Source organism: Acaryochloris sp. IP29b_bin.137, from assembly GCF_028285745.1.
Classification (GTDB): domain Bacteria; phylum Cyanobacteriota; class Cyanobacteriia; order Thermosynechococcales; family Thermosynechococcaceae; genus Acaryochloris.
Window position 1 is genome coordinate 1 of record NZ_JANQOP010000322.1, and the last position, 42,473, is coordinate 42,473.

At 48.9% G+C, this 42,473-nt stretch carries 29 protein-coding genes and 1 pseudogene; 14 read left to right on the forward strand and 16 right to left on the reverse strand.

Going from position 1 to position 42,473, the window contains the following annotated elements:
- Positions 1-277 precede the first annotated feature (277 nt).
- The 3 genes from Q0991_RS21995 to nusB form a co-directional block, all read right to left on the reverse strand.
- Positions 278-1,702 (reverse strand): PP2C family protein-serine/threonine phosphatase, encoded by a 1,425-nt coding sequence (locus tag Q0991_RS21995; RefSeq protein WP_299492607.1) that lies wholly within the window; start codon positions 1,700-1,702, stop codon positions 278-280.
- A gap of 447 nt (positions 1,703-2,149) precedes the next feature.
- On the reverse strand, positions 2,150-3,583 hold the full coding sequence (gene ftsY / locus Q0991_RS22000; RefSeq protein WP_299492610.1) for a signal recognition particle-docking protein FtsY: 1,434 nt from the start codon (positions 3,581-3,583) through the stop codon (positions 2,150-2,152).
- A 56-nt stretch (positions 3,584-3,639) separates the two neighbouring features.
- On the reverse strand, positions 3,640-4,257 hold the full coding sequence (gene nusB / locus Q0991_RS22005) for a transcription antitermination factor NusB (protein ID WP_299492612.1): 618 nt from the start codon (positions 4,255-4,257) through the stop codon (positions 3,640-3,642).
- Positions 4,258-4,352: 95 nt separating this feature from the next.
- Between nusB and Q0991_RS22010 the strand changes: the two genes are divergently transcribed.
- Positions 4,353-5,342, forward strand: a complete 990-nt coding sequence (locus Q0991_RS22010) for a glycosyltransferase (protein WP_299492614.1) — start codon at positions 4,353-4,355, stop codon at positions 5,340-5,342.
- A gap of 272 nt (positions 5,343-5,614) precedes the next feature.
- Positions 5,615-7,573: a tetratricopeptide repeat protein gene (locus Q0991_RS22015; RefSeq protein ID WP_299492616.1), complete on the forward strand. Its 1,959-nt coding sequence runs from the start codon at positions 5,615-5,617 to the stop codon at positions 7,571-7,573.
- A 144-nt stretch (positions 7,574-7,717) separates the two neighbouring features.
- Here the strand turns inward: Q0991_RS22015 and Q0991_RS22020 are convergent, their stop codons facing one another.
- Positions 7,718-8,506 (reverse strand): class I SAM-dependent methyltransferase, encoded by a 789-nt coding sequence (locus tag Q0991_RS22020; RefSeq protein ID WP_299492618.1) that lies wholly within the window; start codon positions 8,504-8,506, stop codon positions 7,718-7,720.
- A 273-nt stretch (positions 8,507-8,779) separates the two neighbouring features.
- Positions 8,780-9,184: an NIL domain-containing protein gene (locus Q0991_RS22025; protein WP_299492621.1), complete on the reverse strand. Its 405-nt coding sequence runs from the start codon at positions 9,182-9,184 to the stop codon at positions 8,780-8,782.
- Positions 9,185-9,314: 130 nt separating this feature from the next.
- Here Q0991_RS22025 and Q0991_RS22030 point away from each other — a divergent pair, with 130 nt between their 5' ends.
- Complete coding sequence (locus Q0991_RS22030; RefSeq protein ID WP_299492623.1) at positions 9,315-10,805, forward strand: pitrilysin family protein; 1,491 nt, start codon at positions 9,315-9,317, stop codon at positions 10,803-10,805.
- 340 nt (positions 10,806-11,145) lie between these two features.
- On the opposite strand, the gene Q0991_RS22035 is transcribed toward Q0991_RS22030, so the two are convergent.
- Positions 11,146-11,949 (reverse strand): class II glutamine amidotransferase, encoded by an 804-nt coding sequence (locus Q0991_RS22035; protein WP_299492625.1) that lies wholly within the window; start codon positions 11,947-11,949, stop codon positions 11,146-11,148.
- Positions 11,950-12,076: 127 nt separating this feature from the next.
- Between Q0991_RS22035 and Q0991_RS22040 the strand changes: the two genes are divergently transcribed.
- From Q0991_RS22040 to Q0991_RS22075, 8 genes are all read left to right on the forward strand, one after another.
- Complete coding sequence (locus tag Q0991_RS22040) at positions 12,077-12,901, forward strand: class I SAM-dependent methyltransferase (protein WP_299492627.1); 825 nt, start codon at positions 12,077-12,079, stop codon at positions 12,899-12,901.
- 802 nt (positions 12,902-13,703) lie between these two features.
- The gene (locus tag Q0991_RS22045; RefSeq protein ID WP_299492629.1) at positions 13,704-14,696 is read left to right on the forward strand and encodes an alpha/beta hydrolase; all 993 of its coding nucleotides are present in this window, start codon (positions 13,704-13,706) and stop codon (positions 14,694-14,696) included.
- Positions 14,697-14,782: 86 nt separating this feature from the next.
- Entirely contained in the window at positions 14,783-16,534 is a 1,752-nt protein-coding gene (locus Q0991_RS22050; RefSeq protein ID WP_299492631.1) for a peroxidase family protein, read from the forward strand.
- Between the two features lie 10 nt (positions 16,535-16,544).
- Complete coding sequence (locus Q0991_RS22055; protein ID WP_299492633.1) at positions 16,545-17,465, forward strand: hypothetical protein; 921 nt, start codon at positions 16,545-16,547, stop codon at positions 17,463-17,465.
- Between the two features lie 27 nt (positions 17,466-17,492).
- Entirely contained in the window at positions 17,493-19,001 is a 1,509-nt protein-coding gene (locus Q0991_RS22060; RefSeq protein WP_299492635.1) for an NADH:flavin oxidoreductase, read from the forward strand.
- A gap of 32 nt (positions 19,002-19,033) precedes the next feature.
- Positions 19,034-20,530 carry a cytochrome c gene (locus tag Q0991_RS22065; RefSeq protein WP_299492637.1) on the forward strand — a complete coding sequence of 499 codons (1,497 nt, stop codon included), beginning with the start codon at positions 19,034-19,036 and terminating at the stop codon, positions 20,528-20,530.
- A 56-nt stretch (positions 20,531-20,586) separates the two neighbouring features.
- Positions 20,587-21,021, forward strand: coding sequence for a hypothetical protein (locus Q0991_RS22070; protein WP_299492639.1), 435 nt, complete (start codon positions 20,587-20,589; stop codon positions 21,019-21,021).
- Positions 21,022-21,128: 107 nt separating this feature from the next.
- Positions 21,129-22,562, forward strand: coding sequence for a c-type cytochrome (locus tag Q0991_RS22075; RefSeq protein ID WP_299492641.1), 1,434 nt, complete (start codon positions 21,129-21,131; stop codon positions 22,560-22,562).
- Between the two features lie 337 nt (positions 22,563-22,899).
- On the opposite strand, the gene Q0991_RS22080 is transcribed toward Q0991_RS22075, so the two are convergent.
- Positions 22,900-23,334 (reverse strand): hypothetical protein, encoded by a 435-nt coding sequence (locus Q0991_RS22080; RefSeq protein ID WP_299492643.1) that lies wholly within the window; start codon positions 23,332-23,334, stop codon positions 22,900-22,902.
- A gap of 146 nt (positions 23,335-23,480) precedes the next feature.
- On the opposite strand from Q0991_RS22080, the gene Q0991_RS22085 reads away from it, so the two are divergent.
- Entirely contained in the window at positions 23,481-23,924 is a 444-nt protein-coding gene (locus Q0991_RS22085; protein ID WP_299492645.1) for a DCC1-like thiol-disulfide oxidoreductase family protein, read from the forward strand.
- Positions 23,925-24,115: 191 nt separating this feature from the next.
- Here the strand turns inward: Q0991_RS22085 and katG are convergent, their stop codons facing one another.
- The 9 genes from katG to Q0991_RS22130 form a co-directional block, all read right to left on the reverse strand.
- The gene (gene katG, locus Q0991_RS22090) at positions 24,116-26,314 is read right to left on the reverse strand and encodes a catalase/peroxidase HPI (RefSeq protein WP_299492647.1); all 2,199 of its coding nucleotides are present in this window, start codon (positions 26,312-26,314) and stop codon (positions 24,116-24,118) included.
- A gap of 33 nt (positions 26,315-26,347) precedes the next feature.
- Positions 26,348-26,491: a hypothetical protein gene (locus Q0991_RS22095; RefSeq protein WP_299492649.1), complete on the reverse strand. Its 144-nt coding sequence runs from the start codon at positions 26,489-26,491 to the stop codon at positions 26,348-26,350.
- A gap of 431 nt (positions 26,492-26,922) precedes the next feature.
- Entirely contained in the window at positions 26,923-28,755 is a 1,833-nt protein-coding gene (locus tag Q0991_RS22100; RefSeq protein ID WP_299492651.1) for a penicillin-binding protein 2, read from the reverse strand.
- A gap of 21 nt (positions 28,756-28,776) precedes the next feature.
- The gene (locus Q0991_RS22105) at positions 28,777-29,271 is read right to left on the reverse strand and encodes a hypothetical protein (RefSeq protein WP_299492653.1); all 495 of its coding nucleotides are present in this window, start codon (positions 29,269-29,271) and stop codon (positions 28,777-28,779) included.
- Between the two features lie 244 nt (positions 29,272-29,515).
- Positions 29,516-30,403, reverse strand: a complete 888-nt coding sequence (gene rsmH / locus Q0991_RS22110) for a 16S rRNA (cytosine(1402)-N(4))-methyltransferase RsmH (protein WP_299492655.1) — start codon at positions 30,401-30,403, stop codon at positions 29,516-29,518.
- A 31-nt stretch (positions 30,404-30,434) separates the two neighbouring features.
- Positions 30,435-33,398 carry a DNA polymerase I gene (gene polA, locus Q0991_RS22115; protein ID WP_299492657.1) on the reverse strand — a complete coding sequence of 988 codons (2,964 nt, stop codon included), beginning with the start codon at positions 33,396-33,398 and terminating at the stop codon, positions 30,435-30,437.
- 130 nt (positions 33,399-33,528) lie between these two features.
- Positions 33,529-36,771 carry an efflux RND transporter permease subunit gene (locus Q0991_RS22120; protein WP_299492660.1) on the reverse strand — a complete coding sequence of 1,081 codons (3,243 nt, stop codon included), beginning with the start codon at positions 36,769-36,771 and terminating at the stop codon, positions 33,529-33,531.
- Between the two features lie 54 nt (positions 36,772-36,825).
- Positions 36,826-38,310, reverse strand: coding sequence for an HlyD family efflux transporter periplasmic adaptor subunit (locus tag Q0991_RS22125; protein WP_299492662.1), 1,485 nt, complete (start codon positions 38,308-38,310; stop codon positions 36,826-36,828).
- 153 nt (positions 38,311-38,463) lie between these two features.
- Positions 38,464-38,940: an ion channel gene (locus tag Q0991_RS22130; protein ID WP_299492664.1), complete on the reverse strand. Its 477-nt coding sequence runs from the start codon at positions 38,938-38,940 to the stop codon at positions 38,464-38,466.
- A gap of 524 nt (positions 38,941-39,464) precedes the next feature.
- Between Q0991_RS22130 and Q0991_RS22135 the strand changes: the two are divergent.
- Positions 39,465-40,207 (forward strand): annotated as a pseudogene (locus Q0991_RS22135) (IS6 family transposase).
- Between the two features lie 681 nt (positions 40,208-40,888).
- Complete coding sequence (locus Q0991_RS22140) at positions 40,889-42,412, forward strand: hypothetical protein (RefSeq protein ID WP_299492666.1); 1,524 nt, start codon at positions 40,889-40,891, stop codon at positions 42,410-42,412.
- The last annotated feature ends 61 nt before the right edge of the window (positions 42,413-42,473 follow it).

Consider the following 42,473-nt stretch of genomic DNA (forward strand, 5'->3'; position numbering starts at 1 on the left):
TGTTCGGCAGTAAAGGTGCGACGGGGTCTTTGGGGCATGTAAACATTCTCCTGGGGTATCGACTCTTCGAGAATGTCCACTTTTTCGAGTAAAGGTCACTTCACTATGACTGTTAGAGGCACTCAATTGGGCCTTTAATTCTTGTAGCAAACCGAAAATACCTGGTGATCAATAAGAGTTTGTTTACAATTACAAAACGGGGAATAAGTGAAGCCGACAGTACGGCTCAAACAATACCGTAAGGTCAGTGGTAACGAATTGCCTTCTATGGTAGTCTTTAGAACTTTAATAACATGGGTGTTATTTGCATCACAATCAAGGTGACATCGTCAGTATTTTGGTTCCGCTCTCCCATAAATGCTTGTAACCGCTCAAACAGATAGTCAAGGATATCTTGCGGACCATGACGGGTATGACAGGCTTCTTCAAACGCTGCTAGTAAGTTCTCTTCATCAAAGCGATCGCCATTCGGCCCTGCCGCATCCGTAAAGCCATCAGTGTAGTAGATGATAGTATCGCCTGGAGCCAGCGTAACTTGATCTTCTTGATACTCCGTATTGGCATCCAATCCAATCAACATTCCATCCGTATCGAGGCGTTCGATTGCATCTTCCCGGGCTCGCCACAATAGCGGTGGGTTATGGGCTGCATTGCTAAAGCTGAGGGTACGCGTTTTGGGATCATATTCTGAATAGAACAGCGTTACAAACCGATTGGAATTTTCTAAATCGGCATACATCACCTGATTTAGATTTTTCAGAATCTCAGCAGGAGAATGGTGATGGAGGGCATCGGCTCGCAGAATCCCCCGGGTCATGGTCATAATCAGCCCAGCAGGGACCCCTTTTCCCATCACATCGCCAATCACTAAGCCCCATCGATCCGCTTGATTGAGGCGATATTGACGAGGGGTGGGAAGCTGCCGATAGATGGGAATAAAGTCGTAGTAATCTCCACCGACTTGATTGGCGGTTTTACAGGTTGCGGCTAGGGCAACGCCATCAATCGTAGGGGAGTAATTCGGCAATAAACGGGCTTGAATTTCGGCTCCAATTTCTAATTCACGTGTGATCCGCTCTTGCTTGCGAAGTTGCGAGGTCAGGGCATCGTTTTCAATGGCAACAGCAGTTTGATCGGCCACTAACTGGGCCAGCTTTTGGTGGGTCTCCGTCCATTCGTAGGTTGGATCACTACTAAATAGGTATAAACGTCCCCGCTCGCATAGCTCGAAATTACGGACTAGAATGGCAGTGCTAAACCACCGATACTCTTCCCCAAGCTGCTGTTCTAGATTTTGATCTAACAGGAGATTTTTTTTTCCAGTGGTATCGTCTTGGAGGGCAAACTGCCGAGTCGCATTTTCCAGGGCAAATCGGATATTACGACATTGCTGACCTTCGTGGCAGTATAGCTGCTCCAAAGAGACTTGACCATCGGGACGGAACAGAATGAGAGCCGCCGCATCCGCATCGGTGACTCGGCTGGCAATCAGTGGAATTAAAGCGAGAAACTGGTTAAGGTTATTAAAACTTCTTAATGAAAAACTTAAAGCACTCAGTAAATCCTGGGCTTTCGCCTGTTCCCGCCGGAGATGGACCACCAGCTCTTGCAGCGCCGTTACTGTCGCTACATTAGTTGCCATCCCTGGATAATCAAAGTCCACGGGCTGGGAGGGCTGGTTGGGGAGTGGAACTCGAGACATAAAGGCGGAGGGTAGCCTGTATTGCGGATAGTGCGCGTGCTGTCTAGCGTGTTGGTCGTTATGCTCAGTAAGCTTAGCACCCTTGTCAACACTTGGGTAGGTTAAGCAGTAACTCAAGAAAAGTAGAGTCGGTTGAGGAATGTAACGGTATTATCCGATACATTTTGCACTGAGAGAGAAAATTTTTATTCTCTTGCCAAAGCGTTATAAAACGATGGAAAAGCTAGCAAAAAGCGAACTGTTCGAACAATAATTCAGAAACTGAGGAAACCTCCCTCAAACAGAAAACTTCGAGGATAAAATCTTAGGTTTCCTTCAATCTGGTATAACGCACTTCCAATGAGATTGCCACACTCTCACAAGATGGTATTGATAAAAGGGGCTTCAACCTGCTACACCCTATTTGGATTCTGCAGTCCTTTACTTACACTTAATGCGTATTTATACTTATGCACTGAGGAGAGCCTCTACGAATTCGTAGCTGGAAAACGGACGTAAATCGGTAATCCCTTCTCCAGCCCCGATAAAGCGAATCGGTAAGCCTAACTCTTGGACAACGGCCAGAGCGACTCCACCTTTGGCAGAGCCATCCAGTTTTGTCAGTACGACCCCCGTTAACTCTGCTGCTTCTGAAAAGACCTGGGCTTGTCGGAGGCCATTTTGTCCCAAGGTTGCATCTAGAACCAGCAGCGATTCAATATGAGCATCCGGTGCTTTTTTGCTGACGATGCGTCGAACCTTGTTGAGTTCGTCCATCAGATTTTTTTTATTTTGCAAGCGTCCGGCGGTATCCACGAGCAACAGATCGATCTCCCGCTTTTGGGCTGCCGTAATAGCATCGAAGACCACTGCGGCAGGATCTGTGTTTTGCCCAGGATTGGCAATTACGTCGACATTGCTGCGCTGACCCCATACTTTAACTTGCTCAACGGCGGCGGCTCTAAAGGTGTCGGCTGCTGCAATAAGACAAGAATAGCCAGATTCCTTAGAGATATGAGCAAGTTTACCGATGGTGGTGGTTTTACCAGCCCCATTGACTCCGGTCATCAACCAAATATTTAACCCTTGGCGTTTGGGCGCAAAGTTAGGGCTGTAGTTGCGTGCGGTGGGGCCATCCAGGATGTCTTGCATAATCTGTTTCAGATATGCGATCGCAGCATCTGGGGGCAGGGTTTCTTCTCGCACTTTCTCTTGCAACGCTTCGATCAGCTTATCGGTGGCAGTAATGCCCACATCAGCCTGTAAGAGTAGCGATTCAATTTCCATCACCGCATCGGCATTTAATGGGCCTTGGCCGACCACCGATTTAAGCTGGTTGGCTAGGCCACGCCGGGTTTTGCCGAGGCCTTGTCTCAGCTTCTGGAGCCAAGAAATTTCTTCAACGGAGACCTCTTCCGGGCGACGTCCCTGGGCTGCTAGTACTTCCGCTGACCACAAGAACCCTTCATCAAAGGCCAGATCGGGTTGGGTAGGTGTGGATGGAGAGGGGGCAGGGCTTGTCGTAACCGTTTCCGCAACGGGGGTGGGCTCTGGTTCTTGGACGACCTCAGGTGCTCTGGTGTCAGACGTCTGGGTGTCAGAGGTGTCAGTTGCTTCGATAGCAGGAGAATGATCTGACGTGTTTGTCTCGACAGGAGGAGAACTGTTGGTTTCCTCGACCTCCACTTCTGCAGAAGCAGTGGTTTCAGCCGCCGTTTCTTGCTGGCGCGCTTGGATTTTTTGGAAAGCGGCTTCGGCCCAACTGCGGTAATCTTCAGCCTCACCCGTTTCGTCGTCGCCCTCTTCCGTTGCGAAGTCTTGCTCCGCCTCTACTGCAGGCGTTGTCTCTTGCTCTTCGGCTTCTTCTTTATTAAATTGGCGACGAAACCAATTGAATACCATGACCTTGTCCTAACGCATCAGAGTGGGGGCGGATTGGATTTCAACCTACCGCATATTTAAGGTACCGCGATCTGGTGGGTTACCCGGCGCAAAACACCATTAATAAAGCGATGACCCTCTTCAGCACTATATTTTTTAGCCAACTCGACGGCTTCGTTAATTGCGACTTGGTTGGGAATCTCTAGATACATCATTTCCGCAACCGCCAGGCGGAGCAGGTTGGCATCGATATGGGCCAACCGATGGAGTTGCCAATCCACTAAAGATTTTTCAAGCACTTGATCAATGTCAGGGCGATGGTGGTGGACGGCAGCAATCAAATCGAGGGTGTAATCGCGGACCGACTGTTGATTGGCTAGCTGAATAAACTCGGGGAAATCAATGGCTAGCCCCAAACGATTGACTGCTGTTTTAGTCAAATCAATCGCCTCGCTAACCATGGCCCGCGAGCTTTGCACATCAATGGCTTTGATCTCGCTATCGAGAATGCGATCGCTCCCCCGTTTCAATTCGGCACTCGCCGTTTCCAAGGCTTCTTGAACTTCTGCCACCAAGGTCCGTACCGCCGTAATCATCACGGCCTGCAAATCTTGGTTGGCGAGGCGATCGGAATTGCTAGGCAATTGACCAATACTTAAAAGTGCCAATTCACGAGCAATTCGGCGAGGTTGCATGGAGGAAACTTGGTGCAGAACTCTCTAATCTTAATATCCAGCGTCCAAGTTCAGCATTGGCGGCTTACACTATCTCTAGTCAACAGGCTTGAGGTATGCGCAAGTTATATTTTCTAGTTCCAGGGTTAGGCGGAAAGTACGCCTGCGGTGGCCTCTGGGCAGAGCTAAAAACCCTGAAACTGGCCCAGCAGATCTGTTCTGCAGAAGTGGTGACCTACAAACAGCGGGAGCCCGACACTCTTTTCTTAGACGATTTGCTGACTCAGCCCCTCGATCAAGCTATTTTGGTGATCAACTGGGGCTTTGATGTCGGCAAGCTAGCGCAACAATTGCAAGACTATAACCTGGTTTACCATGCCCATAGCTCGGGGTATGGATTTGATCTACCAGCGCGGATTCCGATCATTACCGTCAGTCGAAATACCCTGGGCTATTGGGGACAGCGATCGCCTCATTCCCTGCTGTACTACCTACCCAACCAAATTTCGGACCATTTTCAGAACTTGCATCTTGACCGCGATATTGATGTGTTAGTGCAGGCCCGCAAGTCTTCCACCTATCTGTTACAAGTGCTGATTCCAGCATTACAACGGGTCTGCAATGTCATGGTGGTTGATCGCCATGTCGAAGATTTATCCCAACTGTTTAACCGGGCAAAAGTGTACCTCTATGATTCAGCCGAATATTGGGCACAGCAGAAGGTAAGCGAGGGCTTTGGGTTGCAGCCTATGGAAGCGATGGCCTGTGGCTGTCAGGTTTTTTCGAGCATCAATGGTGGGCTATCGGATTATCTCGATCCGGGATTTAACTGTTACAAAATTGCGGGTTATTCCCTTGCCTTTGATCTGCAGCGGATTCAGCAAGCGTTGCAGTCCGCTCAAATGGTGGGTTTGTCAGAAACGGTTTTGGCCGAATATCGCACAGCAAATATTTTGCAGCGGCTGCAGGTGATTTTGACTGAGATTAACGCATTTTTTGACTCTCAACCCCACCAACAAGCAGGCATTCCACCATTGACGCCAATGCGGATTGCCCAGCTACGGGGACAAACTATCTGGCGCAAGCTCAAGCAAAAACTAGCTTGAATCCAATCTATCCACTGGATCGTTATGCACTATGCATAAGGCGCGAAATTACTCGTGACCACTATCACCCCTTAATCGGTACTCCATCACTGAGCTGGAGTCGGGCAATCTGGATAATACCAACATATCCCAGTGCAAATGAGATAACCCAGTGCAAGTGAGGTTTTGCACCCCTAAGGTCTGTTGGCGATTTCTAAAGCTGGCAGGCCTCTCCTTCATGCTGAGCTTTCACAAACGCTTGTTTATCGCTTTTATCTCACCTCTGATTTGCAATGAAAAATAAGACAGCCCTGTCCCTTCTCTGCCTGTGTGTATTGTCAGTGGGCCTGTTTCATCGTCAAAATCCGATTCAGGCGAATTTATCTCCAGCCCAGCAGGTTGGGGCTACTTCTAATCAATCCAAAGAAGGTAGTCCGGTGGAGCAATTGTTGACTAAAACCCAACAGGCCAATGTGTGGGAACAGGCGATCCAACTCAATCCTCAAGATGCAGAAGCTCACCATCAGTTGGGGTTGGTTTTAGGTGATCAAAATCAGGTAGAGGAAGCGATCAGTCACTATCAACAAGCGATTGCCTTAAAGCCTGCCAATGTGTCGCGTATCTATCAAAGCTGGGGAAAAGCCCTAGTTAAGCAAAACCAGATTGATGATGCGATCGCAACCTTTCGCCAAGGCATCACGCAAGGCTATCCCGATGCCCCGACAGCGATGCAGGAAGCAGAGGTGCATTTTCGGTTAGGACTGGCGTTGGAGGCTGAAGGACGACTGCCTGCAGCGATCAAAGCTTACCGCCAAGCGATAGTAGAAAAGCCAGATCGGATAATTTATGAATATTTAGGGACTGCACTGGTCAAACATAATCGGCTCAACGAGGCTCTAGTCGCCTTTAAAGAGCGTTGGTCCACTTCATATGAACAAGGCCTGGATTACCAAAAGTTGGGCGATGCCTTAGTCCATGAAAATCGACCAGAGGATGCCTTAGCGGCTTATCGCCAGTGGATTGGGAGTTCTCGCAGGGGCATTGATACAGATGCTGATGCTTATCTAGTGCTGGGAAACAGGCTCAGTTTATTCAGTCGCGTAGATCAAGCAAAGTCAGCGTACCAAAATGCCCTTGACCTCACGGATGGCAACCAGTCCTATATTGCCAAAAGCTTCATCCAAACACTCATACATCACAACCAACTGGGAGAAGCCAAGCTGATCTCCCAGAAATATTTTCTGTCAGATCTACCTTTCCAGAAAGGATACGCTAAACATCTGATTAAACAGTCCCAGAAATTAATCAAAGCCAATCAATTGGATCAGGCTGCCAACAATTGCCGTGAAGCGGCTCAAATCTTGAATTCTTCCAAGCTTCCTACTGGTGAGGATAAGAGAAGTATTGCAGATATATGGTCTTGTCTAGGCCAAGTCCACACTAGACAGGGTCGCCTTGAGCAAGCTTTAGCTAGTTTTCGGCAAGAATATAAGCTCAATAAATATGCCTACACTGACATTGCAGAAACCTTAGTAAAACTGCAACGCTCTGAAGAAGCCTTGGATGTTTTACGTCAAGATTCCAGCCAAGAGCAACATGCCTATACCCAGATGGGACGTTTGCTAATTGCCCATCAACAAGCCCCGGCTGGCGCTCAATACTGCCAAAAAGCCTTGGGACTAGATGCCCAGGATTTGGGAGCTTATCGTTGCTTAGCAAAAGCGGTAGGGAGCTCCAAACAGGTCGAGGTCAATGTTAAACAGTTTCAAAAAAGAGTCCAAGACCTCTCTCCCAAGCTGATCCAGCAGGCCTATCGGGCTAATCGTTTGGGCAATGACACCATCGGCTATACGCTTCATGAAGATGCCATTGGTATTAAAAGTGACGAGGTTTACCGTGCGCAGCACACGATGCCATCCCTGGCTAAATTAAACGTTTTTCACGACTGGGGGGATATTCTGGTGCAGCAAGGAAAACCACAGGAGGCGATCGCGGCGTATCACCAAACGTTGCGGCTCTTGCCAGAATATGCGCCATACTATGACAACTTGGGTGCAGTACTGATGCAACAGCAACAATACGGGGGTGCGATCGCAGCCTACCGTCGTGCCGTCCAGCTCGATCCCTATGAAGCCCAGTCTTATGTAAACCTCAGCAAAGCTTTGCAAGCAGTAGGCCAGACAGAGACTGCGGCTCTGGCGCTACAACAGGCCGTTCAATTGGGCTGGCAAGAGACTTCCCAAGGTAGCTGAGACATCCATTCCTTTCAAAGTGGATCAACCTCATAATCTTGCTTGGTACAGTACGTGAGTTTTGGGACCAACTCTTACGCAGAACTTTTGAGCTTGGATGATTAGCGGCAGAAGGTTTCAGTGAGCCTCCAAACAGCAGGAATGTTAGCGAACGGCATAGGCCCAGATTTCAAACTGAGCTTCTGACGATACCTTAGCCTCCAGCGATCCGTAATGCTCAAGGCAAAAAACTTCAAATTCTTCTACTTTTCGATAGAACATTTCACTGGACGTTTGCCAACATAAACCATAGGCCCGAGCTTTCAGAAACCCAAGCAGCTCTTCAATGGTATTGCTCACCAACCATCGTTTAGCAATCCCATAATTTGACCGATATCCTTTTTTACGGAAATAGTCGTCTACATTAATCCCCTCGTTGCCTGTATGGGCAGCTTTCGTGTTTTTATCCTTCGCTAACATCGCTCTAAAGTAGCGCTCAAACTCCATTCGAGCAGGGGGTGTAATCCATTGAGCATTCAAATAGAACCCTCCTGGTTTGAGGACTCGTTCAATCTCATCCAGGAATTGTTGCCAATGAGAGACGGTGTGAACCATGTGAACTGTCAGGACAACGTTAAAGCTATCATCAGGGAAAGATAGCTGGGAAGCATCTGCTTGAATCAGCGTCAAATTTTGAGGGATGCCATTCAGCTTTTGGCTAAACTGGTCGAGCATTTCCCTCGAAATGTCTATCCCTGTGACGGAATAACCACGTTTAACCAGCGGGAAAACGTTTAGGCCAGTACCCACACCAGGCTCTAGAAAAGAGGTGTGAGGGTTGGCATCAACCAACTCCAAAATATAATCTGCAACCTCCTCCGCGATAGATTCCGTCATCCAGCGTGTTTGGTCATAGATGGAGGCGATGTGGTCGTAATAGTTGAATTGACTCATATTTACTGAACATTCCGATTCAGAGTCCACTGTCACGATCAGTGTTTCAGCGAAAGATTGCTGCACACATTGCTAATCCCATTCATGTCCACATTGGTTGCACCGCAACTGTGGGTCGTCCGCCATAAGATCACAACCGCCCAGGCAAATCAAGCCATTTTTCACATCTTGCTTTAATTGATCGTCAAAACTTGGCAATCCATACAAGATAAGAGATGTATTGTTAGCTTCACAACGAAGGTATTGCAATTAAGTGAGAATTGAGTGAAGCATCTAAAAGTGGGTAGAAATCGCTTGAACAGGACATGTGGGAACACATTGCTCACAGACAATACAGCGCGATCGCGTAAAATTCAGCAAAAAAGATTTGGGGTCAAGGGTGAGGGCCTGGGTAGGACAGATCCCCGTGCATAGGCCACAGTGCACACAGCTCTCTTCATCGATCAGGATTTCGCGATTAGACGAAGACACATCAATATTTTGCGAATGCATCCAATCAATGGCGGCATCCAGTTGATCAATATCGCCCGCTAATTCCACCACCAACTTACCAATTTGGTTCGGGGCAACCTGGGCCCGAATAATATTAGCTGCCACGTTAAAATCTTTTGCCAATCGATAGGTCACTGGGACCGGAACAGCTCGCCGAGGGAACGTAAGAGTAACACGCTTTTTCACTGGCGATGGATAACGATAGGGGCACTTTTAATTGTAAAGCAGGTCAACAGGAAATAAATCTGCACATCGCCTCGCAAAGTTTAGGCTAATCTGTTAGAAATGAGCTGTCCATAGGAAAAGCACGTTAACCATGCCCAACGCCCACCGTAACCGATTTCTACAGAAAACTCTACGGCGGCTGATCGCCTTTGCGATTATTCCCCTCTTGCTGGTGATCGGGTCTATCCGTCCGGGCACGGCAGCAACGGCTAAACACTATACCGACCTAGAATTTCCACCCCTCCCCGAAGTCGCTATCCCAGAATATAGCCGTTTCCAGTTAGATAACGGTTTGACCGTTTACTTGATGGAAAATCATGAGTTGCCTTTGGTCAACGGCATTGCTCGCATGCGAACGGGGTCGCGGCTGGAACCTGAGGATAAGGTGGGCTTAGCCGATATCGTTGGTACCGTCATGCGGTCTGGCGGGACAAAAGAGCATCCCTCTGATCAGCTCAATCAGATGCTAGAGCAACGGGCTGCATCCGTCGAAACGGGGATTAGTACGGCCTCAGGCAGTGCATCCTTTGCGGCGCTAAGTGAAGATTTAGACACCGTCTTTAGCCTATTCGCAGAAGTGATTCGAGAGCCTGCTTTTGAAGAAGATAAGCTTGTGCTGGCTAAAACCCAACGTCGTGGAAATATTGCCCGACGTAACGATGATCCTGATGATATTACAGGCCGAGAATTCAAGAAACTGATTTACGGTGCGGATAGCCCCTATGCGCGAACCCAGGAATATCAAACCCTCGACAATATTACTCAAGCCGACGTCGAATCCTTTTACCAGCAAAACTTTCACCCCAACTGCATGATCTTGGGAATCGTGGGAGACTTTGATTCTGCGGCCATGACTCAACGAATCAAAGAACAGTTTGGTGACTGGCCAGCGGCTCCTGAGCGCGATAAAGCCCTGCCAGTCCCTGGTGCAGAACAAATCAAGGCCGGAGAAACGTTTGTGGTTGATCAGCCTCAGCTATCCCAAAGTAATATCCAGATTGGTCATTTAGGGGGGCAGTTCGATAACCCTGATATTTTCTCCCTCTTGGTGATGAATGAAGCACTCAATAGCTTTGGCGGACGGCTGTTTAACGAAGTGAGATCGCGCCAGGGATTGGCTTACTCTGTCTATGCCGTTTGGAGTGCCCGCTACGATCATCCAGGTCTGTTTATTTCTGGCGGGCAAACGCGATCCGAAGCTACCGTTCCGTTTATCAAAGCCGTATTGGGTGAGCTGCAAAAAGTGCGTGAAGCTCCTTTATCCGCTGATGAACTGCAGCAGGCCAAGGATTCTATCCTCAACTCTTTTGTCTTTAATTTCCAAGATCCAGCCCAAACCTTATCTCGTCTGATGCGCTACGAGTACTTTGGCTATCCCGATGACTTTATCTTCCGATATCAGCGAGCTGTCAAAACCATGACAGCCGGGAAGGTTCAGGCCGCAGCGAAGAAATATCTGCAGCCTGACCAGATTGTCACGTTAGTCGTGGGGAATCGATCAGCGATCAAACCGCCACTAGAAGAGTTGGGCACCACAGTAACACCGATTGATATCACCATTCCTCAACCCGTGTCTTCTTAAAGATCCCTCGTTCTTGTGGATTTTGTGAAGAGGCCTGAAAGTCAATGCCTGTAACCTTTCATTGATCGAGCAATCAGTAGATTCTGTAGCTAGTTGTTATGGTGTTGAAGCCCGTTGAGATCTTTGAATGGAGAACATCGCTCTGACGCTTTTGATGTTGTTCTCTTTCCATACACGACTTGGCAATCTTCTTTTAGTTTTTGATAGAGGAATAACAGGGGCGAGGCAATGGCGGAGGCAACTGCCGTTTCAACCAGCCGTTTTATGTGTGGAGCACCGCCAGCCCATCACTCTCTGATTTTAATCCGTTGATCTCAGCAATACGCATGGAGTTTGCCTCTCAGTAACGACTGACTTTACAAGCCCAGTCATCCTGAAAAATCAGCGGTAATCCATCCTGGAAGACAAGCAGTTCACCGGGTTGAATGGTAGTCCAGGTTTCGTTATCCGTTAGACAAGTGGTGGCGATAATGGCGACGCGATCGCAAGGAGTTGTTAACTCTTGAAAATCAACCGTCAGATCTTCATCGATCAGGTGAGCTGCTGCAAAAGGGGATTGGCGAACGATGTAGCAAAGCTTGGTGGAACAGTGCACGAATAGATGCTTGCCATCCGATAGTAAATAGTTGAAGATGCCATGACTGGCGATGGCCTGGGTCATCTCTTGCAACACAGGGAACAACTCCTCCATGGGCGGCTGTTCCTGGGGGAATTTTTGTCTAAGCTGATTCATGATCAAGCAGAATGCTCGTTCACTATCCGTTTGACCCACGGAGCGATAGGTGCCTAAACTTCCAGATTTCAGCGTGGGTAGGTCCCCATTATGGGCAAACACCCAATGCCGCCCCCACAGTTCCCGAGTGAAAGGGTGGCAATTTTCTAAGCCAACTGGACCGATCGTGGCCTTGCGAATATGAGCCACAACATTCGTCGATTTAATCGGGTATTCACGAATGAGTTTAGCAATGGCAGAGGTTGCAGAAGGCTTGTCATCTAGAAAGATTCGACAGGCTGGTCCTTCAAAAAAGGCAATTCCCCACCCATCTTTATGATCGTCCGTTTTGCCACCTCGGGAGCAGAACCCTTCAAAGGAGAAACAAATATCCGTTGGCTCATTACAGTTCATCCCTAATAACTGACACATGAGCGATCGCAAGCAGTTCTACGCCGTCGATTGTAGGTGGAAAGGGAAAGAGGTCGCAACAAAACACAATGCCAATTCCCACAATCTTACGTGCAAGAAATCGAACATTTACTAATGCACCTCTCTGATGGAGGCGTCCTGTACTGTGTTGAGTATTCGGCAGGTAGAGAGCATCATGCTTTACGACACGATTGGGAAAACCTACTCCCAAACCAGACAGAGTGATCCACGCATCGCAGCAAAACTGTTAGAAATTCTGGAGCCGTTTCAGGCTTCTACGATTGTAGATATTGGTGCGGGTACAGGGTCTTATGCGCTGTATCTGGCCGAGCATGGATATCAGGTTCTAGCAGTTGAGCCATCAATGGTGATGCGACGTCAGGCAATCGCCCATCCGGCAGTCCACTGGATAGATGCCAAGGCTGAAGAACTATTATTGCCCTCTCATTCAGCAGATGTAGCCATTATCATCCTGGCATTGCACCATTTCCACGACTATTCGCAAGCATTGCAAGAGATTCACAGAGTGACTGGGGGTGGTCAGGTGGTTATCTTTACCTACGATCCAGACCTCATTTCTAGTTTTTGGCTAACCAGGTATTTCCCTTCATTTATTACCGATGTTCAGTCTACTTTTTTACCCATTGCAACATTAACGGCTGAAATTGAGACCATTATGGATACGGCTGTGAATGTCGTTCCTTTCCCTTTACCCAATGATTTATCAGACTCATTCGCCGCGGTCGGCTGGTCACGCCCGGAACTGTATCTAGATCACAATATTCGCAATGGAATTTCATCATTTGCCAAACTCAATGATGATGAAGTAGCGCCAGGGTTATCCAACCTGCGCAAAGATTTGGAGATAGGACTATGGGATCAGAAGTATGGATATCTCCGCCAGCAAACCCACCATGATGTAGGCTATCGATTTGTGTTTACCACCGCATAGCAAAATCTTCTAAAGCTAGAACAGCATCTGATAAATGGGTTACAGCAACTAACTGAAAGAAACAAAATAGTCTTTCCGCCAAAGAAAGGGACATATGGGTACGACTAGTCTGGTGGAAAACGTTCTGTCATTCAATAGCATCTGAACATAAAGGGATCCAACTATTTACTGGCGAATGATCTCTTTCTATAACAGTAAGGTTATCAGTCATCACCCAAAGAATGTTCCCGGGATTAACCCAATCTTAGAAGACCAATATTAGCATTAAAAAAGTAGTCTGAACCAATGCAAACATTAAGTCGCGATAGTATCTGTGGTTGCTAAACTTCAGTAATTACAGGCTAGAAATACTGAGCTTAAGAGATATTTATTAAATTTCCAAGAATTTAATAAATATCTCTTATTTGCATTATGAAAATCTCAGCATATTGAGTAAACTTTTGTAATCAATAGCGTAATGTTGTTGCTCTCAATAGAGATCTTAGTAAGACCCTTTGACATAGAGCTATTTAGATATACGCAATCTATGCCTTGGAAAATAGTAATCTTTATCAAAGGTTTTTAGATTGAGCCCGATCACATACTTGATCGTTCTCCGTTAGTTTTCTAGTTTTTTATTTAATAGAAATAAATACTGAGTTTTCTTGTCTATATTGCTCTGGCACCCTTGCTAGACTTCAACGTAATAAATAGATGCTTTATATATCCATCCTTCATAGGGTCATGGATATATAACCGTCTTTTAAGAATGTAATCCTCCAAAGACCTAAATATATTTCATTTGTTTTTGGAGTATAGCTAAATGAGTTATAAAACTATGATAATCGTTGTCTCAAATCGAAATATCAATGAGGGCAGAACGGATCATCAGTTATTTGGAGAAGAGCCAAATACTAAAGGGATTGATGAGATTCGTTTAGCGACGGCCACGTATGATGAAATATCACAAGAGTGGCATCTCGCACTCCGTCAAGAACAGCAGCTTGATGAGGATAGAGCGCGATCGTCTATAGTGGACAGTTCTCGTCCAAGTCAGCAGCTGTTTACAGAAGTTATGGAGGACATTAAGGTCGGCAAGAGAAAGAAAAATTGGGTGTTCTACATCCATGGATTTAATCAATCTATGTTAGATACTCTCAATGCTTGTCGAGAAATTCAGACGCTCTATGAGGTAGATGTACTCACCTTTACATGGCCCTCTAATCCAGGGGGATTTGTTACTCGTGAATATCAGCAAGCACGACAGGCAGCAAGGGCATCTAGCAATGCACTGGATCGCACCTTAGAGCTTTTAGGACGCTATCTATCTAATCGCTCCCTTGAGGATATGAGGAACTGCCGAATTAGCTTTAATCTTCTCGTCCACAGCTTAGGTAATTACGTATTTGAAAACTTTGTCCGAGATCCTATTTTCAGTGATGAAACTCGCATCTTTGACAACGTCATTTTCCATCAAGCTGATGTGGATAATCGCAGCCATACTCAATGGGTTGACCGAGTGGAGCATAGCCGCAGAGTCTACATTACCCTTAATGAGGGCGATTCTGTTCTTAAAGCGTCTGATATTATCAACCCTGGTCGTTTAGGCAATACCCTTGAGGGTTTGAATGCCAAAAGAGCGATTTACCTTGATTTTACAAATGGTGAGAATGTCGATCGGTCCCATAACTTTTTTAACAGCCAAATCGAAAACTCCACCATCCAAACGATTTTTACCCGCCTACTCAACGGTCAGCGGGGAGAAACGGTTCCAGGCTTGACCTTCGATCTGAGCCTGAATGCATTTCGGCTATAGCTGGACAGCTTCGTTTTTTGTCTCGGCTCGCTATACAGCTGCTTAATTGAGCACTGCATCGTTTTTGTCATCTAGAGGAGGAATATATGTCTCGTAAACCATGGCACCAGCTTAAAACCCCTTTGGCCCTAGTAAAGTTACTTCAGTTTCGGAATCGACTTCGAGAAAATAATCTGCATGATACGGCTGCGATCGCACCTACGGATCACCTCCCCAAGCCCAAGCCCAGTCCCGATGGTCGCCATTTTCGCGCCCGAACCGATGATGGCAGCTTTAACGACCTAGACCATCCTGAGATGGGAATGGCTGGCACTCGGTTTGGTCGGAACGTGCCCTTGCAAGATGCCTATCCCGATGAGAAGGCTCTCTTGACGCCCAATCCACGGGAGATTAGCCGTAAGGTGATGACTCGGGATGAGTTTATTCCCGCCACGATTTTGAATGTCCTAGCTGCCGCCTGGATCCAGTTTGAAAACCACGACTGGTTTTCCCATGGCGAGAACCAAACCAAACAGAAATTTCAACTGCCCTTGGCGGACGATGATGACTGGCCTGCAGAGCATCGTCCCTTAGAGGTGGGTAAAACCGCCATTGATGACACCCGCAAGGGAGATGACAGCGGTGGTCCCCCCACCTTTATTAACCATGTCACCCACTGGTGGGATGGGTCTCAAATCTACGGCAGTGACAGCGAAACCGTTGCCAAACTCCGCTCCCATCAAGATGGCAAACTCACCATTGGCGATGATGGTTTATTGCCGTTAGATGATGGCGGCGTGGATTCCACCGGCTTTAACGATAATTGGTGGGTGGGGCTGTCCTTACTGCATACGCTATTTGCCAAAGAGCATAATTTTATTTGCGATCGCCTCAAAGCGGAGTATCCATCCTGGTCTGATGACCAACTGTTTGACCAAGCCCGCCTGATCAATGCCGCCTTAACCGCCAAAATCCACACGGCAGAATGGACCCCCGCCATTTTGCCTCTACCTGCCACCGATATCGCCCTCAACGTCAACTGGGCAGGCTTCCTCGGGGAAGATTTTAGATATCTCTTTGGACATATCGGCGAAGGAGAACTGCTAAGCGGCATCCCAGGCTCCTCGACAGACCACCATACGGCCCCCTACTACTTAACGGAAGAATTTGTGTCCGTATATCGGATGCATCCCTTAATTCCAGATGACTATCAATACTATGACCTCCAGGGAAAACTGCTGCAGGAAAGTGACTTTATGGCCTCCTCCGGCAAGCGGACTCGAGCCTTGGTGGAGGAGGTGGGGATGGACAATCTGTTCTACTCTTTGGGCATTACCCATCCAGGAGCAGTGACTCTCCATAACTTCCCGCGGTTTCTGCAGCTCCACAAGCGAGATAACGGTGAAGTCTTCGATTTAGCCGCCGTCGATATCCTCCGGGATCGCGAACGGGGAGTGCCTCGATACAACCGCTTCCGAGAATTAATCGGACGGGGTCGCGTTAAAAGCTTTGAAGAAATCACCAGCAATCCCGTCTGGGCGAAGGAACTGCGAGAGGTCTATAACAATGACATCAACGCGGTTGATCTGATGGTAGGCATGTTTGCCGAAGATCTACCTGAAGGCTTTGGCTTTAGTGACAGCGCCTTTCGCGTCTTTATCCTGATGGCCTCTCGCCGTCTGAAGAGCGATCGCTTCTTGAGTAAAGACTACCGAGCTGAAATTTATACCCCCTTCGGCTTGGAATGGATCTATCGCAACAATTTTATTACCCTCCTCAAACGCCACTATCCCAAACTGGCTCCTGCCCTAGTCGGCGTCAGCAATGGCTTTGCTCCTTGGCGCAATCTCAGTCATTAGGGCCTGTCCGATGAAACACCAAACCGAAATTCAGCAATACTGGCCAGATGCCCAGGACTTTGATCCATTGCCCACAGACTATCCCACGTGGTCAGCGCAAAAAAAGCAAGCCTTTCTTTGGGATGAACGCATTCTCAAATCCACCTATGACCAAAATCCACCCATTCCTCGGATCAATATTGTCGGGTTAATCTTGACCCCGCTCATGATCAAAATGGATCGCCTGGCAGATGAAGCTCCTAGCCGTTGGCGCAAAGCTATCCACCCCCACGGCGCTGTGGCCAAAGTCAAGTTTGTCCCAGCGGGCGACAGTCCCTATACCGGACTGTTTAAAGGCGCAGACTATGGATTGCTGAGGGCTTCTCTTACGGGTGATCCAGCAGATCGAGGGTTTGCCCCAGGTCTAGCGATTAAGCTTCTAGCCGATGGCCAGACCTCCGGTAACTTTTCTGCCCTCGTTTCCCTCTCCGGTCAAGGCCAAAACCACAATTTCCTGGCCCATCGGTTCTCCAATATTGTGCCTGTGGCTCAAGAATTTGGCCCCCGATTCACGAACCTGATTTTTCGTCGGGTCACCAAATACCCTACCCGTATTGACCTCCACAACTTAGGCGTTACTACTCAGCAGGGTCAGGCCGAAGCACAGCCCCATACCCCCACCCAAGTCTTTCTAGTCCCCAATCCAGACCTACAGTTTGTCGAAAGTCCCCATGATTTTCGAGCAGATCTGGCCCACATTCCCCCAGGTACCCAGTTGTTTTCTATCTATGCTACGGATGCGGTCGATCCAGACGGGGAAACGATGGCGGCCAACGGCGATCAGCCCCAAGCCCAACTGATTGGCTATCTGGAAACCACCTCTGAATTTGTGGCTTCCTTCTACGGCGATAGTCAGCTCTTCTTTCGGCATCAGCGCTTCCGTAACCAGTAGTTCGTCACTCTGCCATCAGGAAATCCTATGACCCCAGATATTATCTTTCAGCCCTTAGAGTGGCGCAATCTAACGGTTAAAAATCGCATTTTCCGATCCAGCATCTCAGGGCGTTGGGATAACTATGATGGTTCGGGCACCCAAGCCCGGATCAATTGGGAAGAGCAGTTTGCCCAGGGTGGCGTCGGTGCCATTATCTCGTCCTATACCCCCATTCATATTGAAGGGCGGATTGTGCCAAATGCCGCCATGATTGACTCGGACGACCGCATTCCCTTCTGGAAAAAGGTCGGCGAGACGGTCCATCAGCACGACTGCAAGTTTATCCTCCAGCTCAGTCATTCGGGGCGTCAGCGCGATATTGATGGGGTCGAAAATACAGTTCCCGATTCCTTTAAGCCCACGCCCGCCCTGAGTGCAACAACGCTATCGGAACAGATTCATGGGTTCCGCTGTCGCCAGATGACCCGGACAGAAATCAAGCAGACGGTACAACGGTTTGCGGATGGGGCGCGGCGGGCTCGGGAGGCCGGGCTAGATGGCGTGGAGTTACATAGCTCCCATGGCTATCTGATTACCCAATTCCTCAGTTCTGGCATCAATATTCGCAATGATGACTATGGAGGCTCTTTAGAAAATCGATATCGGTTCCTGCAGGAAATTGTCCAGGCCATTCGCCAAACCGTCGGTGATGATTTTCACCTCCAGGCCAAAATTAGTGCTGTGGACTATAACAACGTCTTGCCGTGGGAACGGAGGGGCAACACCCTGTCTGAGTCGATTCAAGTCTGTCAGTGGCTGGAGCGAGATGGGGTAGATGCTCTCCATATTTCTCGGGGCAGCACCTTTCCCCATCCCCTATTACCCGCAGGTCCCTTCCCCTTTAAGATTGCCACCTCCACTTACGACACGATGATTTCTAGTGCCCCGTGGCGCACCCTTCTCAATTACTTTCTCTTTCGCAGCCCCTTACTCCAGCCTTTTTTTAAGTGCATTTGGAATCGCTTGGAGCGGCATTGGCAGCCTCCGGTTAAAGGCGATCGTCTCTCGTCAGACGCTCTTTCCCAATTGATGCAAGAGCATATCTCGGTCCACGAGTTTCAGACCCTATTAGCCCGCTACCAAGGCACGGTGATGGAAGATGCCCAGGCCATTAAGGAACAGGTCAATATTCCTGTTATTTGCACCGGTGGCTTTCAGCAAGCCTCTTTTATCCGGCAAGCGATTGAGAAGGGATTCTGTGATGGTGTCACTCTTGCCCGCCCGCTGGTCGCCAATAAGGATCTGGCCCACCAGTTTCAGGCAGGAAACGATATTCCCGAGCGACCCTGTACGTATTGCAATCAGTGTTTAGGAAGTTATCTGGAGTATCCCCTGGGCTGCTACGAACGCCGTCGATATTACCAGCGCTCTATTACTAGCGCAGATCAAACGGAGCAGGATAAAGCAGCGCGCGAAGCCCATGACGCCATGATTCAAGATGCCATGCAGGTTTATAACCCACCGCCCTTTAGCCCGTCCAAGCAAACGGCATAACCTCGGATGCAAATTGCAAGCGTGATATCCCAATGAGCAGTACACCCTTTTTCTCAAAAGTCTGTCGTCAATTCAAGCGGTTAATCCTAGGGCTAGTCAGCCTAGTTTTAGTGATCGTTTTATGTCTGGCATGGCCCCTGCTAACGGCACGGTCCCCTCAATACACGGACATAACCGACCATTTTAAATATGGCTCGATTGGCGGTGCCTCCACCATGGGAATTCCCTATTGGATTTGGCAAGTGATGCCGGTGATGTTTCCGGAGTACCTGCCAACGGAGGACTACGCTACCCCTGGAAAAGGCTATACCCAGCTCGGCTTTATTCAAGAACCGGGGCAAGATCTGCCTATTGGGTTTGCCAAGGATACCCAATTAGGGTTGGAAGTGGTGACCAACAATTGTGCCCTTTGCCATGTGGGTAGTGTTCGCAACACCTCTGATGGCCTACCCCAAGCCATTCCGACGATGCCGTCCAATACCGTGAATTTGTCGGCCTATTTTCGATTTATTACCGGCGTTGCCAATGATCCTCGGTTTAATGCTCGGGAAATGATGCCCTATATCAAGGATTTGGGAGCCGATCTGAATCCCTTGCAGTCTCTGCTCTATCGCTATATTGCTATTCCCCAAACCCGGGCCTTGCTCAGTATCCAAGCCGAAAAGCTCAGTTTTTTATCGGATCAGCCCCAGTACGGACCGGGGCGAGTAGACACCTTTACCCCCTATAAAACCCGTACCTTTAATATCAATCTAGACGACCTCCCTCCTGAAGAAATTGAGGGAGCGGCTAGCGACTTTCCCAGTGTTTGGCAGCAACGCCCCCGGGAGGGTATGCAGCTCCACTGGGATGGCGACAACACCTCTGTGGCGGAACGGAATAAGAGTGCTGCCTTAGCCCTGGTCTCCCCCACCAATATTAATTTGGATGCCATTACCCGAGTGGCCGACTGGTTGTTGGATCTCCCGGCCCCGCCCTATCCCTATCCCGTGAATGAGGAGCTGGCGGCCCAGGGGCAATCTATCTTTGCCAACACCTGTGCCAGCTGCCATGCCTTTGACGGTCCCAAGGTCGGAACCGTGACGCCCATTGCAGAAATCGGTACCGATCCAGGTCGATTGAATTCTTATACCTATGAATTTGCCTCGAATCAGTACACGCTGTTTGCGGGGATTACCTATAAAGGCGAAGATCAGCGGTTTACCCACTTCCGCAAAACCAACGGCTACGCTAACCATCCCTTAGACGGATTGTGGTTGCGATCGCCTTATCTCCACAACGGCTCAGTCCCGACCCTAAAGGATCTGCTCGATCCTTCCGAGCAACGCCCAGCTAAGTTTTACCGGGGCAATGATGTCTATGACCCAGACAAAATGGGGTTTGTGGCGAACGTCGCCGCAGCTAACGGCAGCAAATTTTTCGAATATGACACATCACTGCCGGGGAATGGCAAGGAAGGCCATCTCTATGGAACCACTCTACCTAAGTCAGATAAAACAGCTCTGATCGAGTATTTGAAGACCCTTTAAGGTTCGTATCGTCTATACCTATCTATTTTTCCCTACCTAAAATTGGAGCCAGTCAAGTGAGCACACAAAATCCCTATGCAAAATGGTTTGGCTACGTCGTTTGGCTGGGCATAGTCGCCAATATTCTATTTATTATTCCCACCTGTTTTTTCCCTGAGTGGCTGCTCTCTCTCCTCAGGATGACCATCCCTATCCCGATTATTTGGGTGCGAGCGGCAGGGTTGTTGCTCTTAGAAATTAGCATTCTGTATATTCCAGGAGCGCTGGATCCTTACCGATATCGAGCGACGGCATGGATGTCAGTGCTGGTCACTCGGGGCGGTGGAGCCTCATTTTTCCTAATTGCCGTTCTGTTTTTTGGTCAAGAACTAGGCTTTCTCTCCATTGCCATTGTGGATCTAATTTTTGGGGTCACAGAGGGCATTCTGCTCTATTTAGCGATGCAAGACAAAGCGGCTCTTGCAAACCAATCCTATCCTGAGTCGGTTTAGTCGGCCGACAAACGGGGCCAAATTGGGGCCTCAAATACCGAGTTCAAGCTGATTAGCAAGAGGGTCGAATGCCCGATCGTTGCTGACGTTATCAAGGAATGAAGACTATGGGTGCGCTAACCTCAAACCTCGGAAAAAAGATCGCCACTATCTTACTGATTCTGGGCCTGCTCGTGGGAACGGTGGTCTATATTGGCTGGTACAATCTCCTGCGCGAAGTGGACACCTATATCGAATCGCCAGCCGAACATTTTAAGTATGGATCGATTGGAACAGAAAATGACCAAGGCGTTCCCTACTGGATTTGGATGGTGCTCCCTCGCCTCTTTCCGGAATATTTACCCGGCCCCAATGGCTATACCTCCTTAGGCTTCACTTGGGAACCCGGTCAGGAAACCCCGGTGGGCGTCTCTAAAAAGACGATTGGTTTTCCTCGCCAAGGCATTACCTGTGCCGTCTGCCATTCAGCAACCTATCGCAAAGCGCCTGAGGACAATCCCATCATTGTGCCAGCTGGTCCCTCGGTAAAATTTAATTCCTTGGGGTATGTGCGTTTTCTGCAGGCTTGTGCCCAAGATCCCAGATTTACAGCAGATTACATTTTGCCTGAGATTGAATACAATCATTCCTTATCGGCTTTTGAGAAGCTACTCTACCGATTTCTGATTATTCCCACGACCCGCAAGGAAATGCGGGAGCAGGGCGAATCCTTTGACTGGACCAATTCTCGACCCAATTGGGGACCGGGTCGCATCGATCCCTTTAACCCCGTGAAATTCAATATGCTGGACATTTCCATAGATGACACCATCGGCAACTCCGATATGATGTCTCTTTGGAATCAGAAGCAGCATCAAGGGTTTGCCCTGCACTGGGATGGTTTGGAAACCTCTCTCACAGAAACGGTGAATACCGGTGCCCTGGGAGATGGAGCGACTCGTAAATCCATCAATATTGAAGGGCTACAACGGGTCGAAAAATATATCACGGAGCTTGATCCACCTAAATTCCCCTTTGCCATCGATCAAGCTGCTGCTGACAAGGGTGAAAAGGTATTTGACCAGCACTGCGCCACTTGCCATGCCTTTGGCGGTGAGCGCACGGGCACCGTTATCCCCCAGCAAGAAGTCGGCACCGATCGCCACCGACTGGACATGTGGACCCAAGAAGCAGCGGATAAATACAACGCCTTTGCAGAAGGATACGACTACGACTTTGATCAGTTACGAAAAACCGATGGCTATCTCTCCGTCAGTCTAGATGGGTTGTGGTTACGAGCCCCCTATCTGCACAATGGGTCAGTACCTAGCTTGCAAGATTTATTCAAAACTCCAGATGCTCGGACGCCAGTGTTTTACCGAGGCTACGATGTCTATGACCCCGACGCCGTCGGCTTTATCTCGCAAGGTGCGGCGGCTGAGAGGGTTGGATTTGAATACGACACATCCGTAGTGGCAAATAGTAATCAGGGGCATGTATACGGCACCAATTTACCTGACAAGGATAAGGCGACATTGATTGAATATCTAAAAACGCTGTAAATGCATACAACGATCCAGGAATGTTTCAACTTTGAGCTAATGGTGTAGGCCCTGCACCATGATTTGTGATTTGGCTGCGGGAAACCTGAGTTCGACAGAAAAAATGCCTAACAAGGAGGGCTAAGATCTAAGCTCAAAGTATTACCATTCAAGCAATCTCCACGATAACCTCACCCTTGGTCATCCTGAACGCTACATGCTACGGAACACTGTTGTGAAAAGGGGTTGAGCAATTCACCCTACAATATCCGAAAGAACCAGTAATACCCAAGGAATGTAATCCCAAGGATTGGGTGGAGCCAATACATCAAGACTTTCTCAGAGCTGAGGCCGTCCTTTAGTGCTCAGGTGCTGAATCTGATTCGCTAGCTTCAGTATTTGCGTCAGCGTCTGCCGCCTCAGCTACGGCTGCCTCGGGATTTACGTCAGCATCTGCTGCTTCAGCCACGGCTACCTCGGGATTTGCGTCAGTGTCTGCTGCTTCAGTTGCCGCATCTATTGCTTCAGCTCTAGCTTCTGTCCCTTCCGCTTCTGCGGTTACTTCTTCAGCTACCTCAACAGGTTCAGGCTCCTCCACTTTGGCAGATGGCTTGGGACCCCGCATCAAGGCTAGAGGAACAGCGGGCTTTTTCTTTTCTCTGTCTCTGTTATTTCGACCTTTTCCACGTCCACCTTTACGGCCCTTCTGATTGCGGTTTTTGTCGTCGTCTGATTGGCCTTCCGCCTGGGCGCGTTTTTGTAATTCAGACTTCTTGATCGGTCGCTCAACCATTGTTCAACTAGGATAGGTGTAACTTGCAGATCCTACCTCGAAAGCTGACGTTCCTGGTAAGGGATATCTCCATATTGCTCAGGACAGCGCTATGCGAACGGCAGAATAGCCATGTTAGATTCAGAATATGTCCTCTGAGCAGCAGTATGGCGGCACCGCAACTTTCCAATCCAACCGATAGCCTACCGACCTCTGTTCCGCAGCCCATCGTTTTTTTTGATGGGGAATGTGTGATGTGTAACGGCTTTGTTGATATCCTGCTGACCATCGATCCAGAAGGAGCCATTCTGATTGCCCCGTTACAGGGCCAAACGGCTAAACAGTTTCTCCCACCGTTACCGACGGATCGAGAAGCCTGGTCGATTTACTATCAAGACGAACGTGATCTATACGATCGATCCGATGCGTTTCTCCAAGTTTGTAAACGATTGGGGGGAGTGTGGTCCGTCTTCACGGTAATTGCTTTGATTCCACGTCCGATCCGCGATCGCATCTATCGCTTGATTGCCCGCAATCGCTACCGACTGTTTGGACGACGATCCTCTTGCCGAATGCCCAGTGAAACAGAGCAAGAGCGGTTTCTTCCCTAAACCCTACTTATCCTCAAACCATGATTAGGTGCAAACGCCGCACGACCTTGCCCCATATCCAAGACCCTTGGTGCAAGATCTCAGGCCATCTGGTCCACAACCCAGTTTTTTAAGTCAGAAAATATTGCAGTTTTACAGCCTTGTCGGTTGGTGTCCTACAAGGCTATAAAACTACGCTCTTAACCTCTAACCTAAGCTAAATCAAAGCGATCGAGGTTCATCACTTTATCCCATGCCGCCACAAAGTCCTGGACAAATTTCTGCTGTGAGTCCGCACATCCATAGACTTCTGACAGGGCTCGGAGTTGGGAGTTTGAACCGAAGATCAGGTCCACCCGAGTTCCTGTCCACTTCAGTTCACCTGTCTTGCGATCGCGCCCTTCAAACACATCTTGTGCCTCAGATGTAGCCTTCCAGGTTGTGCTCATATCAAGCAGGTTGACGAAGAAGTCGTTGGTTAGACTTCCAGGTCGCTGAGTAAACACACCCTGTTGGGCCTGACCAGTATTGACACCCAAAACCCGTAGACCACCCACGAGCACCGTCATCTCAGGGGCCGTCAAGGACAATAACTGGGCCCGATCCACCAACAGCTCTTCTGCAGAGACAGAATATTTGCCTTTAAGATAGTTCCGGAAGCCATCTGCTTTTGGCTCCAAAACCACAAAAGAAGTTACATCCGTTTGTGCCTGAAAAGCATCCGTCCGTCCTGGCTTAAAAGGAACCTGAACATCGTACCAACCGGCACTTTTGGCTGCCTGTTCAACTCCCGCGCAGCCACCCAGAACGATCATGTCTGCAAGGGACACTCGCTTGCCACCCATTTGTGAGTTATTGAAAGTGGTTTGGATGGCCTCCAAGGTCTGCAACACCGTTGCCAATTGGGCCGGTTGATTGACTTCCCAATCTTTCTGGGGAGCTAGACGAATCCGAGCCCCATTGGCCCCACCCCGCTTATCCGAATCACGGTAAGTGGAAGCTGAAGCCCAAGCTGTGGACACGAGTTGAGAGACGGTAAGATTCGTCGCTAGGATCTGGCTCTTCAGGGTCGCGATATCCTGCTCATTGATCAGCTCATGATCAACTGCAGGCACAGGATCTTGCCAGATTAATTCTTCTTCAGGTACCTCTGGCCCTAGATAGCGTGACCGTGGTCCCATATCCCGGTGGGTCAATTTAAACCAAGCTCTGGCGAACGCATCCGCAAACTGGTCTGGGTTGGTCAGGAAGCGTCTGGAAATCGGTCCATACATCGGATCCATTCGCATCGCCATATCGGCTGTCGTCATAATCGGGGCATGCCGTTTAGATGGATCGTGGGCATCGGGGACTGTATTGGCTCCCGCGCCCCCCTGGGGAACCCACTGATTGGCGCCAGCAGGGCTTTTGGTCAATTCCCACTCATAACCAAATAGATTTTCGAAATAATTGTTGTCCCATTGCACTGGATTGGTGGTCCAGGCCCCTTCAATACCGCTGGTAATCGTATGCACCCCTTTGCCAGTGCCGAAGCTATTCTTCCACCCCAAGCATTGCTCTTCAATGCTAGCTCCCTCGGGCTCAGGACCGACATGGGCATCATCACCAGCCCCGTGGCATTTACCGAAGGTATGACCACCCGCAGTCAGCGCGACAGTCTCCTCATCGTTCATCGCCATTCGGCCAAAGGTTTCGCGAATGTCTCGGCCTGACGCAACTGGGTCAGGATGACCGTTAGGGCCTTCTGGATTCACATAAATCAGGCCCATTTGCACGGCACCCAGGGGATTTTCCAGTTCACGATCACCGGTATAGCGCTTGTCACCGAGCCATTCGGTTTCATCACCCCAGTAAATATCGTCTTCTGGCTCCCAAATATCTTCACGTCCTCCGGCAAACCCGAAGGTTTTAAATCCCATGGACTCCAGGGCACAATTACCTGCAAGGATCATCAGGTCAGCCCAAGAAATTTTGGCGCCATACTTTTGCTTGATGGGCCACAACAGCATCCGTGCTTTGTCCAGGTTGGCATTATCTGGCCAACTGTTGATCGGGGCAAATCGTTGGTTGCCTGTTCCGGCTCCCCCGCGACCATCGCCGATTCGGTAGGTCCCCGCACTATGCCAAGCCATGCGGATAAAGAGGGGGCCATAGTGACCATAGTCGGCAGGCCACCAGTCCTGAGAGGTTTTCATCAAGTCGAAAATATCTTGCTTGACAGCCGCTAGGTCAAGGCTTTTGAACGCTTCAGCATAGTTGAATGTCTTACCCATCGGATCTGATTTGGGGGAATGTTGCCTCAGGATTTGGAGGTTTAACTGATTGGGCCACCAATCTCGGTTAGCTGTGCCACTCCCAGCGGTAAATTTCAGCGCTCCGCCTGAAAATGGGCATCCGGTTGCACTACTCATAGTCTCTCCTCTCGTCTGTTGTGATGTAAATTTTTACTCAAACGGTAAGTCTTGCAAACCAATAGAATGGTCCATGGGTGATGTTGTCTCATCAATAGCGGGGGATCCTCCCAGAGATTGACTGACCACAGATTTGAGGTTTGAAGGCAGCATCCGCACACGTTCAATAACAGCCACACTGACCTCTCTATTCGTTTGCAACTTGTTGAGCTGATGTAAATTAATCTCCTAACTTATATCAGAATAATTCTTATTTAAGAATAATAAAATAAGAAGAATTACCTAATTATGTAAATGATTTCAATATGGAAGTCTTTATGAATAAGATCGCTAACCTGCATTATTCATGACAGTTGTGGGAGTGACTCGAACACCTCTCCACAGATTCAGCCCAGCATTGATTTGAACTACAGGCTGTTTTGAGGAATGTCCTTGCCATCAGCGTTTGAAGCCCTCGTGAATCATCCAGGCTAAGTTTTCTATGAAGGGATGAATTAAGAGACAGGATGAGGCAGCATTGTGAACGCTAGCGTGAAGCGCCGGGTCTAAGCACTGCTGCTTAAACCTCTATTCAGAGCCTGATGTTGCCATAAGAACCAGCAAGCGCTTTAGCCGCCTGAGCGAGCCCCTTTAGATTTTGCCTTTAATTCAGCCGGATGAGTGGGGGGAATCCCCTCAACGCTAATCAAAGTTTCCAACACCGACTTGACAACCGGAGCTGCAACCGTCGAGCCGTAAGCATTGCCCCCTTGCGGTTCATCCACTACGGCCAACACCACATATTTTGGCGACTCTAAGGGAAACGAGGCGACGAAGCTAGTAATCCGGGCATTGGTATAGGTCCCTCGGTTCGCTTTTTGAGCTGTCCCGGTTTTACCGCCTAAACGGTAGCCTGGAATTCTTGCTGATTTACCGGTCCCGTTTTGAACCACACTCCCCATCATGGTTTGCACCTGAGCGGCGGTATCTTCCGAAAAGATCTGGCGGGGTTGAATCAAATTTAAACCCTTAGTTTTCTTTCCTAAAGGGTTATATAAACCATCCACCACGTGTGGGGTCACTAGCTTCCCTCCATTTGCGATCGCAGCATGTAACTGCGCCATTTGCAGCGGTGTGACGGAAAATCCCTGACCAAAGGCCGCTGTCGCTGCTTCAATGGGATAGTCTAAAAACTGCTGTTTATTTTTAAATTGGCCCGGCGTCTCAAAGGGCAGATCGGTTCCGGTCATCTGGCCGATGCCAATCTTCTTCAGGAAATTGTAGTAGGCCAGTCGCTCCATGCGCTGCATAATATGGACCATGCCGACATTGCTGGAATACTCCAGAATGCCCGTGACGGAGAGGTTCCCATGGCCGGAGTTATCGGCATTGTTAATGGGCCATCCGCCAACGGTAATTTGGCCTCCGTCGTGAAAGACACTATCGGCTTTGATGGCGTTGGATTCGAGTGCGATCGCAACATTGATGGGTTTAAAGGTGGAACCGGGCTCATACAGATCAGATACGGCCCAATTTTTAAATAGTGCTTGATTCGCCTCAAAATAACGTTGTGGATTAAAGGAGGGTTCCGACGCCAGAGCCTTGAGAGAGCCATCCTCAACATCCATAACAATCACAGTCCCCCGTTTCGCTCGGAACTTCGCCATGGCTTTATGCAGTGCCTGCCGGGCGGAACGCTGGAGTCGGGTGTCCAGGGTTAACCTTAAGGTTAAGTCATTGGCATTGAGCGGTTCTAGGGGAAATTGATCGGGTAACCAGTCTCCCTGCCCATCTCGGGTTGCCAATAGGGGCGGAGGGGCTCCTCTCAACAGGGTTTGTTGACTGTATTCGATACCCGATTGTCCCTTGTTCTCAACATTGACATAACCCACTAACCCTGCCGTCAGTTCTGATTGTGGATAAATTCGCTGCCATTCTTGAGTAATTTCCAGCCCATCGATCGGACGATCGTTGATCCGCAGCTTTTTGATCTGTTCCGCTTTTTTTTCCGAGATCCGATAGCCAATAGGGATACCGCTTTCCCCAGATTGCAGAAGTTTAATCAGATCGGCCTCAGTTTGGTCGACGACGGGGGCCAAGGCTTGAGCAATCTGATGATCAGAATTTTGATCTGATTTGAATTGTATGGGATGGGCATATAACCGAAAGACCGGCTCATCCTTCGCTAAAAGGTTGCCCTGACTATCCACAATCGGATAGCGATACATGCGTTCTGGAAGCGTTTCTAATTGCTGATTCCGGGCTTTTTTCTGGAAATAAGGGGCCGCACCCACCTGCAAATAGATTAAACGGGCCGATAATCCAAGAATGCCACCCAACAGCAATAACCACACCAGAAACAAGCGGAGTCTCTGGTTCTGCACCCGATGGGGCTGTTTCTGTTGGATCCGGGCTTTGATCGTTGCCCGACGGTCTTGTAAGGGGGGAGAGGGAGTGGGCATAAACTTGCAAAGCAGTTGAACTTAGTAGCCAATCGGAGCAACATCAATATGGGTAATTTCGGCACGCTGGGGCGGGGTAGGCTGGGGTGGACGAGCGGGGGCTGGCTTTAAAAACACTGTGGTTTTGGAACTTTTAGGGACAAAACCCGCGGGGTTGCGCTCTAAATTTTCTGAAATTTGGTGTTTACGTTCTTCGTTGCGAGTCACCCAGGTCCGCTGATCGCGCTGCAGCTGCTCTAATTGCGTATACTGGTCTCCCCAGGATTGCTGCGTATTGACGCGCCAAGCATAGAGGGGCAGAATTCCTAAAACGGAAACCATCAGAATAGGCGTTGATAGTTTGCGACAGGCCATCAGGAAGATTAGCCAGTTGGGAAATTGTGGCGAGCGGGTATCGATCAGCTCTAGCGGTCGCTCTCGATCCGGCAGCTTCCGAGCCGTTCTCCTAATCTGCGATCGGGCTGCAGCCTTTTTCGGTCGAACGGGGACAACTTTGGATCGGCTAGCAACGGCCATACTTAACTCCTCAAACCCAGAAAAATCGCTGGTAGTGGGTGTGGAAACTGCGATATGTAGCAAATTTCAGTGGTTGCCACATGCATTATAAATGCATAAATTCACAAAAGTTTCCAGAATACTTATCTTTTGTTCATAGTTTGGCGAAATAATGACATCCACACGGTGCAGCTTTCAGAAATTATTCTTTCCCTAAGATTTATGATTCTCCCCACGCATTCGCTGTCCATGTGACCCGTTTGGGTCATGACTGCTTTGATGGATCGACTCGTTCGGCAATTCGTAATTTAGCCGAGCGAGATCGACTATTTTCGGCTTTCTCTGGGTCCGATGCGACAATGGGCTTTTTAGTCATCACCTGTAGGAGCGGATTTTGGCGAAAGTAAACTTTAACCATTCGATCTTCCAGGCTATGGAAACTAATAATGCCGATTCTTCCGCCCGGTTTGAGCCAGGCGGGAGCAGCATCTATAAATTGTTCTAAGGCCTGCAATTCTTGATTGACGGCAATGCGCAGGGCTTGAAATACGCGAGTGGCAGGGTGAATACGACGGCGGTGACGCCCCTTCGGAGGAGGGAAGGACGATGCCACGATTTGAGCGAGGGCTGTTGTCGTTGTAATGGGCCGCTTAGAGACGATTTTGCGGGCAATTCGACGAGAAAAACGCTCCTCTCCATAATGGTAGAAGATATCCGCTAAGTCTCGTTCTGAATAAGTATTGATGATATCCGCAGCGGTTAAGGCCTGCCCTTGATCCATACGCATATCTAAATCGGCTTCATGGCGGAAACTAAAGCCGCGTTCGGGTCGGTCCAATTGGGCTGAACTAACGCCTAAATCAGCAATGATGCCATCAAAGCGGAGGGCTCCAGGTTGATAGGTGGAAAAATTTCCCTGCCAATACTGGATGCGATCGCAATAGGCTGCCAAACGCGCCTGAGCGGCCTGTAAGGCCGAGATATCTTGATCCAGGGCCACCACCTTAGTCTGGGCAAACTGTTCTAAAATCAGCGCACTATGGCCGCCACCTCCAACCGTGGCATCCAAATAGAAGCCTTGCTCTTTCAAACACAGCCCCTCTAGCAGTTCCTGGCTAAGAACTGGAACATGATAAACCTCCGGCTGTGCCATCTTTGTTACTCCAGATCGGGGGGGCGATGGGCTATTTCGCTTCCATCCAATTCACCCCTGTATGCACATCAGCGACGAGGGGGATGCTGAGGGGAATCGCCATTTCCATGGTGGATTTGATTTGCGATCGCACTTCTTCCACTTCCTTGGGTGGCACTTCTAGAACCAATTCATCATGCACTTGCATTAGTAGTCTACTCTCATAGGGTTCCAACGCTGCTTGTAGTTGCACCATGGCAATCTTGATCAAATCTGCACTAGAGCCCTGGATCGGTGCATTGGCAGCCGCGCGCAGCAAGCCCCGATCATAACTACTCATCTTCAGTTCACTCATGTCTACATCGGCCAGATCTTCAACGGCCTGGCCACGATACTTTTTCAGACTGCGGCTATCGAACTCAAAATAGCGGCGCCGCCCTAAAATTGTTTCCACATAGCCTTGGCAAATGGCCTCCCGCTCCATGCGTTGCAAGTAAGCAAACACTTCGGGGTAGCGATCGTAGAAGCGTTGGATAAAGTCTTTGGCTTCGCTATATTTGACTCCAGCTTCCCGAGCAAATCGATGGGGCCCCATGCCATAAATCACCCCAAAGTTAATAATCTTGGCCAGTCGTCGCTCTTCTGCTGAAATATCTTCCTTTTCTAACAGCAGATTAGCCGTTAACGTGTGGACATCGCGGCCATTACGATAGGCTTCCAACAGACGCGGCTCCTGGCTCAAATGGGCTAAGATGCGCAGCTCAATTTGGGAGTAATCGGCTGCCACTAGCAACCAGTCTGATTTCGGTACAAAAGCGGCTCGAATCTGACGACTAAAGTCCGTGCGAATCGGAATATTCTGCAAGTTGGGATTAGAGGAAGAGAGCCGACCTGTCGCCGTGACCGTTTGGTTAAAGTCTGTATGGACTCGCTGGGTATCTTCCCGCACTAGATTGGGCAAAGCGTCCACGTAAGTCGACTTCAGTTTTGCCAAGGTCCGGTACTCTAAGAGCACATCGATAATCGGATGGTCCCCCTGTAATTTTTCCAAGGTGGCTGCATCGGTGGAATAGCCCAGCTTGGTCTTACGAGATTTTTTGACATCTAGTTCTAAGCGGCCAAATAAGATTTCACTCAGTTGTTTCGGTGATCCCAGATTAAAGATTTCGCCAGCTAGCTCGTAGGCTCCCGCTTCTAATCGCTTGAGATCGGTATCCAACTGCGTGGATAGGGTTTGCAAATACCCTTGGTCAATCCGTACCCCTGTGGTTTCCATGTCTGCTAACACGGCTTCTAACGGCAGTTCAACTTCCAGCAAGAGGGCGAGGAGGGCAGGCGCTTGAGACAGCTCTGTTTTCAGCTTGTCATGGAGCTGTTGGGTCGTGAACACATCGAGCCCACAATATTCTGCCACCTGAGTCACGGGTAAATCGGCAATGGTTTGTCCCTTTTGCACCAGATCCTTAAAGCTTTTGGCCGTGACTTGGAGGTAATGGCGAGAGAGATCGGTGAGATTATGGCTCTGTTCTGGATTGAGAACATAGCTGGCCAGCATCGTGTCAAACACAACCCCCCGGAGTTGAATGCCTTGAAACTGGAAGACAAGCCGATCAAATTTGGCGTTTTGCAGCACCTTGGGGTGGTCATCGCTTTCTAAGATGGGGCGTAAGCCATCTAGGGCTGTGGCTAAATCCAGGTTCGCTCCCTCTTTGTGCCCCAGCGGAATATAGGCAATCGCTTGCTCATCGTTTTGCCAGCAGCAGCCAATCCCGACAAGATGGGCATCTCGCGGCGACAGACTGTCCGTTTCGGTGTCCCAGGCAACGGGATGGTCAGGATCGGTATGGGTGCGCAAGCGCTTCACTAAATCTGCCAGCTTGGCAGGCGTATCGATAATTTCTGGGGTTAGGCTAGGGGGCGGAGTCGCTTGTGCGGCTTCCGTATCTTCGGCACTGAAAAACCAGGTGTCGCTATCTTCCGCTTCAGAAGTGTTGGATGGGCTGGCAGAGGCGGAGGCGGGGGCTGAAATCGCTGCTCCCCCAAACTGCTTTTGCAGTTGGTTGATCTGACGGAGAAAGGACTGAAATTCTAGCTTTTCTAGAACGGGCGCAACCTTTTCAGCCGTAAAGCCTTTCAGGGCAAAATCCTGGACGGCCACTTTTAACGGCAAATCTAATACAATGCGGGCCATAAACTGGGAATGATAGGCTGCCTCTTTACCCGTGATCAGTTTTTTCTGGACCGCCCCTTTGATTTGATCAATAGAGTCATAGATCTGGTCTAGGGTGCCAAACTCCGCTAGCAGCTTTACGGCTGTTTTGTCGCCAATGCCTTTGACACCGGGAATATTGTCAGAGGAATCCCCACAGAGGGCTTTGTAATCAACGATTTGCTCAACGGTGACCCCCATTTTGTCTTGCACTTCTTCAGGGCCAAAGGAGCGGGGTGGGGCACCACTACGAGAGGCAGAACTATAAATACTGCTCATATAGAGGATGCGGACGCGATCCTCCGGTTGGGCCAGTTGAAATAGATCGCGATCGCCACTCAGGATCTTGACCTGAAATCCCTGCTCACTGGCTTGATATGCTAAGGTCCCCAACACATCATCGGCTTCATATCCGGGTTCAACGACAATGGGCAAATCCATGGCCGTTAATAGCTCTTGCAAATTCTCCAGATCGGGGATGAAATCTTCCGGAGTTTCGGCCCGATTCGCTTTGTAGGTTTCATCGGCTTTATGCCGAAAGGTTGGCCCCCCTAGGTCAAAGGCTATCGCTAAGTAATGAGGTTGCTCTGTCTTCAGTAAATCCAACAAATTCTTGAGAAACCCATAACAGACACTGGTGGGTATCCCAGTAGAGGTGCGCAATCCGCCCTCTCGACCTTTGGCAAAGGCATAGTAAGCCCGAAAGGCCAGGGAATGGCCATCCACTAAAACTAAGGTGGGTTTAGCGTCAGGACTGGCAGCAGACGGCGCTGCTGAAGGGGTTTGTGAGGTGGAAGTGGGAGTCATGCCCCTATTGTACGGATTTACAAGGCATTATCCGTGGGACACCGATCATTTTCATGATGGTGATTCACAGACCCTAAAGCGTCGCAGATCAACTCTCCTCTGAGGTGCCGCTAGCAGCGATTCCACTTATTTAAGCAATGGGCTTGTTGGGTGTGAGCTGTAAATATAGTCCTGGCACCACAAGTAAGGCAATCAAAGTGGCGGCGATTAAGCCAAAGATAATGGCCATACAGAGCGGAAACCATTCGGCCTCACTGAAGGCCAAGGGGATTAACCCAATCACGGTTGTAATGGAAGTGGTCAAAATGGGGCGCAGACGATCGCTTGCTCCCAAGGCGGCAGCTTGACGAACGCTTTGGCCCTGTTTGCGTCGCTCATTCATGGTTTCCACCATCACGATCGCATCATTGACTACAATCCCTGTTAGCGAAATCACACCAATGGCGGCCGGAAACGAAAAGGGCAAATTTAGCATGTAAAAACCAATAAAGGTTCCGGTTAAGGCAAAGGGAATGGTGAGGATAATGATCAGGGGCTGGGTATACGACCCAAATTGCAGAACTAAAACGGCAAAGACTAAGAAGACGGCAACCACTAACATCTGACCAGCCGAACCAAAGGTTTCTCCACTCGTTTCAGCATCACCCCCAAAACTATAGGTATAGCCCTGGGGCCAAGTATTTTGCATCTTCTGGAGTTGAGGGGTGAGCTTAGCTAAAATATCCGCATCGTACACCCCAATGCCTGGGATGTTTTTGGCCAAAACGGTTACCGTACGTTGACTTTTCTTGTGGGTGATTGAAAGCGGGACTGCCCCAGGTGCAGGTTCTAAAACGGCTTCAGCCGGAATGGTGGTTCCGTTGGACGTCACAAACCGAATCGTTTGAAATTCATCTTGGCGGGAAGGGCCACCGACTTCGCCCTGGCGAGAGGGCCAGAGCGTACTGAGATGGATTTCTAAATCTTCTTCGCCACTGCCAATGGGAAAGTCGCCAATATCGTTGTCAATCATCAAATAGCGACCTTGAGCTGCCAATTCATCTTGGCTGAGACCATAAAAATCGAGGGCTTCTCGTTTTGGAATCAGCTTGTAGTCCTCTCGCAAATTACCCAAGTCATCCCGGACATCCATAGTGCCGGGAATCTCGCGCAGGACCTGTTGGACCTGCACCGATATTTCCCGCAAGACCTGCATATCTTCGCCACTAATCGCCACTTGAATCGGATCTTCACCGCCCCCTGCCCGCTCATACTGTACGGCCAGGGTAGCGCCTGGATAGTTGCGGAGAATTTCAGTTTGGAGTTGAGATCGCAACTCCTGCGCATATTCAAAGGACGGACGTTGCCGTTGCTCAGACTCGACAAAGATAACGGAGAAGCCGACAAAATAGTCAGCATTGCCAGGCTTCAGTTCCCCCGAAGAGACTAAACTGCTCCGTTTTCCCACCAATTTGACCACACTCTTGAAGACAGGTTGCCCATCGTCATCGCGATAGGCCAACAGCAGATCCCCCATTTGATCGGCCACGGCTTGGGACCGCTCTAAGGTTGTACTGGGGGCTAGCTCTACATTGATACTGAGTTTGGTGCCATCACTTTGAGGGAACAGGTTCGATGGCAACGCGGTAAACAGGACACAGGCAAAGACGAATAGGCCAACTGCTCCCAGGGACCAGAACCGAGCCACCGTTTTGTTGGGAACGGTCATTTTTAAGCTCCAGTCTGAAAAGCGAGCAGAAGCCACTTCGGTGACGCGATCAATAAACGTTTTATTGGCTCCCCCTTTGACATTCCCCAGCAGGAACTTGGACAGGGGAATAATGACCAGCAGGGAGAGAAAATAGCTGATCACCAAACAAGTGATAGCGCTAATGGGAATCAAGCGAATAAACTTGCCCATGGTGCCCGAGATGGCCATCAGCGGGGCTAACGCCAAGATGGTGGTGAGCTGTCCAGCAAAGGCAGGTCCCGCGTAAGCTTTAACAGTCCGCAAGGCAGATTCTGCAAATCCTAACCCTTCCACAAAAATGCCGTCGTGCATCCCTTCCAACATCAAGATAAAGACATCCACCAGCAGCCCCAGGGCTAGAATCATGCCAATCAAGACCATGGAGTTGAGGGTTTGCCCCCCCAACCAAAGGAAGAAAATCGCCGCAATAAAGGTGAGGGGAATGGCTAATCCAGCAATCAGGGCTTCGCGCCAGGTCAAGGCCACTAGCAGAATAATAAAGACGAAAAAAGACGCCTGACCGACGTTACTCAGCAGATTAGCAAGTTCATCATTGATGGTGATGGCATCGTTGTTCAGAATCCGATACTCCATCCCCTCAGGCCAAATTTTCGGATTCTGGCTAGCCTCTTCTAAGGTTTGGAGGGCGTCGGTAATCACCTGAATGGTGTCACTGCCAGCCACCTTGATGATGTCTAAGGTGATCGTGGATTGAAAAGGCTGATTTTCCCAACTCAGGAATGCTCGGTTGGTTTCCCGTTCTAAATCTCGCCGGACATCCGCCACTTCTTCCAAGCGGACAATCCGATTGTCTGTGAGTCGAGCCACAGGGAGGGATTTGAGATCATTGATACTGCGAAATCGACCAAACAGTCGGACCTGAGCCCCAATCGCATCATCACGAACGCGGTCCCAAGAGGCATCTTGGTTGCCGCCTTGAATGGCGTTTCTGACTTGGGTGGAGGAAATCCCCAGGCTGGTGAGACGACTGGGAATCATCTGGACATGGATGACTTCATCCCGATTGCCGGATAGATTGACTTCGCGCAGATTTTTAACCGATTCCAGAATATCTTTGAGATCTTCAGCGGTTTGACTGAGGGTGGCGGCATCTAAGTTGAGCCCAAACAAACCCACGGTCAAGATGGGGGCATCCTGCTGGGAGACCTGAACAAAATCAGGCTTTTCACGCCCTTCCGATTCTGCAGGCAGTTCTGGTTCGGCATCGTCAACCTTCCCCCGCAACTCCTGAATGGATGCCGCGACAGGCGCTTCCGCTCGAAACTCCACATCAATAATCGAATAGGAATTGAAGGTTGCGCTTCTCACATCCTTCAACCCTTGGAGGGATTTAATTTCCTTCTCCAACTTGTCCGTCACCCGGTTTTCAATCGTTTCGGCATCGGTGCCGGGCCAGGCCGTGGTGATATTGGCGCGAGCGATTTTGATGTCCGGGTCAGATTCTTTGACCATGGAGACGTACCCCATCAGTCCACCCATCACCAATAGAAAGCACAGCAGAATTCCAAAGACTTGACGAGTAAAGAAAAACTGAGCCAGAGGCGAAGCCTCCTCTAGCTCGGAATCTCCATGCACTGGTTCATCCAGGACTTCCAGGGTAGTGGGTCGATCCTCTGTTTGCATGGGGGCTATCCTTGCACTGTCTCGTTATCATTCCATTTGCCAACGTCAACAGACTTAGGTTTGATCCTCGCCATCGACAACATCCACGGGAGAATTATTCACTAGTCGATTACTGCCTTCGGTGACGACTAATTCACCGGGTTTTAGTCCCCGAGCAATCGAAATTCGATCCAATCCTTCAATATCTAGAACAACGGGACGCTGCTCCACCCGGCCTGTCTTTTCATTGACGACAAACACATAGGATTTGCGATCGCGCGTAATCACCGATCCAAACGGCAAGGTAATCGCCTCACTTCTAGATTGAGCGGCAATCCAGGTTTGCACCCGTGCTCCTAGGCGAAGGTTCTCGCGTCCTTCCGTAATTCGAACCCGTACCTGTACCGCTCTGCCTCCGGGGGTAACGGCGGGGGTAACAGAAAAAACCTTACCTCGGGCTTTGGCAACACTGACTAAATTGCTTTGATTCAGTCCCTGGACAAAGGCTTGGCTAATATCATCATCCAAGGCAATATAGGCGGGTTGATTGGGGCGCAACAGACTCCCCTCGGAAGCCGGAATTTCAAAGGCAACTTCAAAACTACTGGGGTCCACCACCACGATGGGCACAGACTCAATGGCGGCTTGATAACTGGTGGCGGACTGGACCCGGGAGGGACTCCAATATTCCCCTTCCCGAATATTCAAATAGGCAACAATCCCATTAATCGGAGACACGAGCTGCGTATCTTCTCTAGCAATCACAGTATTTAGTAATCGCGCTTGGTTAGAGACCACCCCTGCCTTGGAAACAGCAATTTGATCTTGGGCAGATTTGACGTTCTCTTGGGCCACCTTGACCCCAACTTGGGCTTGAATCACGCGGTTATTGTAGGTATCTCGTTCAGTGGCTGGAATTACCCCTTGCTTGTATAAGGTTTGCCGCCGCTTGGCTTCCGTCTTTGCCAATTCCAAGTCAGCCTTGGCCTGGCGCAAATTGGCTTGGGTTTGACGCAAGCTAGCAATCGCTTGCTCTTCGGTCCGCTTAGCGACTTCTCGGTCGGCAGCAGCCGCTCGTATATCAGACTGATATTTGCGGTCATCTATGGTAGCTAGCAATTGGCCTTTGCCTACTCTGTCGCCTTCTCGGAGAAAGCGGCCATTAATTTTGACAAGCTGGGTAACTTCCCCGCTCGATTCAAAAATCAGCTGTTTATAGCGTTCCGCTCTCACATCCCCATCGGGACTTGTAACCCAACGGCGAATCGGGGCTAACTGAGCCCGCACTGCTCTCACAGGTAATTTAGCTTCAGAAGCAGTTTCAGATTCGGTTATTGCAGGCGATTGACTGGTGTTGTAGAGACGCCACCCAAACAGTCCCGCAATCACCAGCATCACGAGAATAGCAATGGGCCAGGGTGACTTTTTACCAAATACTGAAGGTCGCGAATGTTTCGGGTGTCGGTCTCCAGGGACCTGAATATCCAGTTCTAGCTGAGAGGGGGTATCAGTGTTAGCCAGATCTCCTGCCTCTCTTGGCGAACGTTCATCCGTCTTCATGTGTCACATCTCATGTTGATAGGATTGTGCCGCTGGTTTCACTCAAAAAGCTACTGTGATCAAGCCGATAGCTATTACTTTACGAGAACTATGAAGCATTGCAGTAGAGATCGACACAAAGATTATGCAATAAATCTGGACGATGGCATTCGACTAGGGTGGATCAACTTTCTGCGATAAATATCCACCTACCAAAATAGCGATAAATATGGTGGGGTAGAGCTGGCCGATAATTGCTTCAGTATCTGTGAGCACAATTGCTAAGGGACTAATAGGGACAATATCGCCAAATCCTAAGGTTGTTAATGTCGTAAAGCTAAAGTGAATGGGGATTAAAAAAGAGTCTGTCTGAATCAAGGTCGCCGAAAATGCCTGGGGGTTTAGCGTTGCCACCATGCCATAAAACAACGCCCAGACAAAACCAATTAAGAAGTAAGCACAAATGCCACCTCTAATGGTGTCCATCGTTATGGTAGAGGCTGTAAAAATCTCCTGCATAATCAACAGGGCGGCTACCCCTAGATACACAATATAAATGGATTGAGCTAACAAAGGAAATGGCGAGGTAACCGTTGTTGCCCATCCCAGAGTGGGTCCTAATTGCAGACAGCAGGCCAAGATTGCAATCAAGAAATATGCCCAAAACAACTTTCTAGGGAGTGCGAAACTCCTCACGATGACAACCATTACGTATAGCAAGAGGAAAGCAGAAATGGCACTCCCTAGTCCTCCCTGTAGAAAAGGGGCGGCCAAGAAGTTTGCAATTAGCACACCCAAGAGCTGCTTATATTTGCGTTGTGATGAAGCTAGTACATACATTTGAGATCGGCGTTTACTGGGAGCGTATCTTGAGGTGGGTGGGAGGGCCAAGATTAAAGTCACCATCCTCCAACGGTTGGATACGCCCATTTACTAATACTGTAAACTTGCGCTATGCGCATTCCCTCATCAGAGGCTGGCTCCTCACAAGAACTTAAATTAAGTGCTCGACCTGAGCTTTTGCTCCAGACAAATCATGGAGTTGGGCTTTCAGAGCTGAATCGGTTATTTCTGGAGCAGGCGATAAACCTGGTGTAGCTCATGATTTGGGTGGTCGGAACATTGTCAACTTAACTGATATGGCATCCTACCCGAGACTATGCCACGCTTAGGGGATGAGCCTTTCCTACATAAGACGCCGCTTCCCTGCCGAGATCATCTCTGATTGCGTCTGGTTGTACCACGCCTTCACCCTCAGCTTCCGAGATATCCAGAAAATGATGTTGTATCGAGGCATTGAGGTCACCTCTGAAGCCATCCGTAAGTGGTGCCGTAAATTCGCTCCAGCTTATATCGCCCCAAACCTGCGGATAAGTGGCATCTCGATGAAGTGGTCATCAAGATCAAGGGGAAGAAATACTACTTGTGGCGAGCTGTCGACAGAGATGGCCATGTCATTGATATCTTGATGCAGAGTCATCGCAATGAAGCGGCTGCCGACAAGTTTTTTCGCAAACTACTCAAGCCTCAAGATAGTCCTCCAAGGGTGCTCATTACTGACAAGCTCAAAAGCTATGGTGCGGCCAAGAAAAAGATTCTGAAGGGCGTAGAGCATAAACAGCATAAAGGATTGAATAATCAAGCGGAGAACTCACATCGACCGATAAGGGTGAGGGAAAGGCGAATGGGACGCTTCAAATCTCCCGGCCATGCCCAACGTTTTCTGTCTGCTTTTGAACCGATAAGAGGACATTTCCACCCCTTTCAACATCAACAATCTGCACCTGAATTTAGAGACACGATGAGTCAGCGTTTTGAAAACTGGCGTAACATTGACGGGGCTGAGCGCTGCAGCATAAACCTCTATCTTGAGCCTATCGCTGAAAAACAGTGCCTAGTTTTTGTGATCGGTCGTTAAGTTGACAATGCCGTCAACAGTATTACAAATGTAAAGCGGTTGGTTGCGACTCACATAAGGCGAGGGTGAAAACGTGCAAACAAATCAAATAATGCGATTTTAGTAAGTTTTCAGGATTTTATTCGATTTTATTGACTAATTTTAAATGATCTATCTGGTTAGATATGCTACAGTTTCTTTTGGAAAGGTTTGCTCATCTTCTCCTATTACTAGCTTTGCAGGATGACAGTAAAGCAACCCAGTGTGGTGTTGGTTGTCTATCAGTGACGAAATCAATTGGAGCACCTCTGTATTGGCAATTTTTATAGATCCAAAATAACTTAGCTGTGCCGTTGAAGGGGTAAGTTCATCTAATGACTTAACCTCAAATATTTGAAAGTGAATAACGTTCCACCCACGTCTCTCGGGTTAGGGCTTATAGAGAGTGCATTGTAGTTTGAGCTATTGGTGCTCATGGAGGCCAAATTGCTCAATGACTGCTCCTGAGTATTGCGCTGGTATTGGGGCATTCATCCCGAAGGACTTTATCCGTAGTGCTGAAAGTTTTCAAATACTTTGTAGTTTGTTGAAGGTGCATAAATGGGTTCAGCAAATCTCGAATATAGGGTAAGAGCAGTATTCTCAAAGCAACTTCTGCTTAATGCGCCAATTTTCAAAGTAGGCGTTTAAGGACGATTCAATATGAATAATCGAGAATTGGAAACATTCTTCAAATCACCTTCTTCCAACACCTTTGATTCATCTCTAGCGGGTAGTTTTCAGGAACACAATCAAAATATTTTTGGGGAATCTCTGAGTTCTGAGCCACAAGGGATGCCCAGTCTTGAAGATTTGTTCCAGTCTATTGTGCAAGAGCGCAGCCAGGACGCCGAGGGAGGTGACGTTGAAGACGATGTGAATGGTAACCAAGGCTCGGCCACAGGATTTTTAGCGCCCACAAATTTTTCTGCAGACCAAGTGGTGGCTCATTTGCCTGGGATAGGAGCTGCCCTAAAATCGGGGAGTTGGCTTTTGGATCGAGGCACCCATGCTGTTGAGCAAGCGGTAGAAAGTGGTTCTCTGCTTGCGAAAGATCAGTTGGAGGCACTGTCTGATACGGTTCAAAGCACTATTAATGATGCTTGGGAGAACTGGAACGATCCCAATAACAGTCTGCATAGTACCCTGGATCGAAAACTTGAAGAGACGGTGGAGGATGCCCATGAGTTGGCAAACGATGTTGGTCGCAGTGAGTATTGGGCAAGGTTTAAACAACGCTATAACCAAGCAATAGACTCTGTGAGTGCCTTTACCGAAAAGGTGGCTGGGTCACTAGGATATGGGGCGACAACTTCGGATATTGCCAAGGAGGAAGCTGCTTTAGAAGCTGCGACTTCCAGATTGGCAGATAATCTGATGGATTTGACTGAAGATCCTGATTTTGAGACTACGATTAAAACAGCTTTTGGGGATCAGACAGATGTTGAGGAAGTAGAAGAACTCATCCAGGGGATTGCTGAGGGGGAGGTTGGTCCTGAGATTGAAGTGATTGATGGAGATAAGCTGGAGGGGTTAGGCGCTTTTGGTGACGGTCGGATCTTTATTTCTGATGAAACGCTAGCTGAGGGTGCAGATAATCCTGCAGTCCTTGATAGGGTGCTGCTGGAGGAGGTGGGGCATTATCTTGATCAGGAGTTGAATGATATAGATTCGCCTGGGGACGAGGGAGAGATTTTTGCTGGCCTAGCAAAGGGGAAAACTTTTGCTGCAGAAGAGTTGCAAGACCTTAAAAATGAAAATGATAGCTCTGAGCTAATTACTGATGGCAAGACAATAGTTGTAGAAAACTTTGGTGTGCCTGATTGGCTTGAAGATCCTGTGAAAAATGCTGGTTCTTATGTTGTAGATAAAGCTCAAGATGCTGGTTCTTATATTGTAGGTAAAGCCAAAGATGCTGGTTCTTATGTTGTAGATAAAGCTCAAGATGCTGGTTCTTATATTGTAGATAAAGCCAAAGATGCTGGTTCTTATGTTGTAGATAAAACCAAAGATGCTGGTTCTTATGTTGTAGATAAAGCCAAAGATGCTGGTTCTTATGTTGTAGATAAAGCTCAAGATGTTACTGAAGAAATTGCAGGTGGTTCAAACTCATCACCCACAGGGGAAAGAGCTACTTATTCAAATGCAGATCTCGTTCTAACGGATTCTGGGGTCTCTCAAGAATGACCTTCTCTACGCCCATTCATAGATATGCTGATGGACAAGTTGTTTAGCCAGTTTTCGTGAT

What these genes read in the sequence shown, in the direction of transcription:
- Q0991_RS21995 (WP_299492607.1), bottom strand. Translation starts at nt 1,702, where the DNA reads ATGTCTCGAGTTCCACTCCCCAACCAGCCCTCCCAGCCCGTGGACTTT.
- ftsY (WP_299492610.1), bottom strand. Translation starts at nt 3,583, where the DNA reads ATGGTATTCAATTGGTTTCGTCGCCAATTTAATAAAGAAGAAGCCGAA.
- nusB (WP_299492612.1), bottom strand. Translation starts at nt 4,257, where the DNA reads ATGCAACCTCGCCGAATTGCTCGTGAATTGGCACTTTTAAGTATTGGT.
- Q0991_RS22010 (WP_299492614.1), top strand. Translation starts at nt 4,353, where the DNA reads ATGCGCAAGTTATATTTTCTAGTTCCAGGGTTAGGCGGAAAGTACGCC.
- Q0991_RS22015 (WP_299492616.1), top strand. Translation starts at nt 5,615, where the DNA reads ATGAAAAATAAGACAGCCCTGTCCCTTCTCTGCCTGTGTGTATTGTCA.
- Q0991_RS22020 (WP_299492618.1), bottom strand. Translation starts at nt 8,506, where the DNA reads ATGAGTCAATTCAACTATTACGACCACATCGCCTCCATCTATGACCAA.
- Q0991_RS22030 (WP_299492623.1), top strand. Translation starts at nt 9,315, where the DNA reads ATGCCCAACGCCCACCGTAACCGATTTCTACAGAAAACTCTACGGCGG.
- Q0991_RS22035 (WP_299492625.1), bottom strand. Translation starts at nt 11,949, where the DNA reads ATGTGTCAGTTATTAGGGATGAACTGTAATGAGCCAACGGATATTTGT.
- Q0991_RS22040 (WP_299492627.1), top strand. Translation starts at nt 12,077, where the DNA reads ATGGAGGCGTCCTGTACTGTGTTGAGTATTCGGCAGGTAGAGAGCATC.
- Q0991_RS22045 (WP_299492629.1), top strand. Translation starts at nt 13,704, where the DNA reads ATGAGTTATAAAACTATGATAATCGTTGTCTCAAATCGAAATATCAAT.
- Q0991_RS22050 (WP_299492631.1), top strand. Translation starts at nt 14,783, where the DNA reads ATGTCTCGTAAACCATGGCACCAGCTTAAAACCCCTTTGGCCCTAGTA.
- Q0991_RS22055 (WP_299492633.1), top strand. Translation starts at nt 16,545, where the DNA reads ATGAAACACCAAACCGAAATTCAGCAATACTGGCCAGATGCCCAGGAC.
- Q0991_RS22060 (WP_299492635.1), top strand. Translation starts at nt 17,493, where the DNA reads ATGACCCCAGATATTATCTTTCAGCCCTTAGAGTGGCGCAATCTAACG.
- Q0991_RS22065 (WP_299492637.1), top strand. Translation starts at nt 19,034, where the DNA reads ATGAGCAGTACACCCTTTTTCTCAAAAGTCTGTCGTCAATTCAAGCGG.
- Q0991_RS22075 (WP_299492641.1), top strand. Translation starts at nt 21,129, where the DNA reads ATGGGTGCGCTAACCTCAAACCTCGGAAAAAAGATCGCCACTATCTTA.
- Q0991_RS22080 (WP_299492643.1), bottom strand. Translation starts at nt 23,334, where the DNA reads ATGGTTGAGCGACCGATCAAGAAGTCTGAATTACAAAAACGCGCCCAG.
- Q0991_RS22085 (WP_299492645.1), top strand. Translation starts at nt 23,481, where the DNA reads ATGGCGGCACCGCAACTTTCCAATCCAACCGATAGCCTACCGACCTCT.
- katG (WP_299492647.1), bottom strand. Translation starts at nt 26,314, where the DNA reads ATGAGTAGTGCAACCGGATGCCCATTTTCAGGCGGAGCGCTGAAATTT.
- Q0991_RS22100 (WP_299492651.1), bottom strand. Translation starts at nt 28,755, where the DNA reads ATGCCCACTCCCTCTCCCCCCTTACAAGACCGTCGGGCAACGATCAAA.
- Q0991_RS22105 (WP_299492653.1), bottom strand. Translation starts at nt 29,271, where the DNA reads ATGGCCGTTGCTAGCCGATCCAAAGTTGTCCCCGTTCGACCGAAAAAG.
- rsmH (WP_299492655.1), bottom strand. Translation starts at nt 30,403, where the DNA reads ATGGCACAGCCGGAGGTTTATCATGTTCCAGTTCTTAGCCAGGAACTG.
- polA (WP_299492657.1), bottom strand. Translation starts at nt 33,398, where the DNA reads ATGACTCCCACTTCCACCTCACAAACCCCTTCAGCAGCGCCGTCTGCT.
- Q0991_RS22120 (WP_299492660.1), bottom strand. Translation starts at nt 36,771, where the DNA reads ATGCAAACAGAGGATCGACCCACTACCCTGGAAGTCCTGGATGAACCA.
- Q0991_RS22125 (WP_299492662.1), bottom strand. Translation starts at nt 38,310, where the DNA reads ATGAAGACGGATGAACGTTCGCCAAGAGAGGCAGGAGATCTGGCTAAC.
- Q0991_RS22140 (WP_299492666.1), top strand. Translation starts at nt 40,889, where the DNA reads ATGAATAATCGAGAATTGGAAACATTCTTCAAATCACCTTCTTCCAAC.